Origin of the sequence: Delftia sp. WSY_16 (assembly GCF_043104415.1) — a bacterium.
GTDB classification, from domain to species: Bacteria; Pseudomonadota; Gammaproteobacteria; order Burkholderiales; family Burkholderiaceae_C; genus Comamonas; species Comamonas tsuruhatensis.
Genome location: NZ_JBICKS010000018.1, coordinates 165599 through 221776, shown reverse-complemented (window position 1 = coordinate 221776; position 56178 = coordinate 165599). Strand labels below are relative to the sequence as shown.

The window sequence follows — 56178 nt, the reverse complement described above, 5'->3', positions numbered from 1 at the left end:
CCGCTGCATAGGGGCCGATCAGGAAGAACAGCCCCAGCGAGTACAGCGGCACGATGCGCCAGAAGTCGCCCGAAGGCGCGTTCAGCATGAGTGCGAAGGCCAGGCCACCCAGCATCCAGCCTATGGCCACGGCGTTGCGCCGGCCTATGCGGTCACCGAGCCAGCCATGGAATACATAGCCCAGGAAGCCCGCGAGATTGGAGATGATGAGCACCTGCAGCGCGCTGGAGAAATCCACGCCCTTGCCCGGCGTGCCACCGGCGCCGCCCAGCACCGAGGTGCCCAGCACCGCGAAGATCACGATGGCGAACCAGTTCAGGAAAAAGCCCAGGGCCAGCGACAGCGTGGGCCGCAGCGAGGCGCCCCGGAACATGGCCGACAGGCCGGTGTGCTGCGCTTGCTGCGGGTGGGCGCCATGGGCCTGGGCCAGGCGTGCGGCCTCTGCCTCGCGTCCGGCACGGCGCAGATCGGCAACGCGCCGCGCGGTCAGGAACTGGGGCGTTTCCACCAGCCGGCGGCCCAGCACGGCAATCACCAGGGCGGGGAACATGGCGAACACGAAGGACAGCACCCAGCCGCCGCCCTGGCCGAACCAGCGCTCGCCCAGCGGATACAGCAGGGCCACCAGCACGGCCGTGAGCACCGCGCCCACGGGCCAGCCGCCTTGCACCAGCGAGTAGATGAAGCCGCGCCGGCGCAGGGAGGCCGGGTCCGTGTAGACCAGGGAGAACAGCTCGCTCAGGTAGGTGGCGTTGATGCTTTGCTCTGCATAGCCCAGGCCTGCCAGCGAGCGCACCACGATCAGCAGCACGAAGCCCAGTCCCGCCGACAGCCCGATCACCCAGCCGGCCAGCGCCGTCAGGCCCGAGCACAGCGCGGCGCCCGCCACGGCGATGATGATGCCCTTGCGCCGGCCCAGCCGGTCGGCGATGGGGCCGATGCCGAAGGCCACGATCACCGTGCCCAGCGTCACCCAGGTGTTCAGCCGCGCCTGCTGCTCGGCGCTCCACTGGAAGTGCTCGCCCAGTTGCGGCAGCAGGGTGCCGAAGAGGATGAAGTCGTAGACGGCGAACACCCAGGCGAAAAAGCAGACCCAGGTGGCGTAGCTGACCTGCCTGCGCGTCACGGTGGGCGCGGTCCAGGGGGCATCGGTCCCGGCCGGGGCCGGATGGCCGGCGCCTGGGGCGTCGGAGGCAATGGCGGAGGTATTCATGGTGTCCTCGCTGAGGTGGGATGCGGCATCAACGCGGCTGGCGGCGCAGGAAGTCGTCGGCGATCTGGTCGCACGTCATGAAGCGCACGCCGTCGTGCGACTGGAAATGCTCGATCAGGCGCTCCAGCATCAGCAGCACCTGGGGGCGGCCGGAGACATCGGGGTGGATGGTGATGGGGAAGACCGCGTAGTCGTGCTCGCGGTAGACCCAGTCGAACTGGTCGCGCCACATCTGCTCTATGTCGCGCGGGTTGACGAAGCCGTGGCTGTTGGGCGACTTCTTGATGAACATCATGGGCGGCAGGTCGTCCAGGTACCAGTTGGCGGGGATCTCGACCAGCCGTGTCTCCTTTCCGCGCACCAGGGGCTTCATCCAGGTGTCGGGATGCTTGCTGTAGTCGATGCGGGTCCACTGGTCGCCCACGCGCACGTAGTACGGGTGGAAGTCGTTGTGCATCAGGCTGTGGTCGTACTTGATGCCTTTCTTGAGCAGCAGCTCGTTGGTGACGGGGCTGAACTCCCACCAGGGCGCCACATAGCCCGTGGGTGCGCGGCCGGCCAGCCGCGTGATGACCTCGATGCTGCGGTCGAGCACCGCTTCCTCCTGCTCGGGCGTCATGGCAATCGGGTTCTCGTGGCTGTAGCCGTGGATGCCGATCTCATGGCCCGCGTCCACCACGGCCTTCATCTGCTCGGGAAAGGTCTCGGCAGAGTGGCCCGGGATGAACCAGGTGGTCTTGAGGCCGTATTTGTCGAACAGCCTGAGCAGCCGCAGCGAGCCGACTTCGCCCGCGAACATGCCGCGCGAGATGTCGTCGGGCGAGTCCTCCCCGCCATACGAGCCGAGCCAGCCGCCGACGGCATCGACGTCCACGCCAAACGTGATCTGTATGTCCTTGCTCATTGCATGCACTCCTTTTTCACTGGGAACGGTTGAGGGAAGAAAGCGCCTGTTCGACGGCCAGGGCAATGCGCAGCAGCCGGTCGTCATCACCCTGCGGGCGCATCAGCTGCAGGCCGATGGGAAGCCGTTCGGTGCTTGCGCCAGGGCCTTGCAGGCACAGGGCGCCGCAGGGCAGGGCCACGGCCGGCGCATCCAGGAAGCTGCCGGGCATGGTCAGGCGCAGCGTGGCGAGATTGGTCTGGGCAAACAGCGCGTCGTCTTCCAGCAGGGGCTGCAGCAGCGGCGCCGGATGGCCCACCGTGGGCAGCACCAGGGTGGCGCCGCCCAGCTCCTGCGCAAACAGCGCCATCAATGGCTGGCGCCGTGCCAGCAGTTGCAGGTAGCCGCCATGGTCCAGATGCCTTGCGGCCTCCAGCCGGCTGCGTACGCGCGGGTCCATGCGCGCGGCCTGCTCCGGGGCATCCAGGCGCTCGCGGTGCGTGGCCAATGCCTCATGCGCGCCCAGCCAGCCATGGCGCTGCGTCAGCGTCTGCACCGTGTCCAGGCTTTGCAGCCGGCGCCGCTGCACGCGGGCGCCCTGCCGCTGCAGCAGGGCCAGGCCGGCTGCAATCGCGTCGCGCACCTGCGCCTGCACGCGGTCGTCGTCCAGCATGCCGGGGTCGATGACGAACACCTGTCCCTGCAGGCCTATGACAGGGCCTGGGACGGCAGGGCCTGCAGCGGCATCGCCGGCAGGCACGGTGCTGCGCAGCACCTGGTCCAGGGCCATGCAGTCGGCCACGCCCAGGGCCAGCGGCCCCAGCGTGTCCAGGGAAGGTGACAGCGCAAAGACCCCTTGCATGGGATAGCGCCCCCGGCTGGCACGAAAGCCCACCAGCCCGTTGAAGGCTGCGGGAATGCGCACCGAACCTGCCGTGTCCGTTCCCATGGCCAGCGGCCAGCGGCCCGCAGCCCTGCACCACGGCCAGGGCCGCGCCGCTGGAGGAGCCGCCAGGCGCCCGTGCGCGCCCACCCAGGCGGGGATTGGCGGGGGTGCCGAAGCCGGGGTTCAGGCCCAGTCCCGAATAGGCGAACTCGCTGAGGTTGGTCTTGCCCAGGCAGACCATGCCGGCCGCCGCGGCCCGCGCCACCACGGGGGCATCGGCAGGGGCTGGCGGGGCAGAGCGAAGCAGGGCCGATGCCGCCGTGGTGGGCGTGCCACGCACATCGAACAGGTCCTTCCAGCTGATGGGCACGCCGTCCAGCGGCCCGAGCGGGCGGCCCGTACGCCAGCGCTGCGTGGATTGCCTGGCCTCTTCCAGCGCGCGCTCCGCCGTGATGCGCGTGAACACGGACGGGCTTTCACAGGCCGCTTGCAGGCAATGCTCGGTGGCTTGCGTGGGCGTCAGCGTGCCGGCCGCATAGGCTGCATGCAGTTCGCAAGCCGAGGCAGGCGCTGTCCGGAGGCCGCTGTTTTTCATTGAATTTGAATGTTGTTGTCAAAGTTCATTTTTGAATTCTAGTGAGCGCCTCCATCCCGTGTCCGGGTGATTACCCGGGGGATGAGGCGCTCTGTGTTGATCTGTGAAGGAGGCCGTTTTGTGCCGCTTGCGCCGCTCTAGCGGTCCTTGTGGTCCGCCTCGCCGCACTTCCAGTAGCCCTTGGCGCTCAGCTGGCCGGGTGCGATGCCACGGTCCAGGAAATGCCGCTTCAGCGCACGCATGGCGCCGGACTCGCCCGCCATCCACAGATAGCCGTTGCCCGGCGGCAGCGGCCGGTACATCAGCCGCTGGCACAGCCTCTGCCCAGGCTGGCCCGGCGCGGCGGTGATCCACTCGGTGCGCCAGCGGGCAGCGCTGTCCATGGGCTGGCATTCGCCGTCATCGGTGATTTCCACGTAGGCCTTCACCCGCGCGGAGGCTGGCAGGCGCGCCGCGATCGATTGCATGGCCGGCAGTGCCGAGCCATCGCCCGCCAGCATGAGCCAATCGGTGCCGGCCGGCGGGGCGAAGCCGCCGCTGCGCGGGCCGGCAATGGCCACCTGCTCGCCCACGCGGGCCTGGGCTGCCCAGCGGGAGGCGGGGCCGTCGCCGCCAGCGGAGGTGTTGTTCTCATGCTTGGCATTGAACGCATCGCCATGCAGTACCAGGTCAATGTCCAGCGTGCCCGCCTGGCGGTCCACGCTGCGCAGCGTGTACGCCCGGCCCTCGCCCGTGGGCAGGAACAGCTTGACCCAGGCGGCGGGCGTATCCACGGCAGGCGCCCGCGAGAAGGCGGCGATCTGCTCGCCACCCAGCGTGATGCGGCGCATGCGCGGCGTGACGGATTGCGCCTTCACCACGGTGCCCAGCGCGCGCTGCGTGCCGGCAGGCATGTGAATCGGCTCAGCCATGGGTGGCTCCCCGGGCTGCGTTCAAGCGCAGCAGCAAGGCCACGGCGATGGACAGCGCCACGCTCACGGCGGCGGCGAAATACACGTCTCCGACGCCCGTGACACTGGCCAGCAGCCCGGCGGCAGGGGCCGTCAGCCCCATGGACAGGTCGAAGAAGGCCACATAGGCGCCCATGGCCGCGCCGCGTGCCTGGGCAGGCGCCCGGCGGACGGCTTCCACGCCGAAGGCCGGGAAGGCCAGCGAGTAGCCGAAGCCGGTGAACGCGGCGCCGGCATAGGCCCATGGCGCATCGCCCCCGCCCCAGATCAGCAGCAGACCGGCGGCTTCCAGCGGAATGCTGGCCAGTGCCACCCGCACGCCGCCCAGCTTGTCCGGCAGATGGCCGAAGAGCAGGCGCGCGCCGATGAAGGCCAGGCCGAAGGCCGTGAAGGCCAGCGAGGCCGCTCCCCAGCCCCGCGATGCGAACAGCAGCGCTGCAAAGGTCGTGATCACGCCAAAGCCCGCGCTGGACAGGGCCAGCCCCAGGCCGGGCAGCCACACCGTGCCCAGCACCTTGTAGAACGGCGTGCGGCGCTGGGCCGCAGCCGGCGTGGCGCGCAGGCCCCAGACCATGGCCAGGGCGGCCAGCGGCAGCACGATGGTGGCCACGGCAATGCCCGAGAAGCCCCAGGCAGCCTGCACTGCCACGCCGGCCGGCGCGCCCGCCGCATAGGCGCCGTACATGGCAATGCCCACCCAGGCCATCACCTTGCCGGCATGTTGCGGGCCGATCATTCCCATGCCCCAGCTCAAGGCCCCGGTGATGATCAGGCTCTCGGCGCAGCCCAGCAGCACGCGGCCGGCGGCCAGCACCCAGACTGCGGCCTGTCCGCCCTCGAAGGCGCGTGACATCAGGTAGGCCAGGCCCGAAACGGCCGCCAGCGCCATGCCCAGCACCACGGCCTGCCTGGCGCCGCGCGTGTCGGCCAGCGACCCGGCCCAGGCCCGCGACAACAGGGCGGCCGCGAACTGGCAGCCCATCACCGTGCCCACCCCCAGCGTGCCCAGTCCCAGGGTCTGGCTCAGGTGCAGGGGCAGCACGGGCATGGGCATGCCCAGGCAGAGAAAGCTGACGAAGACCGCCAGCGTCAGCGGCAGCAGCCGCGCGAATGCATTCACCGGCGGCGACGCGGCCGCAGATGGCGAAATTCCGGAAGACATGTGCATTCCCTTTCAAATACGAGTAAAAACTCAGATCACATGTCCAGGAGAATATGAGCCATGGCTCGCATTGAAAACTCGCATTCGCAGGCGGCGCAGCGCCAGCCGCCCCAGCCCCGCAAGCAGCCACGGCAGGCGCGTTCCCTTGCCACGGTCGAGGCCATTCTGGAAGCTGCGGCTCGCGTTTTGGCCGAGCGCGGCTATGCCGCCACCAACACCAATCTGGTGGCCGAGCGCGCGGGCGTGAGCGTGGGTTCGCTCTACCAGTACTTTCCCAACAAGGACTCGCTGATCACGGCCTTGCACGAGCGCCACGCCGCGCAGATGTACGCGGCCATTGCCGCCGTGCTTGCGGCAGAGCGGCCGCAGGGCCTGCAAGGCCATGTGCAGGCCATGGTCCGCGCGCTGCTGGCGGCGCACCGAGTCGAGCCCGATCTGCACCGGGTGCTGGAAAAGGAATTCCCCTTCTTCGACGCGCCGCGCGAGCAAAGCGCGGCGGACGGCGGCATCTTCCGCCAGGTGCGCCAGCTCCTGGAGCTGCACCGCAGTCAGCTCGCCCACCGCGACCTGGACCTGGCCACCTGGATGCTGCTGCAGACCATGGAGTCCCTGGTGCATGCCGCCGTCATCGATCCACCGGCCATGTTCACCCCCCAGGCCCTGGAGGATGGCATCGTGCAGGTGCTGATGGGGTATCTGCGAGCGCCTGCCCTGGGTTGAGGATGTAAGGAGCGATTTGGCCGCCAGGTCCTCAGGGCGCGAAGACCTCCGGATCGAATGGGCCAAGCAGTCGGGCCACTTCGCCGGCGTCATAGGGCTGGCCCAGCATGTCCATGAGTTCTTCGCAAGGGGATTTCATGGGCACGGAGGAGGTTCTCAGCACTGGGTGCAATCACGCAATGCCGACGGGCGCGGCCGGCAAGCAGCGTATTCGTTCAGCTTTCGACACAGCCGCCCGCATCCTCCTGCGGCGGGGTGACACGCCAGTAAAGGGAGGGAAAGCCTTCGCCCACCGGATGGTGGCCGGGCGGCTGCGATGCCGCCAGCTGCAGGTGCAGCACGCCGCAGGCATCCACCATGTGCTGGGAAATCCAGGGACTGATGTCCATGCGGCCATCGATCAGCACCAGCGGCTTTTCGCGCAGCTTCAGGGCCAGGGCCTTGGCCTCGGCCGTGGGGCCTGAGATCACGCGGATGTCGCCTCCCAGTGCCTCGCGCGCGGGTTCGGCAAGCGCCTGGCTCAAGGCCTTTGAATCGAAGTTTCTCCAGTGCCGGCTGTTAAGCCGCAGTTCACTGCGCGCCGAGGTCATCTGGGCCACGAGCAGCAAGGCCAGTTGAAGCGCCACGAAGCACTTGATGGCGGTGGTGATCGATATGCGCGACGGCTGCAGCCTGGCACCGGCCAGCTCCATGGCGACGGGAACGGCCAGCAGCAGAAAGGGCGTGCCCCAGTGCAGTTGCAGCGACGAGCCCGCAAAGATGCCGATGGCGCAGGTCAGCACGATGGGCGTGAGGCCAAAGCACAGGATCAGCGCGCGCGATGCATCGGCTGTACCGGGACGCTGCGGTGTGTCCTGCGGCGCAAGGCGGCTGCGGCGGTGCAATGCCATCACCAGTCCCAGCAGCACCCAGGCCAGCAATGCGCGGTTGAGCAGCTGGTCGGCCAGCCAGTGCAAGGTATTGAGCAGTCTTGCGCCGCCGCCCAGGCTGGCGCCCAGCGAGGATTCGGTGGCATAGCGGATGGGGCCGAAGTCGTTCAGGAACAGCCAGTACAGGTGCGGCGAGATGATGGCCAGCGAAATGGCAGCGGCCAGTGCCAGGCCGATGACATGGACCCGCTCGCGCCAGGCGCCTGACGCCAGCCAGAACAGGAATACCGCCACGGCGGCCAGGATCATCTGGTACTTGGCCAGTGCGCCCAGGCCCAGGCAGCAGCCCAGGGCCGCCCACCAGTGCAGTTGCCTGCTGCCCACCGCACGCCACACCAGCAGGGCACTGGCCACGAAGAAGGGCATCAGCACCACTTCATGGTTGAAGAAGTGCAGCCGCTCGTTGTAGTAGGTGATGCACAGGGCCGCCAGCAGGGCCAGCGTGGCATGGCGGCTGCCGCGCAAGGTCTGCATCAGCTTCCAGAAGACAAACAGGCCGGCCAGCGTGAAAAGCGCGCCCGTCACATAGCTGGTGCGGGCAGACAGTCCGAACACATTGACCGGCACCGAGAACATCCAGGTCGGCAGCGGTGGATGCTTGTAGTAGCCCCATTCCAGGCTGTGCACCCAGGTCAGCTGCTCGAGGTTGTCCTTGGGTGCCGTGAGGCTGGAGCTGTCGATCTGCAGCAGCCAGACCACCGTAAAGAGAAGGAGGCCGATGAGGACCTTGATGTCCAGGGAAAGCGACGGTGCGGGCATGGCCAGCGGAGCGCTTCGCGTGATCGTGCTCGCTGCTTGTGAGGGGACGGGATGGGTCATAGGAAATGCCAGCAGCGATGACAAGTGCGCTGGCACAGGGGAAATTCCCAGGAAGGCGGTCGAACGGGAGCTTCAGCGTTGGCTACGGACTCTTGGCTTACGCGAGGCGCTATGAGTCCGGCAGAATATGTCTGCCTGGTCAATGCAATGTAAAGATTGTGTGAAGATATTGTGGAGACGCCGGCCGCGGCTCAGGCGCCGGCCGGCTCGCCGAAGTCGTGGACTGCCGCGCGCAGCAGCAGCATCGACAGGCGTTCCGCGGCGGGCGTCAGAGGCAGCGCAGCACGCGTGACCTGCACGATGTCGGGTGCCATCAGGCTCTCGCGCACGGCAATGGGCTCCAGTACACCGTTGAAGAGGGGCGTATCGGCCCACTGGCGCGGCAAGAAGGCGAGGGCGTCGCTGCTGGCCAGCAGCGCCAGCAGGGCCATCAACGATTCGGCGACCGTCACCACGCGCGGGCTGCGCAGGCCGAGCGCGGAGAACTGCTCCTCGAATTCTTCCTCGCGGCGCTCGCGCAGGCCGGTGACGATCCAGTCCGCCTCCAGCAACGCCTGCAGGCTGCCCGCGGTGCGCAGCGGATGGCCGCGGCGGGCCAGCACGACACGCTCGTTGCGGTGAACCAGGGCCACCTGGTAGCTGGCGCTCAATTGCCTCTCGGGCCGGGGGCCCAGATAGAAGTCCAGCCGACCGTCGCGCAGCGCCGGCTCGACGGCCGGGAACAGGCCTTCGACGAAACGCAGGTGCACATCCGGCCAGTCGCGCCGGAACTGGGCATAGGCGCGGGCCAGCAGCGACAGCACGGGGGCGCTGGACAGAGCGACGGCGACATGGCCCTGCATTTCGCCGCGCGCCTGGGCGGCCTCCTCGCTGCCGCGACGCAGTTCCTCGAGCGCGGCCTGCGCGCGCAGCAGGAATCGCTCTCCCGCCACGGTCAGCGATACCCCGCGCGCATGGCGCTGGAACAGCGCCACGCCGAGCTCGGCTTCCAGCTCGCGCACGCTGCGCGTCAGTGCCGGCTGGGTCAGGCCCAGGCTGCGGGCGGCGCTGCGCAGGCTGCGTGCCCGGGCAACGGCGACGAAATTGCGAAGGTGATGAAGTTTGGGCATCGGTCGGAGCGTGTTTATGCCCGTTTCCGAGCGCGCCAAGGCCAGGGGATTTCCCGCAGGGGCCGTGCACGCGGGCTCCGCCGCGCCTGAGCCGCTGCGGAACGCTCCAGTGATAACAGCCATGCATCGCTGAGGCGTTTCTGCCCTCTGCCGCAGCCGGCCTGCCAGACCTAGCATGCCCTCCATAACGTCGGCACAGCCCGGCGACCCCATAGGAGACAAGCAGCATGAGCACGAGGAAATGGGCCGGCGCCTGTGCGCTGGCAACCCTGGCGGCGGGCTCCGTCGCCGCGCAGACGGCCGCCGGCGGAACGGTGCGCATCACCAGCGCCTTTCCCGCGGGCAGCGGCCCCGACGTGGTGGCCCGGCTGGTCGCCGACAAGCTCTCGGCGCAATGGAGGCAGCCGGTCGTCGTCGACCCCCGGCCGGGTGGGGCCGGCGTGGTGGCCATCAATGCGATGAAGAACGCGCCGCCCACGGGCAACGATCTGGTGGTGGTGGACGTAGGCCACTTGTCCATCAATCCGCTGGTCTTGCGCAAGCTGGCCTATGACCCGCAAAGCGAACTGACGCCGGTGGCGCTGCTCTACAAGACCGCCTTCTTCGTCGTGGTCGGCGCGCAAAGCCCCTTCCACAGCCTGGCCGAACTGATGGCGGCGGCGCGGCGCAGGCCCGGCATGACCTATGGCTCCAATGCGGTGGGCGGGCCGCTGCATCTGGGCGCGGCCCGGGCCGCGACCGCCATGGGTGCCGAAATGATGCATGTCCCCTACAAGGAGACTTCGCAGCTGTACGCCGCCGTGTCGACGGGCGAGGTGGACTGGGCTTACGGCAGCATTGCGACGTCCGGCCCCCTGCAGCAGGCCGGCAAGCTGCGCTTTCTTGCCGTGGCGGACAGCCAGCGTTCCCCGGCGCTGCCCGATGTGCCGACCGTGCAGGAGGCCGGTGGCCCGGCCGGCATCGATGCGCTGACCTGGGTTGCGCTCATGGCGCCCAAGGGCACGGCGCCGGCCGTCGCCGAGCGCGTCAACGAGGCGGTGAACCGGGCCCTGTCCGCGCCTGACGTCAGGGATCGCCTGGCCGGTTTCGGCTTCTTCACCAGCATCGGCCCCGCAAGGCAGGTTGCTGACCTCATGCAGGCCGACCGCGAGCGCTATGCCCAAGTGCTGCGCCGCGTCAAGGTGACCGTCGATTGAGCCCCGGGGAGACGCCATGAAGACCGAAGTTGCGATCATCGGAGGAGGGCCCGCAGGGCTGATGCTGGCCATCGAGCTGGGCTGCAGGGACATACCGTGCGTGCTGATCGAGGAGCGCAGCGGGCCGCCGACGCTGCCCAAGGCCAATGCCACCTCGTCCCGGACCATGGAGCATTACCGCCGCCGGGGCTTTGCCGACCAGGTACGCAGGCTGGGCCTGCCGCCCTCGCACCCCCAGGACATCGTCTATTGCACGCGGCTCACGGGGCCCGAGCTGGCGCGCTTTCGCATTCCCTCGGCCGAGGAGGCCGCCTCGGGCACGGCCTATGGCGACTACGGGGAACAGGCCTGGCCCACGCCCGAGCTGCCGCATCGGGCGCAGCAGATGTTCATCGAGCCCGTGCTCAGGGCGCAGGCCGAACGCCATGCCAGCGCCGTGCTGCGTTTTGGCCTGAGGGCCGAGGCGGTGCGGGACACCGGTTGCGCAGTCCAGATCGAATGCCGCGAGCCGGACACGGGCCGTACCGAGTTGCTGCAGGCCGCCTATGTGGTCGGCTGCGACGGGCCGCGCAGCCTGGTCCGCCAGGCCATGGGCGTCGTCTACGCAGGCCATGGCAGCGAGCGGCGGGACTTCCTGGGCGGCCCGATGATGTCCATCTACTTCCGCGCTCCCGGTCTGTACGGGCTGATCGGCAAGCCCAGGGCCTGGCAGTACTGGGCCGTCGGTCCCGGGCAGCGCGGCCTGCTGTGCGCCATCGACGGCGTGGACCGGTTCGTGCTGATCGTGCAGTTGCCCCAAGGCACCCAGCCTGCCGATTTCCATCCGCAGCAGGCGCTGCAGGCCGTCGTCGGCCGGCCTTTTGCGCACGAGCTGATCGCGCTGACCCCCTGGAACGCGGGCTATGCCCTGGTGGCCGAGCGCCTGCGGCACGGCAGGATGTTCATCGCCGGCGATGCGGCGCACCTGTTCACGCCCACGGGCGGCATGGGCTACAACACCAGCGTGGACGACGTCGTGAACCTGGGCTGGAAGCTGGCGGCGGCCATCCAGGGGGCGGCCGGCCCGGCGCTGCTGGACAGCTATGAGGCCGAGCGGCGGCCGATCGCCCAGCGCAACACCCGTTTCGCACGCAGCATGGCCGACAGCATCGGATGCCTGCCGGTCACGGCTGCAGTGGAGCAGGAGGGGCCCGCGGGCGACAGCGCCCGCCATGCGCTCGGGCAGGCACTTTCGGAGCATGTGGCACGCGAGTTCAACATCCCGGGGCTGCAACTGGGCCTGCGCTATGCCGACAGCCCCGTCGTCGCCCGGGAGTTGGCCGAGCCCCCGCCGGACGAGCCCAACCGCTACCTGCCTGGAGGTTATCCCGGCACGCGCGCTCCGCATGTGGCAACGGGGCCGGACCGGTCCCTGCTCGATGACTTCGGACGCGATTTCACACTGCTCGCATTCGGCCCGGACGGCCCGGACGGGCTGGAGCCCTGGAGGCAGGCTGCTGCGCAATACGGCATCGGGCTGGATGTGGTGAGGAGCGAAGACGGGCAGACGCGTGCGCTGTATGGCGCCGACCGCGTCCTGATCCGCCCGGACCACCACATCGCCTGGCGCGGCGACGGTGCGGCCCCGCCGACCGAGGTCCTGGCGCTGGCGCTGGGCCATCGCACCCCGCCGGTGGGGCCCGGCTAGCCCCGGCCCATCCGGCCGCCTGCCCCCCGGGCCGTCCGGCCTTTCGCGTTCCTGACCCTGGCCAGTCCGGCCGGGGGACGCCGGCCTGCGCCTGAGTCTGCGCTTTCGCCGTCCTGGCCGACATCCATCACTTTCAGGAGACAACATGCCACATCCCTCCTTTCCTGTTCGCGCCGCGCTATCCGCGCTATGCCTGGCCGGTGCCGCTGCCGTGCCCTCGGCACCCGCCCTGGCCCAGGGCGTCAAGCTCTATGGCCTGCTCGATGCATCCGTCGAGCACCTGACCGATGTGGGCCAGGGAGGCGCTTCGCTGAACCGCATGCCGGGCCTCACCGGCAGCGTGCCGTCGCGCATCGGCCTGCGCGGCTCGGAGGACCTGGGCGGCGGCCTGCGTGCCCTGTTCACGATGGAGCAGGGCCTGGCGCTCGACGCGGGCGTGCTGAACCAGGGCGGGCGCGCCTGGGGGCGCCAGGCCTTCGTCGGCCTGTCCGGCGACTGGGGCAGCCTCACACTGGGGCGCCAGTACACCATGCTGTACTGGTCCCAGCTCGATGCGGACATCCTCGGCCCGAATGCCTACGGCGCGGCATCGCTGGACAGCTACCTGCCCAATGCGCGCGCGGACAACGCGCTTGCGTGGCGCGCCGGCCTTGGCGGCTTCACCGTCGGCGCAACCTACAGCCTGGGGCGTGATGCCGTCAATGCGGGCCCCGGTCCCGCGGGAACCAACTGCCCCGGCGAGCAGCCGGGCGACTCCAGCGCCTGCCGGCAATGGTCGGCAATGCTCAAGTACGAGGCCAAGGCCTGGGGCATCGCGCTGGCCGTCGATGAAATCCGTGGAGGCCCCGGCGCCTTCGCAGGCCTGACCAGCAGCGCGCGCAAGGACCGTCGCTCCACCGCCGCGGGATGGGTGCGCTGGGGGGCATGGAAGCTCGGCGCCGGGGTCATTGCCCGCCACAACGACGGCCGTCCCGATGCGCCACGCAGCGATCTCTGGTACCTGGGCGCCAGTTTCGCCGCCACACCGGCCCTGACCCTCGACGCGCAGGCCTTGGATCTGCGTTTCAGGCGAAGCGACGACGGGGCCCGGCTCTTTGCCCTGCGGGCCCGGTATTCGCTGTCCAAGCGCACCACGCTGTATGCGACCGCAGGGCATCTGTCCAACGAGGGAGCACTTGCGCTGTCGGTCAGCAATGCGGCGCCAGGCGCCGCGCCCGCCCCCGGGCGTTCGCAGAACGGCTTCGCTGCCGGCGTGCGGCATAGCTTCTGAGGCTCCACCCGCATGCAGGGTCCGCGTCCCGATCCATTTCCTTCCCACTTTCCACTTCCCACTTCCCGTTCTAGGAGACAGACCATGAAACTGATACGCCACGGCGCCAGCGGCTGCGAGAAGCCCGGTGCCATCGATTCCCAAGGCCAGGCGCGCGACCTGTCGGACCTGGTGCCCGATTTCACGCCCGAGTGGATGGCGCCCGGCAGGCTGGCCGCGCTGGCCGCCGTCGATCTGCAGCGGTTGCCGCTGGTGGCGCAAGGCAGCCGCCTGGGGCCCCCTGTCGCCGGCACGCGCCAGTTCGTTGCCATCGGGCTCAACTACCGGCGGCATGCCGAGGAGTCGGGTCTCGACATTCCGAAGGAGCCCGTGGTCTTTCACAAGGCGCTTTCATCGCTGGCCGGGCCGGACGACGAGGTGCGCCTGCCCGAAGCGTCGGTTGCCACCGACTGGGAGATCGAACTGGGCTTTGTGATCGGCACGCGCGCAAGCCGCATCCCCGTGGAAGGTGCGCTCGCGCATGTGGCCGGCTACCTGCTGGCCAACGACATCTCCGAGCGTGACTGGCAGATCAAGCGCAACGGCCAGTGGGGCAAGGGCAAGAGCTTCGATGGCTTCGGCCCGGTCGGGCCATGGCTGGTCACGGCCGACGAGCTGCCCGACCCCCAGGCCATCGAACTGACGCTGTCCGTCAATGGCGAGGTCATGCAGCGCAGCAGCACGGCAGACATGATTTTCCCGGTGGCCTGTCTCGTGTCCTATCTGAGCCAGTTCATGACGCTGCTGCCCGGCGACCTTGTCATCACCGGCACGCCCGAAGGTGTCGGCCTGGGCATGAAGCCGCCCCGTTTCCTGAAGTCCGGCGATGTCATGACACTGGACGGCGGGGTTCTTGGGCGGCAGCTCCAGCGGGTGCGGTGATGGCCTCGCCCGCCCACCGGCCGCGTGGCGCTGCCCGCCGGTCTTCGCACAGTGAACATGCAAAGGAGGGGACACCATGAGCGGCCTTCCCACGCCATCTGGAACGACACCTGGAACGCCGTCCGGCGCGGCCGGGCAGCCGGCCGTGCATTCGATCGATGAGTTCGTCTTCAGCGTGCCCGATCTCGAAGCGGCGCGGCATTTCTACGCCAGTTTCGGGCTCGAGGTGCGCGACATCGACGGCGCGCTGGCGCTGCACACCTACGGGCATCCCCACCGCTGGGCGCGGGTGCTGGAGGCCGCAACGCACAAGAGGCTGCAGTGGCTGAGCCTGGGCATCCATGCGGCCGATCTCGATGCCTTCTCGCACCGGATCGACGGCGCGGGGATCGCACGCATTCCTGCGCCGGCCGGTGCGCAGACCGACGGTATCTGGATCGCCAGCCCCGACGGGGTGCCCATCCAGTTGCGTGCAGCCGCCAAGAGCTCTCCGTCGGCGCCCGCACCGCACGAGCTGCCGCCGGCCTGCTGCAATGCCGGCCGCGCGCCGGCTCGCAGCCTCATGCCGCAGATCCGGCCGCTGCACCTGTCGCATGTGCTTTTGTTCTGCGCCGACGTGGATGCCGCGCTGGCGTTCTACACCGATGTGCTGGGACTCAGACTCTCGGACCGCTCGGGCTCGGTCATCGCCTTCCTGCACAGTCCGCACGGCAGCGACCATCACCTGCTGGCACTGGCCGCATCGCATGGACCCGGCCTGCACCACAGCAGCTGGTGCGTGCCTTCTGTCGACGCCGTGGGCAGCGGCGCCCGGCAGATGGCCGAGGCGGGCTATGCGCAGGGCTGGGGCGTGGGCAGGCATGTGCTGGGCTCCAACTTCTTTCGCTATGTGCGCGATCCCTGGGGCAGCTTCGCCGAGTACTCCTGCGACATCGACTTTGTCGAGGCGGGCGCGGTGTGGCCTGCGGCCGACCATCCTCCCGAGGATTCGCTCTACGTCTGGGGGCCGGACGTGCCCGCCGACTTCGTCACCAACCACGAGCCGCCACGCTGAGGTGCCCGTCAATGCCCCAGACGCAGGAACGCCCCGCTGCCTTGCGGCATCGGGGCGCTGTGCAACAGGGCCGGCTCTTTGGCCGCCTGTCGGTTGATACAAGGATCTGGCGGAGACTGTGAGATTCGAACTCACGGACGGTTGCCCGTCGGCAGTTTTCAAGACTGCTGGTTTAAACCGCTCACCCAAGTCTCCGAAGCTCCGTATTCTAGCCGGGCTTGCGTGGGTCCCGAGGGATGCGTGCCGATGCACGACTCGCAATCAAAAAGGCGCCCCTTCGCAGGGGCGCCTTTCGGGGGGCGCAGCGGATCAGCCGCGGGCAGCGATGGCCTGGGCTGCGGCCAGGGCCGTCATGTTGACCACGCGGCGCACGGTGGCGGAGGGGGTCAGCACATGGGCTGCGGCAGCACCGCCCAGCAGGATGGGGCCGATGGTCGTGCCGTGGCCGCCCGTGGTCTTGAGCACGTTGAACAGGATGTTCGCGGCGTCCAGGTTGGGGCAGATCAGCACGTTGGCCTCGCCGTGCAGCGAGGACTCGAGCAGGGCGCGGTCGCGGATGGCTTCGGACAGGGCGGAGTCGCCGTGCATTTCGCCGTCGCATTCCACGTCGGGGTTGGCGGCGGCGAACAGGTCGCGCGCAGCGCGCATCTTCAGCGCCGAGGGGCGGCTGGACGAGCCGTAGTTGCTGTGCGACAGGAAGGCCACCTTGGGCGGCAGGCCGAAGCGGGCCACTTCCTCGGCCGCCAGGCGGGCGATGTCGGCCAGCTCGGTGGCGTTGGGCGCCTCGTTGATGTAGGTGTCGGCGATGAACAGCGTGCCGCTGTCCAGCATCACGGCGTTGACGGTGGCGAACTCGCCAGCGCCTTGCTTGAGGCCGAGCACGTCGCGCACATGGGCCAGGTGGCTGTCGAACTTGCCGACCAGGCCGCAGAGCATGGCGTCGGCATCGCCCAGGTGGACCATGAGCGCGGCGATCAGTGTGTTGGAGCGGCGCACGGCGGCCTTGGCGGTCTCGGGCGTGACGCCGTTGCGGCCCATCAGGCGGTGGTAGGTTTCCCAGTACTGGCGGAAGCGCGGATCGTCCTCGGGGTTGCAGATCTCCACGTCCTTGCCCAGCACCAGGCGCAGGCCGGCCTTGGCGATGCGGGCCTCGATCACGGCGGGGCGGCCGATCAGGATGGGCTTGGCCAGGCCGTCATCGACGGCGACCTGGGCGGCGCGCAGCACGCGCTCGTCTTCGCCTTCGGCATAGGCCACGCGCTGCTGGTTGGCCTTGGCGGCGGCGAACACCGGACGCATGAACATGCTGGTCTGGTAGACGAAGCGGGTCAGGCTCTCGCGGTAGGCGTCGTAGTCGGCGATGGGGCGGGTGGCGACACCGGACTCTTCGGCAGCCTTGGCCACGGCCGGCGCGATGCGCAGGATCAGGCGGGTGTCGAAGGGCGTGGGGATCAGGTAGTCGGGGCCGAACTTCAGCTCCTTGCCCTGGTAGGCGGCGGCGACTTCATCGCTGACGTCCTGCTTGGCCAGTGCGGCGATTTCGCGCACGCAGGCCAGCTTCATGGCTTCGGTGATCTTGGTGGCGCCGCAGTCCAGCGCGCCACGGAAGATGTAGGGGAAGCACAGGACGTTGTTGACCTGGTTGGGGTAGTCCGAACGGCCCGTGGCCATGATGCAGTCCGGGCGCACGGCCTTGGCCAGCTCGGGGCGGATCTCGGGTTCGGGGTTGGCCAGGGCCAGGATGATGGGCTTGTCGGCCATGGTCTTGACCATGTCGGCAGTGAGCACGCCGGGAGCCGAGCAGCCCAGGAAGACGTCGGCGTCCTTGACGGCGTCGGCCAGGGTGCGGGCGTCCGTCTTTTGCGCGTACTGGGCCTTGGAGGCGTCCAGGCCACCGGGGCGGCCTTCGTAGATCACGCCCTTGGAGTCGCACATGAAGACGTTTTCGCGCTTGACGCCCAGGCCCACCATCACGTTCACGCAGGCGATGGCAGCAGCGCCGGCGCCGGAGACGGCGATCTTGACGTTGCCGATCTGCTTGTCCACCAGCTCCAGCCCGTTGAGCAGGGCGGCGCTGGAGATGATGGCCGTGCCGTGCTGGTCGTCATGGAACACGGGGATGTTCATGCGCTTGGACAGCTCCTGCTCGATGTAGAAGCACTCGGGCGCCTTGATGTCCTCGAGGTTGATGCCGCCCAGCGTGGGTTCGAGCGAGGCGATGATCTCGATCAGCTTGTCCGGATCGCGCTCGGCCAGTTCGATGTCGAACACGTCGACGCCGGCGAACTTCTTGAACAGGCAGCCCTTGCCTTCCATCACCGGCTTGCCGGCCAGCGGGCCGATGTCACCCAGGCCCAGCACGGCCGTGCCGTTGGTGATGACGCCGACCAGGTTGCCGCGCGCCGTGTATTCGGCGGCCAGCGAGGGGTCGGCCTGGATGTCCAGGCAGGGGTAGGCCACGCCGGGCGAATAGGCCAGCGACAGGTCGCGCTGGTTGGACAAGGGCTTGGTGGGCGTGACGGAGATCTTGCCCTTGTTGGGGCTGCGATGGTATTCGCGGGCTGCGTCGCGCAGGGCTTGTTCGGCGTTGGACAGGTTTTGGGTCATACAGGAATTCTCTGCAAATGCTCTCGGAGCTTACCGGATAGCTACAGCCTATGAGGGTCAGGACAGTTTTGCCTCAGGGATTTCGACAACAAGCCCCCTGGCGCCTATGGACGGCAGGGGGCGCACGGCCCGGCGGGTAGGCCGGGCGGTTGTTGGGCGTGCCCGCCAGGGCGGGCACTGTTTCATCAGTGGGCGTCTGCCTGGCGTGCGGCCCGGACGGCAGCAGAGGTGTCGCTGCTGGCTCCGTTGAAGAAAATGTTCAATGCCACCGCGGTAATCGAGGCCAGCAGGATACCGGATTCGATCAACGGATGAATGCCGTGGGGCATCCATTGGCGGAAATTCGGCGCCACCAGCGGAATCATGCCCACGCCGATGGACACGGCGACGATCATGGCGTTGTTGCGGTTGGTCTGGAAATCCACGTTGCTCAGGATGCGGATGCCGGTGGAGGCCACCATGCCGAACATCACCAGGCCCGCACCGCCCAGCACCACGGTGGGCAGGGACTCGACCAGGGCGCCCATCTTGGGCAGCACGCCCAACACGATCAGGATCACGCCGCCGGCCACGCAGACCCAGCGGCTCTTGACGCCGGTGACGGCGACCAGGCCCACGTTCTGCGAGAAGCTGGTGTAGGGGAAGGTGTTGAAGATGCCGCCGATCAGCGTGCCCAGGCCGTCGGTGCGCAGGCCGCGCGTCAGCTCGTCCTGGCTGATCTTGCGATCGGTCATGTCGCCCAGGGCCAGGAACATGCCGGTGGACTCGATCATCACCACCACCATCACCAGGCTCATGGTGAGGATGAGGATGGGGTCGAACACCGGCGTGGCGATCTCGAAGGGCAGCACCATCGTGAACCATTCGGCCTTGGCGACCTTGCTGAAGTCCATCAGGCCCATGGCCACGGACAGCACGCCGCCGATCAGGATGCCCATGAGCACCGAGACGTTGGCCAGGAAGCCCTTGGCAAAGCGCGCGATCAGCAGGATGGACAGCAGCACGATGGCCGAGATGCCCACGCCGGTCAGGTCGCCGTACTTGGGGTTGGGAATGGTGGGCACGACCGCGAAACCCTTGGGCACGGGCGGCAGCGAGGAGCCCGGCGCGCCGGCCGTGGCCTGGGCGTCGGCCAGCCATTTCAGGTGCTCGGGGTTGGGCACGCTGGGAGCGGTGGGGCCGACGGGGTTGCCGAAGATCCAGTTCACGCCCACGCGCATCAGGCTGATGCCGATGACGGCAATGATGGTGCCGGTCACCACGGGCGGGAAAAAGCGCAGCATGCGGCTGATCAGCGGGGCGATGAGGATGGACACGATCCCCGCCCCGATCACCGAGCCGAAGATCAGCCCCGCCCCCGCCGAGCCGCCCGTGCTCTGCGCCATGGACACCATGGGCGCCACGCTGGCGAAGGTCACGCCCATCATCACGGGCAGCTTGATGCCGAACCACTGGGTCGCGCCCATGGCCTGGATCAGCGTGATCAGGCCGCAGCAAAACAGGTCGGCCGAGATCAGGTGGGCCACCTGCTCGGGCGGCAGGTTGAGTGCGCGGCCGACGATCAGGGGCACGGCCACGGCGCCCGCATACATCACGAGAACGTGCTGCAGGCCCAGCGCCGTGAGCTTGCCTGCGGGCAGCATCTCATCGACGGGATGAACGGAAGATTGCATGGGGATTTGTCTCCTCGGGATTTATGGGAACGGACGCCGGCGTGGCAGGGTTTGGCACCAACATCCATACAAAAAGTGTATACAGATCATGGGAAATTTCTGCTCCCGGTAAACCCTGTTGCGGCAGTCGCGCCAACCCGTTTTGGTGCGCATCGCCTGCCAGGGCGGGAGTGCCATGGTGCATTGCAAGATGGATGCCAGCCGCCTGGCGGCAGCTACCGCGCGGCTTGGGCGTGGTTCGGGCGCACGGCATGGGCTGCGGCGGTGCATGCGCCCCGATGCGGTGCCCGGGCGCAAAAAAGCCCGGCGGCGCCGGGCTTGGGTGTCAGGCCTTGATGCGGGCCGTCAGGCGGTCAGGTCGCACAGCATGCGTGCAATGACCTTGGTGGCACGGCGCAGGTCCTCCAGCACCAGGCGCTCGTCGGCGCGCTTGGCGTGGGACTCCAGCACGGTGCGCGGGCCGGCGCCGTAGATCACGCCGGGAATGCCGCGCTCCACGTACAGGCGCACGTCGGTGTACAGCGGCGTGCCCACGGCCGGAGGCTTTTCGCCGAACACGGCTTCGCCATGGGCCTGGATGGCGTCCACCAGGGGCTTGTTGCCCGCCAGCGGCGTCATGGCATTGGCCAGCAGCAGGCGCTTGATGTCCACGCGCACGGCATCCTCGCCCGTGTAGCCGCCCTTGGCGTTGAAGTCGGCAATGGCCTGGGCGATGACGGCGCGGATGCTGGCCTCGACCTCGGCCGGGTTCTCCTCGGGGATCATGCGGCGGTCGATCTTGAGCACGACCTTGCCGGGCACCACGTTGGTGTTGGTGCCGCCTTCGATGCGGCCGATGTTCAGGTAGGGGTGCTTGATGCCCGGCACCTTGGAGGTCACCTGCTGGTACTTGGTGTTCTCGGCGTACAGCGCATTCATCAGCACCACGGCGGCCTGCAGCGCGTCCACGCCCGTGTGGGGCACGGCGGCGTGCGCCATCTTGCCCTGCACGGTCACTTCCATCTGCAGGCAGCCGTTGTGGGCGGTGACGACTTCGTAGCTGAAGCCGGCCGCGACCATGAGATCGGGCTTGGTGAGGTTGTTGGCCAGCAGCCAGCCGGGGCCCAGGATGCCGCCGAATTCCTCGTCGTAGGTGAAGTGCAGTTCCACCGCGCCCTTGGAGGGCTTGGCCACGGCTTCGAGCGCACGCACGGCGTAGGTGAAGGTGGCGAAGTCGCTCTTGCTCACGGCGGCGGCGCGGCCATAGAGCTTGCCGTCCTCGATGGCGGCGCCATAGGGGTCCTGGGTCCAGCCCTCGCCGGGCGGCACCACGTCGCCGTGGGCGTTCAGCGCAATGGTCAGGCCGCCGCCGGCGTCACCTGCGCTGCCGTAGGGGCGGCGCACGATCAGGTTGGTGATGGATTCCATGCCGTAGGCCTTGACCTCGGCCTCGGGCACGGTGTGCTTCTCGGCCTCGTAGCCGAAGGTCTTGAGCAGCTCGGCCGTGCGCTCGGCGTGGGGGGCGTTGTTGCCGGGCGGGGTGTCGGTCGGAACCTGGACCAGGGCCTGCAGGAATTGCACCTCTTCATCGAAATGCTGGTCGATCCAGGCGTCCAGGGCGGCGTAGGTGGCTTGCTTGTCTTGGTTCATGTTGGTCATTGCTGCTCTTGGGCCAGTTGGTTCAGTACGTGGGAGAAGGCATCGACGGACAGTTGCATGTCGTCGGCGGTGGAGCTTTCCAGCGGGTTGTGGCTGATGCCGGCGTTCAGGCCGCGTACGAACAGCATGGCCTGGGGCATGATTTCATGCAGCTTCATGGCGTCGTGGCCGGCGCCGCTGGGCATGCGGTACAGGGGCACGCCCAGGGCGTCCACGGCGGCTTCCCAGCGCTGCTGCCATTCGGGGGCGCTGGGAGCGGCGGCGGCCTTCATGGCCAGCTCGGTGCTGTAGCGCAGGCCACGGCGCTGGGCGATGGCCTCGATCTCGGCCAGGATGTCGGCCACCATGGCGTCGCGCTGCTCGTTGGTGGGCGCGCGCAGGTCCAGGCTGAACTGGCAGCGGCCGGGAACCACGTTGACCGAGCCGCTGGGCACATTGAGCTGGCCCATGGTGGCCACCGAGGTGCCGTCGCGCGCGGCGCGCTTTTCGATGTACAGCGCCAGCTCGGCCACGCCGCAGGCGGCATCGCGGCGGCGGTCCATGGGCGTGGTGCCGGCGTGGCTGGCCATGCCGATCATCTCGCAGATGTAGCGCGCGCTGCCGTTGATGGAGGTGACGATGCCCAGCGGGATGTCCAGCTCGTTGAGCACCGGGCCCTGTTCGATGTGCACCTCGATGAAGCCCAGGTAGCGGGCCGGATCGCGCTGCAGCTTCGGAATGTCGTCAATGCACAGGCCGGCATGCTGCATGGCCTCGCGCAGGGTGATGCCGTCGGCATCCTTTTGCTCCAGCCATTCCTGCCTGAAGTCGCCGATCAGCGCGCCCGAGCCCAGGAAGGTGGCCTTGTAGCGCTGGCCTTCCTCTTCCGCAAAGCCCACGACCTCGATGTGGAACGGCAGGCGCCTGCCCTGGCGGTGCAGCTCGCGCACGCAGGCCATGGGCACGAAGATGCCCAGGCGGCCGTCGTACTTGCCGCCGTTGCGCACGGTGTCGTAGTGGCTGCCGGTCAGCAGGGTCTTGGCATCGTCGGTGGCCGCCTTGTAGCGGCCCACGACGTTGCCCACGGCGTCGATCTCTACCTCGTCGAAGCCGCAGTCGCGCATCCAGTGGCTGATGCGCTGGGCGCAGGCGCGGTGGGCATCGGTGAGGTAGGTGACGGTGAGCTGGCCCTTTTCGGCATAGCCGGGGTCGCTGTGCTGGGCCAGCTTTTCCTGCCAGTCCCAGACATCGTTGCCCAGCTCGGGCGTGTAGCCGAACTTGTCGTTCAGGCGGATTTCGGCAATGCGGTGGATGTTGCGCAGCGCCTCGCCCAGCTCGAAGTCGGGATGGTTGTGCAGGCGGCGCTCGAAGGTCTCGATGATCTCGGCCTTGGCCAGGCCCGCGCCGCGCGGACCGCGCACGGCCAGGATGAAGGGAAAGCCGAAGCGCTTGCCGTACTCGGCGTTGAGCTTGCGGATGTGCTCCAGCTCCTCGGGCGTGCAGCGGGTCAGGCCGGCCTTGTTCTGCTCGTTGGTGGATTCGGCCGTGAGCGTGTTGGTCTCCATGGCCTTGCCGGCCAGCTCCGGGTGGGCGCGGATCAGGTCGAGCTTGGCCTGCACCGGCGCCTTGTCCAGCACCTGGGCCATGGCGTACTTGATCTGTGCCAGCGAGCGGAAGGGGCGCTGGGCCAGCGCGGCCTCGGCAATCCAGGGCGAGTGTTCGTACAGGCCGTCGAGCAGACCGGTGGCGGTGGCCAGGTCGGCGGCATTGAGTTGTTCCAGCGTCAGAGCCATGCTGCGTTATTCCTTGTCGGGATGGTGGTGCGCCCAGTGGCGCGCGAGGTCGATGCGGCGGCAGACCCAGACCTTGTCGTGCCGCTGAATGTGGTCCAGAAAGCGCTGCAGTGCCGTGATGCGGCCGGGGCGGCCCAGCAGGCGGCAGTGCATGCCAATGCTCATCATCTTGGGGGAGTCATCGCCGGCCGGATCGCCCTCGGCGTAGAGGGCGTCGAACGTGTCCTTCAGGTATTGGAAGAACGGGTCGGCGTGCGAGTAGCCCTGGGGCAGGGCGAAGCGCATGTCGTTGCAGTCCAGCGTGTAGGGCACGATGAGCTGGCTGCGGGTGCTGCCGTCGCTCTTGCCGACCTTCATCCAGAAGGGCAGGTCGTCGCCGTAGTAGTCGCTGTCATAGGCGAAGCGGCCGTCGTCGGCCACCAGGCGGTGGGTGTTGGGGCTGTCGCGGCCCGTGTACCAGCCCAGGCCGTGGTCGCCATCGTGACCATACAGCTCGCCGAAGATCTCCATGCACTGGCGCATGTGCTCGCGCTCGACCTCGGCGGGAATGTTCTGGTAGTGGATCCACTTGAGGCCGTGGCAGGCCACTTCATGGCCCAGCTCGTGGAAGGCGGCGGCCAGTTCGCGGTGCTTTTGCAGGGCCGTGGCCACACCGAACACGGTCAGCGGCAGGCCGCGCTTCTCGAACTCGCGCAGGATGCGCCAGACACCGGCGCGCGAGCCGTACTCGTAGATGCCTTCCATGCTCATGTGGCGTTCGGGGTAGGCGGCCGGATTGAACATTTCGGACAGGAACTGCTCGCTGGCGGCATCGCCATGCAGCACGCAGTTCTCGCCGCCCTCTTCGTAGTTGAGGACGAACTGCACGGCCACGCGGGCCTGGCCGGGCCAGCGGGCGTGCGGGGGCGTGCGACCGTAGCCGATCAGGTCGCGGGGATAGGGGGCAGTGGCGTCGTAGGTCATGCGGATACGGAGGAAAGGGCCATCGAAAGATCGCTGGTCGGCATGTCGCGGTCGAAGGTCAGGCCGGCTTCCACGTGGTCCAGGTGCTGCTGCATGAGCTGCACGGCGTGGTCGGCGTCGCCGCCGGCCAGGGCAGTGACGATTTCGGCATGCTCGTCATGGGAATGCTCGGCGGCCGTGCTGGACTGGTACATCAGCGTGATCAGCGCGCAGCGCGAGATCAGCTCGCCCAGCAGCTGGGCCAGCACCTCGTTGCCCATGAGTTCGGCCATGCGCACGTGGAAGTCGCCCAGCAGCTCGGTGCGCTGGCCGACGTCGTTGCCGTCCATGGCCTTTTTCTCGGCCGCCACGTGCTGCCGCAGCGCGCGGATCTTGGCCGGCGTGCTCTGGGCGATGAAGGCGCGCACCATCTCGGCCTCGAGCATGCGGCGCACGGCGAAGACCTGGCGCGCCTCGTCCACCGAGGGCGTGGCTACGAAGGCCCCGCGCGCGGGTTCGAGCCGGATCAGGCGGTTTTGCGACAGCTGGAACAGCGCCTGGCGCACCAGGGTGCGCGAGACGCCGAAATGGTCTGCCAATTTCTGCTCGGCCAGCTTGGTGCCGGGCAGAAGACGGTGTTCGACGATGGCCCGGGTCAGGCTCTCGACAATGAAACTGGTGGTGGAAGTCTCCATCCGGCCATCATAGCGGCTGGCCACAAGAGTTGTATACAGTTTCTGTCTACTGCTTATTGGCGTTTCCCCGCATACGGCATCCCTTTTCAGAAACCGGGCGCGGCCGTATCGAAGTGCCGTGCCAGGTGCTCCACAAAGCGCTGCACGCGCTGGGTTGCCGCATGCCGCTGCGGATAGACCACATGGATGTCGGCCGGTGCCGTGGCATGGTCGGCCAGCACCTGCACCAGGCGGCCGCTGCGCAGGTAGCGGGCGATATCCCATTCGGCCCGCATGACGATGCCCAGGCCGGCCAGGGCCCAGCCCACGGCGATCTCGCCATCGTTGGTGCTCAGGCTGTCGCGCAGGCGGATGGCTTCGGTCTTGCGGCCGGGGCCGTTGTGGGTGAAGCGCCAGACGCCGTGGGCGTCGTCGCCCTGGCGGATGTCGATGCAGTCGTGCTGCATCAGCTCGCGCGGGGTGGCCGGCGTGCCGCGCCGCGCCAGGTAGGCGGCAGACGCGCACAGCAGCCGCCGGTTGGGCGCCAGGCGCCGCGCGATGACGCGCGCGTCCGGCGGCTCGCCAAAGCGTATGCACAGGTCGAAGCTGTCATCGACCAGGGGCGGCGGCGAGGCCGACAGCTGCAGCTGCACCTGGATCTGCGGGTGCCTGCGCACGAAGCTGGCGATCAGCGGCGCGATATGGCTGCGCCCGAATCCCAGCGTGGCATTGATGCGCAGCAGGCCCTGCGGCTGCCCGGGCATGCCGGCCACGGCCTGCTCCATGGCGGCAATGTCGTCCAGGATGCGCCGCGCATGGGCCAGGTAGGTCTGGCCCTCATCGGTCAGGCCCAGGCGCCGCGTCGTGCGGCTGACCAACTGCACGCCCAGCCGCGCCTCCATCTGGGACAGGCGCTTGCTGGCCGCCGGCGTGGTGATGCCCAGCTCGCGGGCCGTGGCCGACAGGCTGGCGCTGCGGGCCAGCAGGCAGAAGAAGGCCATCTCCGATGGCGCCGAGACGGGAGTGCTCATTGTTGAATCAAAGTGAACGATGCCATCACTCTAGAGGCGCGCGCGGCGTTGTTCCATCGATAGATTCACGGACAAGGCCATGGAACCGCATGGCGCTTCATCCACCGCAATCCAAGGAGCCCTCATGACAAAGACATACCGCATCGCCTGCATTCCCGGCGATGGCATCGGCAAGGAAGTGGTGCCCGCAGGGCAGGAGGTGCTGCAGGCGCTGGCCGAAACCCAGCCCGGCCTGGGCTTTGCCTTCACCAGTTTCGGCTGGGGCGGCGACTGGTACCGCGCGCACGGCGAGATGATGCCGGCCGACGGGCTGGACGCGCTGCGCGGCCAGGACGCCATCCTGTTCGGCTCGGCCGGCGACCCGCACATTCCCGACCATGTCACGCTGTGGGGGCTGCGCCTGAAGATCTGCCAGGGGTTCGATCAGTACGCCAATGTGCGGCCCACGCGCATCCTGCCCGGCATCGATGCGCCGCTCAAGCGCTGCGCACGCGAGGACCTGGACTGGGTCATCGTGCGCGAGAACTCCGAAGGCGAATACGCGGGCGTGGGCGGCCGCGCCCACCAGGGCCATCCCATCGAGGTGGCCACCGACGTGAGCATGATGACCCGCGCGGGCGTGGAGCGCATCATGCGCTTCGCCTTCCGCCTGGCGCAGTCGCGGCCGCGCAAGCTGCTGACGGTGATCACCAAGTCCAACGCCCAGCGCCATGCCATGGTGATGTGGGACGAGATCGCGGTGCAGGTGGCCGCCGAGTTTCCCGACGTGCGCTGGGACAAGGAACTGGTGGACGCAGCCACGGCGCGCATGGTCAACCGCCCGGCCTCGCTGGACACCCTGGTTGCCACCAACCTGCATGCCGACATCCTCAGCGATCTGGCGGCCGCGCTGGCCGGCAGCCTGGGCATTGCGCCCACGGGCAACATCGATCCGGAGCGCCGCTACCCCAGCATGTTCGAGCCCATCCACGGATCGGCCTTCGACATCATGGGCCAGGGCCTGGCCAATCCCGTGGGAACCTTCTGGAGCTGCGTGATGCTGCTGGAGCACCTGGGCGAGCACCGTGCCGCGCAGCGGCTGATGCAGGCCGTGGAGCAGGTGACCGCCGATGCCGCGCTGCACACGCGCGACCTGGGCGGCAAGGCCACCACGCGGCAGGTCACCGACGCGGTCTGCGCACGGCTGCGCGCGCAGACCGCCGAGACCCAGGCCGAGCCCGTGCCTGCCTGAGCGCGCGCTGCATGGTCCGATAACCCACAAAAGAACAGACAGGAGACAAGCCATGAACCGCATCACCAGGGTTGCCGCAGCGTGCGCGCTGGCCGCCGCCATTCCTGCCACCATCCCAGCTGTCTGGGCCCAGGCCTGGCCGGCGCGCCCCGTCAACCTCATCGTGCCGTTTCCCGCAGGCGGCACCACCGATGTGCTGGCGCGCGCGCTGGGCCAGGAGCTGTCCAAGAGTCTGGGCCAGCCCGTGGTCGTGGAAAACCGCCCCGGCGCGGGCGCCACCCTGGGCGCCGACCATGTGGCCAAGGCGAAACCTGACGGCTACACCCTGCTCATGGGCGCCGTGCACCACACCATTGCCACCAGCGTCTACCGCAGGCTGGGCTATGACTTCCAGAAGGACCTGGCGCCCATCACCGTGGTGGCCGTGGTCCCCAATGTGCTGGTGGTCCATCCGCAGGTGCCCGCCAAAACCGTGCAGGAGCTGCTGGCCCAGGCCCGGGCCCAGCCCGGCAAGCTGGCCTATGGCTCCAACGGCGCGGGCACGGGCCAGCACCTGATCGGCGCGCAGTTCGAGTCCATGGGCGGCGTGCAGCTGCTGCACGTGCCCTACAAGGGCAGCGGGCCGCTGACCACGGACCTGCTGGGCGGGCAAATCGCCATGTCCTTCGATACCGTCACGCCTGTGCTGCCCCACATCAAGGCCGGCAAGCTGCGCGCGCTGGCCGTGACCACGGCCCGGCGCTCGGTGGCCCTGCCCGATGTGCCCACGCTGGACGAGGCCGGGCTCAAGGGCTTCGACATGGGCACCTGGTTCGGCGTGCTGGCACCGGCCGCCACGCCCCGCGAGGTACTGGCGCGGCTGGGCGCGGACATGAACCGCATCATCGAGTCCCCGCAGTTCCGCAGGAAGATGGAAGAGATCGGCGCCGAGCCCATCGGCGGATCGCCTGAGCAGATGGCGCGCCAGATCCGCGACGACACCGACCGCTTCGCCAGGCTGGTCAAGGACGCCAAGGTGGCCCTGGATTGAGTTGAGTTGGCGCGAGGAACGAGGCCGGGCGAATCAGTTGTGACTTGACCGCATGCCACCGCCGGTGCAGGAAATTCCATAATGCCCGGCGGAGACAACACACCATGACCAGCACCACGGACCTGCACCTCACCGATCCCCAAGCCTTTCTGCTCGACCTCTACCGCGCTGCGGTCAAGGATGCGCAGCCCCTGTACAGCATGGCCCAATGCCTGCCAAAGCCTCCCAAGGGCCGCACCCTGGTGCTGGGCGCGGGCAAGGCCGGCGGCTCCATGGCCCAGGCGCTGGAGGCGCTGTGGCCGGCGGACGCGCCGCTGTCCGGCCTCGTGGTCACACGCTACGGCCACATCCCGCCGCGCCCCGAAGGGCTGGCGCAGCGCATCGAGGTGGTCGAGGCCGCCCACCCCGTGCCCGATGCGGCAGGCCTGGACGCCGCCGAACGCATCCTCGCGCTGACCGAAGGGCTGACCGAGGACGACCTCGTGCTGTGCCTGATCTCGGGCGGCGGCTCGGCCCTGCTGACCCTGCCGGCCGAAGGCATCGACCTGGAGGAAAAGCAGCGCATCAACCGCGCCCTGCTGGAAAGCGGCGCCGCCATCGGCGAGATGAACTGCGTGCGCAAGCACCTGTCGCGCATCAAGGGCGGGCGCCTGGGCGCGGCCTGCGCGCCCGCGCGCGTGGTCACGCTGACCATCAGCGACGTGCCGGGCGACGACCCCTCCATCATCGCCAGCGGCCCCACCGTGCCCGATGCCAGCAGCTGCGCCGACGCGCTGGCCATCCTCGCGCGCTACCGCATCGACGTGCCCGAATCCGTGCGCCGCGCGCTGGAGGCAGGCGAGCTGGAAACCCCCAAGCCCGGCGACGCGCGCTTCGACGGCCACGAGGTCCACATGATCGCCACGCCCCAGCACTCGCTGGAGGCGGCCGCACGCGTGGCCGAGGCCGCAGGCCTGCGCGCCCATGTGCTGTCCGACGAGATCGAGGGCGAATCGCGCGAAGTCGCCAAGGTCCACGCCGCCCTGGCGCGCGCCGTGTCCCGCCACGGCCAGCCGTTTGCAAAGCCCTGCGTGATCCTGTCCGGCGGCGAGACCACGGTCACCATCCGGCAGCGCCCGGCCGGCACGCCCAAGGGACGCGGCGGCCGCGCGGGCGAGTTCTGCATGGGCCTGGCCCAGGCCCTGCAGGGGCAGGAGAAGGTCTGGGCGCTGGCGGCCGATACCGATGGCATCGATGGCGTGGAAGACAACGCGGGAGCGCGCGTGTCGCCGGATACCCTGGCGCGGGCCCAGGCCCAGGGCATGCGGATTGCCGAGTACCTGGACCGCAATGATGCGTATGGGTTCTTTGATGCGCTGGGGGATCTGGTGGTGACCGGGCCCACGCATACCAACGTGAATGACTTCCGGGCGATTCTGGTTCTCTAGGTTTTTGTCCCTGCCGGGTGGTTGTTTTTCGAGGCCGGGACGTGCGCCCGGCCACTTGTTTCAGGCCCGCTTGCTTCAGGCGCTCACGCCCCGCGCGGCAGCGTCTCCCACCATTCGGCATCGAACCGCCCCTGCAGGAAGGCGATGAAGGACTGCACCTTCTGCGGCACAAGGCGCGGCGAGGGGTAGACGGCGTGGATTTCCTGCTCGGGCAGGCGGCAGGTCTTGAGGACTTCGACCACGCGGCCGGCCTGCAGCGAGTCGTGGGCCACGTAGCGGGGCAGGGCGGCGATGCCCATGTGCGAGCGTGAGGCCGCCAGCAGGGCCGAGAGGTTGTTGGAGCGCAGGCGGCCGGTGACGGGCACGGACACGGGCTCGCCGCTGGCGTTGCGCAGGCGCCAGAGGTCGTTGCCCTGCACGCTGCTGTAGATCAGCGTGGCGTGCTCCTTGAGGTCCGAGGGGCGGCGCGGCGTGCCGCGCTTGCGCAGGTAGGCGGGCGAGGCCACCAGCACCCAGGGGTTCACGCCCAGGGTGCGTGCGCCCAGGCTGGAGTCGGCCAGCTTGCCCAGGCGCAGGGCCACGTCGATGCCGTTGGCCACCAGGTCGGTGTAGCGGTCCTCGAAGCTCAGGTCGATCTGCACCTGGGGGTTGTGCGTCATGAACTCCAGCGCCAGCGGGATCAGCACGCGCCGGCCGAAGGCCACCGAGCTGCCGATGCGCAGCTGGCCCTGCACCTGGGTCTGTCGCACCTGCACCACCTTGTCCGCCTCGGCCACGTCGTTGACGATGGTCTTGCATTTCTCGTAGTACAGCGCGCCCGCTTCGGTCAGGCTCACGCCACGCGTGTTGCGGTTGAGCAGGCGCACCTTCAGGCGCGTCTCCATGGCCGCGACCTGCTTGGTCACCGTGGGCTGGGTGGTGGCGAACTCGTGCGCGACCTTGGTGAAGCTGCCGGTCTCCACCACGCGCACGAACATGTGCATGGCATCGAGTCTGTCCATGGTGCTGTCTCCTTTTTCATTGATAGTTATTCCTGCACGGAATAAATTTTATGGTCTGTGCAGGCGTTCCGCCAACAGGCCCGTCTGCCTAGAGTTGTCTCCAGTTTGAAGGAGACCTCCATGGCGAAAATGAAAGCAATCGAAGCCGCAGTCCGCGTGCTGGAAAAAGAAGGCGTCACCGTCGCATTCGGCGTTCCCGGTGCCGCCATCAACCCGCTGTACGCAGCGCTCAAGGACCATGGCGGCATAGGCCATATCCTGGCGCGCCACGTCGAAGGCGCAAGCCACATGGCCGAGGGCTACACCCGCGCCGTGGCCGGCAACATCGGCGTGTGCATCGGCACCAGCGGCCCGGCCGGCACGGACATGATCACGGGCCTGTACTCGGCCAGCGCGGATTCGATTCCGATCCTGTGCATCACGGGCCAGGCGCCGCGCTCGCGTCTGCACAAGGAAGATTTCCAGGCCGTGGACATTGCCTCCATCGCCAAGACCGTGACCAAGTGGGCCACCACGGTGCTGGAGCCGGCCCAGGTGCCGCGCGCCTTCCAGCAGGCCTTCCACCTGATGCGCTCGGGCCGCCCCGGCCCCGTGCTGATCGACCTGCCCATCGACGTGCAGCTGGCCGAGATCGAGTTCGACATCGATACCTACGAGCCCCTGCCTGTCTACAAGCCTGCCGCCACGCGCAAGCAGGTGGAAAAGGCCATCGCCATGCTCAACGAGTCCGAGCGTCCGCTGCTGGTGTCGGGCGGCGGCGTGATCAACGCCGATGCGTCCGAGCTGCTGGTGGAGTTCGCCGAGCTGCTGGACGTACCCGTGATCCCCACGCTGATGGGCTGGGGCACCATCCCTGACGACCACCGCCTGATGGCCGGCATGTGCGGCCTGCAGACCAGCCACCGCTACGGCAATGCCACCATGCTGGCCTCCGACTTCGTGCTGGGCATCGGCAACCGCTGGGCCAACCGCCACACGGGCTCGGTCGAGGTCTACACCAAGGGCCGCAAGTTCGTGCACGTGGACATCGAGCCCACGCAGATCGGCCGCGTGTTCGCGCCCGACTACGGCATCGTCTCGGATGCCGGCGCGGCGTTGCAGCTTTTCGTGGAGGTGGCGCGCGAGTGGAAGGCGGCTGGCCGCCTGAAGGACCGCAGCGGCTGGGTGGCCGAATGCCAGGCCCGCAAGAACAATGTGGAGTACCTGCGCAAGACCAATTTCGACAACGTGCCCATGAAGCCGCAGCGTGTCTACCAGTGCATGAACCGCAGCCTGGACAAGGACACCTGCTACGTCTCCACCATCGGCCTGTCTCAGATTGCCGGCGCGCAGTTCCTGCATGTCTACAAGCCGCGCAACTGGATCAACTGCGGCCAGGCCGGCCCGCTGGGCTGGACCGTGCCGGCCGCCCTGGGTGTGCGCGTGGCCGACCCGGCCCGCAAGATCGTGGCGCTGTCGGGCGACTATGACTTCCAGTTCATGATCGAGGAGCTGGCCGTGGGGGCGCAGTTCAAGCTGCCCTACATCCATGTGCTGGTCAACAACAGCTACCTGGGCCTGATCCGCCAGGCGCAGCGCGCCTTCTCCATCGACTACTGCGTGCAGCTGGCCTTCGACAACATCAATGTCGACGACAAGGAAGAGTCCAAGGGCTACGGCGTGGACCACGTCAAGGTGGTCGAGGGCCTGGGCTGCAAGGCGATCCGCGTGCACCGTCCCGAGGACTTCGCGCCCGCCATGCAGCAGGCCGAGGCCTGGATGGCCGAGCACCGCACGCCGGTCGTCGTCGAGGTCATCCTGGAGCGCGTGACCAACATCTCCATGGGTGCCGAGATCGACAACGTGATCGAGTTCGAGGACCTGGCCGCAGCGCCTGCCGACGTGCCCAGCGCGCTTGCACTGCTGGATTGACCGGCCCGCCACGGCACATCGCACGGCATTGCACTGCACTGCTTTTTCTATCGGCGGGGCACCCTGCGTGCCCTGCCGCTCCCAACCCACCAAACGACAACCGGAGACTTCTGACATGCCCCGTTTTGCTGCCAACCTCAGCATGCTGTTCACCGAGGTGCCCTTCCTCGACCGTTTCGAGCGCGCGGCGCGCGCCGGCTTCGAGGCCGTGGAATTCCTGTTTCCCTACGCCCATACGGTCCAGGAGATCAAGGAGCGCGTCGACGCCCACGGCCTGCAGATCGTGCTGCACAACCTGCCTGCCGGCGACTGGGATGCGGGCGAGCGCGGCATTGCCTGCCACCCCGACCGCGTGGACGAGTTCCGCGCCGGCGTGGCCAAGGCCGTGACCTATGGCCATGCGCTGGGCGTGCCCCAGCTCAACTGCCTGGCCGGCAAGGCGCCTGCCGGTGCCGATGCCGCGCTGCTGCGCCGCACCTTCGTGGACAACCTGCGCTTTGCCGCATCGGCGCTGAGCGCGGCCAATCTGCGCCTGCTGATCGAGCCCATCAACCCCTTCGACATTCCCGGCTTCTATCTGAACCGCACGGACGAGGCCCTGTCCATCCTCGACGAGGTGGGCGCGCCCAATGCCTTCGTGCAGTACGACATCTACCACGCGCAGCGCACCGAGGGCGAACTGGCGGCCACGCTGCAAAAGCACCTGGCGCGCATCGGCCACGTGCAGCTGGCCGACAACCCGGGCCGCAACGAGCCGGGCACGGGCGAGATCAACTACCCCTTCCTCTTCGCGCACCTGGACCGCATCGGCTACCAGGGCTGGGTGGGCTGCGAGTACAAACCTGCGCGCGATACCGAATCGGGCCTGGGCTGGCTGGACGCCCACACCAGCGTGCGCACGGCAGTCGCCGCCTGAGCGCCGCCGGAGTTTTTTCTCAGCTTTTCAAAAACGACAAGGAGTACACAGCATGAATGCATCCTCTCTCAAGCTCGGTTTCGTGGGCCTGGGCATCATGGGCGCGCCCATGGCAGGCCACCTTCTGGCGGCTGGCCACCAGCTCTTCGTGAACACCCTGGGCAAGATCCCGGCGCAGATCGCCGAGAGCAGCGCCACCCAGTGCACCACCGCGCGCGGCGTGGCCGAGCGGGCCGACATCATCTTCCTGATGCTGCCCGACACGCCCGATGTCGAGAAGGTGCTGTTCGGCGAGGACGGCGTGGCCGCCGGCCTCAAGGGCAGCAGCGGCAAGGTGGTGGTGGACATGAGCTCCATCTCGCCCGTGGCCACCAAGGACTTCGCTCGCCGCATCGAGGCCATCGGCGCCCAGTACCTGGATGCGCCGGTCTCCGGCGGCGAGGTGGGCGCCAAGAACGCCACGCTGTCCATCATGGTCGGCGGCCCCGAGGACGTGTTCGCGCGCGTCAAGCCGCTGTTCGAGCGCATGGGCAAGAACATCACCCTGGTGGGCGGCAATGGCGACGGCCAGACCGCCAAGGTGGCCAACCAGATCATCGTGGCGCTGAACATCGAGGCGGTGGCAGAGGCCCTGCTGTTCGCATCGCGCGCCGGCGCCGACCCGGCCCGCGTGCGCGAGGCGCTGCTGGGCGGCTTTGCCTCGTCCAAGATCCTGGAAGTGCATGCCGAGCGCATGATCAAGCGCACGTTCGACCCGGGCTTCCGCATCTCGCTGCACCAGAAGGACCTGAACCTGGCCCTGAGCAGCGCGCGCCAGCTCGGTGTGTCCCTGCCCAACACCGCCCAGGCCCAGGAGCTGTTCAACAGCTGCGTGGCCCACGGCGGCGCGAACTGGGACCACTCGGGCATGGTGCGTGCGCTGGAGATCCAGGCCAACTTCGAGGTCGGCCAGAAGGTCCCGGCCTGATGCCGCGCAACTGACAACGCGATTGGTGGGAGGGCGGCCTTGCGCCGCCCTGTTGTGAAAAGCCGCGCTCGGCAACGGGCGCGGCTTTTTCTTGCTTCAATAGCCCAGTGTCTGCCCGTCGGGGTTGCGCGGGTCGGAGGCGCCGTAGAGCATGCCGTCGCGCAGCTGGATGGTCTGCGTGCGGCCCATGGATGCCTTCACGGCAACGTTGTGGCCGCGCGACTTGAGCAGGGCCACGGTGTCGGGGCTGATGCCCTTTTCCACGCGCAGCTCGTCGGGCGTCCACTGGTGGTGAAAGCGCGGCGTGGCGGCGGCCTCGGCCGGGTTCATGCCGAAGTCGATGGTATTGACCACGGTCTGCAGCACGGTGGTGATGATGCGCGCGCCGCCGGGGCTGCCGGTGACCAGCACGGGCTTGCCGTCCTTGAGCACCATGGTGGGCGTCATGGACGACAGCGGGCGTTTGCCTGCGGCCACCGCATTGGCATCGCCGCCGACCAGGCCGTAGGCGTTGGCCACGCCGGGCTTGGCAGAGAAGTCGTCCATCTCGTTGTTGAGCAGGATGCCCGTGCCCTTGGCCACGATGCCGCTGCCGAAGTTGGTGTTCAGCGTATAGGTCACGGCCACGGCGTTGCCCATCCTGTCCACCACGGAGTAGTGCGTGGTCTGGTCGCTCTCATAGGGCTGGGGCTTGCCGGGCTTGATGTCCTTGCCGGCGCGCGCCTGGTAGGGGTCGATGCCGGCGGCCAGCGCCTCGGCGTAGCGCTTGGACGTCAGGCCCTTGAGCGGCACGGTCACGAAGTCCGGGTCGCCCAGGTATTCGGCCCGGTCGGCATAGGCCAGCTTCATGCCTTCGGCCATGTAGTGGATGCTCTGTGCGCTGTTGGCGCCCCACTGGTTCATGGGCCAGCGTTCCATCATGTTGAGGATCTGGATCAGGTGGGCGCCGCCGGAGGACGGGGGTGGCATGGTCACGATCTCATATCCGCGATAGGTGCCGCGCACGGGCTCGCGCTCGACCACCTTGTAGTTCTTGAGATCCTGCAGCGACAGGGCGCCCGCATGCGGCGCCATCTCGGCCGCGAGCTTGCGGGCAATGGCGCCTTCGTAGAACACCTTGGAGCCCTGCTGCCCGATCAGGCGCAGCGACTGCGCCAGGTCCTTTTGCACCAGGCGGTCGCCGCGCTTGAGGGGTTCGCCGTTGCGCCAGAAGATGGCCTGGGTGGCGGGCCACTGGCCCATGTTCTTCTTTTCCTGCTCCAGGATCTTGGCCAGGGTCTCGCTGACCGTAAAGCCCTTGTCGGCCAGCTTCACGGATGGCGCAATCACCGTGGACAGCGGCAGAGAGCCCCATTTCTTCAATGCATGCTCCATGCCGGCCACGGTGCCGGGCACGCCCACGGCGTAGTGGGTGTACAGCGACTTGCCGTCGATGACCTTGCCGTCCGCGCCCACGTACATGTCCCGCGTAGCCTTGGAGGGTGCGACCTCGCGGAAGTCCAGCGCAATGTTCTTGCCGCTCTTGGCGTCGTGCACGATCATGAAACCGCCGCCGCCGATGTTGCCGGCATTGGGCAGGGCCACCGCCAGCGCAAAGCCCATGGCCACGGCGGCATCCACCGCATTGCCGCCCGACTTCAGGATCTGCAGGCCGATGCGCGAGGCCAGCTCCTGCTCGCTGGACACCATGCCGTTCCTGGCCACGACGGGATGGAATACATCCATGTCGAAGTCATAGGCCGCACTGGCCGCCTGGGCCGCATTGCTTTGCGTGATGGGCGCTGCCGCCGGTGCAGGTGCTGCGGCCACCGGCGCTGGCGGCGCCGAGGCCGCGGGCGGCTGTGTGCTGCTGCAGGCGGCCAGGCTGGCAATGGCCAGCGCCAGGCTGGTTGCCAGCAAGGGGGAGCGAAATGGCATCGGTATCTCCTTGGCAGATGAAACAGTGGAACCGTTGAAATGAGCGAAAGTCCTTTGCCGCCCGGTATGCGATGGCCGCAGGGCCTGCAGCCGGGGCGGCGGCGGACCACAGTGTAGAAGCATGGCGTTGCAGGCCTGCCCACGGGCCGCTACCGACGCCGAAAGTGCGGGTATCTGCCTAGGCTCGAGCTGCATGGCGCACTTCAAGGGCGTACAAAAACTGTATACACTTTGCGAATGCACGAGGGGGCCGCGAGTGCTGTCGCGCGCCGCGCTTCGTGCATCGACCAACCAATGACAACCGGGCGGGCCAGCTCCCGCTTCACAGGAGATTTCCATGGGCCTGAGCACCCACGTCCTCGACACCATGAATGGCTGCCCCGCAGCCGGCATGGCTGTCGCGCTGTATTCCACCGATGGCGACCAGGCCACGCTGATCAAGAGCCTGGTGCTCAACCACGACGGCCGCACCGATGCGCCGCTGTTCGACAACAACAGCCTCAGGACCGGCACCTACCGGCTGACCTTCGACGTGGCGGCCTACTTCAAGGCCCGTGGCGTGCAACTGCCCGAGCCCAACTTCCTCAACAAGGTGAGCCTGGACTTCGGCGTGGCCCATGCCGACCAGCATTACCATGTGCCCCTGCTGGTCAGCCCCTGGAGCTATTCGACGTACCGGGGCTCCTGAGCCCTGGACTGCAGGCGCAGGCTGTCGGGGGATGGCCTGGAGTGAAACCTGAAATGACGAACGGCCCGCATTGCGGGCCGTTGCTTTTGCATCTCCAGCAAGCGTGCGGCCTACTTGCCCTTGGAATGCCCCATGGCCACGACCAGGGCCGAGATGAAGAAGAAGGCCTGCAGCTCCAGCGCCCAGCCTCCCGAGCTGTGCAGCTGCATCACCTGGCCCGTGTGCACCAGCGCGAAGGCCACGATCATGTTGACCGCAATCACCAGCGCCGCGGGCACCACCCACAGGCCCACCAGCAGCAGCAGCGGCGCCACCACCTCACCCAGATACACCGCATAGGCCAGCCAGCCCGGCGCGCCCGCGGACTCCACCATGCGCTCGATGCTGCCTATGCCGTAGCGGATCTTGGCCCAGCCATGAAAAAGCAGCAGGACCGCAAGCGTGACGCGCAACAGCACCATGGCTGCCTGGGGATGGTGAAAGTGGCTCCAGAACTTCATGAACTCCCTCGATGTGGATGGGCCCGGTGGGCCGGGTGTTGCTGTGGGTGCATTCTGGCATCAGCGGGCTTTCGGTGTCGGCTGTGGCGGCCCGGAACGGGATTTTCAGACATTTCCTGCGGGCCTGTAGTCCTATGGCGCAACTTGTGACATGTCTCATCACAAGTACCGCAAAGCGGCCTAGCATCGTCCCCAGCCTGTCTCCGAAGCGGTTTGCGAGCACTGGTAGGGGTGCCCGGGACCGGGAGGCAAGGTGATCAATCCAATGAACCGATGGGGTCTCCCCAAAACGTCCAATCAAGAAAGGCAGGTTTTCCCATGCGTCAGTTTTCTTTGCGTACCGTCGTGATGGCCACTGCACTGGCGGCCGGCAGCGTGGCCATGGTCGGCTGCACCACCACCAAGCCGGAAACCCAGTCCGCGCCGCGTGCTGATTCCACCACCGTCAATGCGCGCGCCAACGCTGCGCTGGAGCGGCTGTACCAGACGGCGCCGGGCTCCAAGGAAATGGTGGCCCGCTCCAAGGGCGTGCTGATCTTCCCCTCGGTGATCGGCGGCAGTTTCGTCATCGGTGTGGAGCATGGCCGCGGCGTGCTGCGCGTCGGCGGCCAGAACAAGGGCTTCTACAGCACCACGGGCGCCTCGGTGGGCTGGCAGGCAGGCGGCCAGTCCAAGGCTGTGATCTATGTGTTCAACACCCAGGAAGCGCTGGACAAGTTCCTGGCCAGCGACGGCTGGTCCGTGGGCGCCGATGCCACGGTGGCCGCAGGCAAGGTGGGCGCCAATGGCAGCGTGGACACCACGACCGCCCAGGGCCCCGTCACCAGCTACGTGCTGACCAACGCGGGCCTGGAAGCCGGCGTGTCGCTGCAGGGCTCGAAGATCACCAAGGTGGTCGAATGATCCCGGCCCTGAGGGGCCTTTGAACGAAACCGGCCTGCGGGCCGGTTTTCTTTTGTGCGGGCGGATCAGGCGCCGCCGGTTGCGCCGTCTTCACTGGCGGATTGCGGCGCAGCGGGCGCGAGCACGGCCTGCTCTATGCGTTCCAGGCGCTTTTCGATGCGCTCCACGGCTTCGGCGCTCATCTTGATGTCGTAGATGCTCACGGGCTCTTCGCATTCCAGCGAAGGGTCCGTCGAGGCCGACAGGCGGCCCAGCAGGGGGGCCTCGAACGTGGTCTGCAGCCGGGCCACGACTTCGGCGTTCATGGAACGGCCGGTGCGCTTGGCTGCCTCCTCGACGAGGTCCTTGAGTTCCTGCGGCAGGCGCAGCTTGTACTGAGGATCGGTCTGTTTCATCGCCGGCAATCATGGACCGGAAAGGTATTGACTGCAAGGGACCTGATAGGTATTGTTGCTTTGGGACCAGCACGGTCCCGCGCAAGGGATGCCATGAAGACAGTGAAGCAATCGGGCCACAGCCATCAGGAACCCTCACCGCAGCACCAGGAGGTGCTGGCGGTGGATGCGTTGTGCCATATGGGAGCGGCCCTGGGCGTGCTGGAGCTGCATGCCGAACGCGCCGGCTCGGCCATGGTGTGTGCCGCGCGTGATTTGCTGCGTGGCTACCACGCCAGCGCCGACCAAGCGGTGGCCGGCCTGCAGGCCGGCGGCCGCTCGGCAGGCGTGCTGCCGCAGCTGTCGCAGGACCTGGGCTATGCCATCGAGGTCATCGATCGCGTGAACGATGACGCACCGGACGACCTGGTGCTCTATGCCGTGACCTGCTTGCTCAGAAGCGCCCGAAGCTTCGCCGACGGCCAGCCGTGCGCAGCGGCCTGAGGCTCAGAGCTGGCCCTCGGTCAGCGTGTCGAGCTGGAAGCGGCCGGACTTGTCCCAGAGCCAGGTATCGGTATAGGTGATGCGGGCGGCGCCGGCAGGAGCGGGGAAGGGCGCGGCGGCGCGCACCAGGCGCTCGATCTCGCTCACCACCTCGGGGGCATGGCCGGGCGCGCGCATCCAGTGCAGGCGCTGGACCTGGCCGTTGCGGTCGATCTGGACCTGGAGCACGCCGATCGCGTAGAGCATGGGCGGCAACTGGCCCTTGTAGATGCGATCGGCATTGCGCGCGTACAGATGGTTGGCGGCCACCTTGCGGTACTGCAGCTGTGCGCTGGAGCTGACGTCGTCGGGGCGCGGGCCGGGGCCGGGCGGGGACTTGCAGGCCGTGACCAGGGAGGCAATGGCGGCCATCAGGCCGGCCCACAGCCAGGGGCGGCCGGAACGTGGCTTTTGCACGGAACTGTGCTGCGTGGAATCAGGGGAATCGGGCATGATTGCGAGCGTATCCTGAAACACTGCGGCACCGGCAGTCGGAGCGCAAAACTCAAGTGCCGCAGCGGACAATCCCGCAACAAATTCCAACGAAGCCCGCAGGCGCCACGACGGGCTGTCAGGTGCGCCCATGTGGAGTGACACGTTCAACAAAGTCGAGCAGGGCCTTGCGCAGGGGCCGCTGTGCTGGGTCGAAGTGATGGACTCGCGAGGCTCCGTGCCGCGCGAGCGCGGCGCCTGGATGGCGGTGTTCGCCGACCGCGTGGCCGGCACCATCGGCGGCGGGCACCTGGAGTTCGATGCCATCGACAGGGCCCGCAGCCTGCTGCGCGGCTGGGCAATGCTTGGCGAGCAGGGTAGCCAGGGCGGCCAGGTCGCCACCGAGCACCAGCACCGCTATCCGCTGGGCCCCAGCCTGGGCCAGTGCTGCGGCGGCGTGGTGATGCTGAGGTTCGTGCTGGTGCCCCAGGGCCGCATGGACATGCTGCGCGAGCGGCTGCAGCCGCCGCGCGACTGCGTGGCCCTGTTCGGTGCAGGCCACGTCGGCCATGCGCTGGTGCGCCTGCTGTGCAATCTTCCCTACCGCGTGATGTGGGTGGACAGCCGCGATTCGGTCTTCCCCGAGGAGGAGCACGAACTCGTGCAGTGCGAGTATTCAGACCCCGTGCAATCGGCCGTGGCCGATCTGCCTGCAGGCTCCCAGGTGCTGATCATGAGCTTCAGCCATGCCGAGGACCTGGAGGTGGTCGCCCAGTGCCTGAGCCGCCAGCGCCAGCACGGCGACCTGCCCTATGTGGGCCTGATCGGCAGCGCCACCAAATGGGCCACCTTCCGGCGCCGCCTGCGCGAGCGCGGCTTCAGCGATGCCGAGCTGGACCATGTGACATGCCCCATCGGCGTGCCCGGCATCAAGGGCAAGGAGCCCGAGGTGATCGCGGTGGCCGTGGCGGCGCAGCTTCTGCAGCGGCGCAGCGCCGCGCCTACGCGGAATCAGGGAAATCTCTAGTGAATTGATGCTGCGCAAGCCGATGGGCTGGCGAAAAATTGCATACACTTTGTGTCTACGAAATGGTCGCAGCGGTGCACCGGCGGTATATCTACCGGGTGCGCGGCCTTTTTCTTCTGCTCAGAGCGCCCGCAGTGGTGAGCAGGTTGAACACCGGCGGCCCCCACGCTGCCAAGGTTGAGAGCTATGGAAAGCTACATTCTCGACTGGGCCAACCTGCTGTTGCGGTGGCTCCACGTCATTACGGCCATCGCCTGGGTCGGTTCCTCCTTCTATTTCGTCTTCCTCGACAGCAGCCTGACGCCGCCCGTCGATGACGATCTCAAGAAGCAGGGCGTCAGCGGCGAACTCTGGGCCGTGCACGGCGGTGGGTTCTACCACCCCGTCAAGTTCAATGTCTCCCCGCCCAAGCTGCCGGACCACCTGCACTGGTTCTACTGGGAAAGCTACACCACCTGGCTCAGCGGCTTTGCGCTGCTGACGGTGTCGTACCTGTGGAACGCCAAGATCTACCTCGTCAATCCGGCCGATCCCAACGCCATGGGCTCGGCTGCGGCCATTGCCTCGGCCCTGGCCTTCCTGGTCGTGTTCTGGCTGCTGTACGACGGCATCTGCCGCGTCTTCGGCCAAAAGAAGAACGGCGACGCCACGGTGGGCGCCATGGTGCTGGTGCTGGTGTGCATCGCGGCCTTCCTGGCCTGCCATATCTTCCCGGGCCAGGCCGCCTTCCTGCTGATGGGCGCCATGCTGGCGACCTCGATGAGCGCCAACGTGTTCTTCTGGATCATCCCCGGCCAGCGCACGGTGGTGAAGGCCCTGAAGGAAGGCCAGCCCGTGGATCCCATCCACGGCAAGCGCGGCAAGCAGCGCAGCGTGCACAACACGTACTTCACGCTGCCGGTGCTGTTCGCCATGCTGTCCAACCACTACGGCTGGCTGTACAGCCATGAGCTGAACTGGCTGGTGCTGATCCTGATGATGTTCGCAGGCGCCGCCATCCGCCAGTTCTTCGTGATGCGCCACGGCTTCAAGCTGGGCCGCAATGCCCATCCCTGGCCCTACGCCCTGGTTGGCGTGCTGGTGCTGGTCGGCACGGCCGTCTGGCTCAAGCCCGCGCCGGCGCCTGCCGCAGCGCCTGCGCCGGCTCCCGCCGCCGTGCAGTCGCCTGCCGCAACGACCGAGCCCGCAGCAGCGGCTCCCGGTGGTGACACGGCAGCGCCGGCTGCGCCTGCAGCCCCTGCGTCCCCGGCTGCCGCCGCTCCTGCCGACGGCGCCGTCGGCTATGCCCAGCTCGCGCCCTTCTTGCAGCAGCATTGCGTGGTCTGCCACGGTGCCGCCCTGCAGCAAAAGAATGTGCGCCTGGACTCGCCCGAGCAGGTCAAGGCCCATGCCCAGCAGATCTACCAGCAGGTGGTGCAGCTGCGCAAGATGCCCTTCGGCAATCCGGGCGCCCTGAGCGATGACGAGCGCGGCATGGTCAAGCGCTGGTACGAATCGGGTGCATCGGTGAACTGATCATCCTGCCGCGCCCATGCGCTGCCAGCCACCCGCCCGCAGTCTCGCAAGAGCCTGCGGGCTTTCTGTTTCAGGCAGGCCAGGCCGCTGCGGCGCCGTGCAGGGCCGGGCGCCGCGCTTCATCGCGCGGCGTGTGCAGCGCGATGGCGCCGCGCCCCGGCAGGCTTTGCGCCTTGGCCTGCTGCTTGGCCAGGGCCGCGAGGTTGGCGATGTCCTCGGGTGCCAGCAGGCTGCCCGGCGCGACGCGCACCACGCCGATGGACAGCGTGGTGCAGGCAAAGAATCGCCGGATGCCGTGGCGGTCCTCGGCCCAGATGCCGCCGGCCTCGCGCGCCTGGTCGTCGAACAGCTGGCGTGCCTCGCCTGCGAAGGCGCCGACGATGCCCTCGCAGCGCCGCTGCCAGTCCTCGCTTTGCAGCAGCAGCATGAAGTCGTCCCCGCCCACATGGCCCACGAAGTCGCGCCGCGCATCGCAGTGCGCCACGGCCAGCCGCGCCACCAGGCGGATCATCTGGTCGCCGCGCCAGTAGCCGTAGTGGTCGTTGAAGGGCTTGAAGTGGTTGAGGTCGGCGTAGCAGGCCACGAAGCCGGCGCCGCTGTCCAGCAGTCGCTGCATGTGCAGGCTGATGGGGATGTTGCCGGGCAGGAAGGTCAGCGGGTTGGCGTGGCGCGCGGCCTCGATGCGGGCCTCGGTCACGCGGCGCACCAGCTGCTCGCCCGTGCCCAGGCCCACATAGCGGCCGTTGTCGGTGACGATGAAGCCGTCGCTCAGGTAGCGCTGGTCCTGCGAGGTCAGGATACCCACGAGCTGGTCCACATCGCAATCGAGCTCCACGATGCGCGGCTGCACGTTGGCAAAGGCCAGGCAGGGCTTGCGCCCGTGCACTTCGCGGAAGTACAGCGTGGCGTAGTGGTTCATGAACTGCTGGCGGTTGATGAGCGCCAGCGGCCGGCCGGCCTCCACGACGGCAATGGCATGCAGCTGCTGGCCGGCCTGGAACAGCTCGGCCACCTCGTCGTTGCTGGCCGTGGGCACCACGCAGGGCGCCTGCATCACCATCAGATTGCGCAGCACCCCCGGGCGCGCGCTGTGTCCCTGGTGGGGCAGCACGGCCACGCGCGGGTCCTGGGCCACGCTGCGCGCCTGCGTGCTGATCTGGGGCTGGGCGGTTTCGGCAGGGCGGCCCAGCAGCCAGCCCTGGCCATACGGAATGCCCAGGTCGCGCAGGGTGCGCAGCTCATCCTCGGTCTCTATGCCTTCGGCGATCAGCGTGGTGCCGAAGACCTCGGCAATGCCCTTGATGGCCTGCAGCAGCTGCAGCGTGGCCGGGCGCTGCTCGATCTGGTGGATGAAGTATTTGTCGATCTTGACGAAGTCGGGCTTGGCCTCGGACCACAGGCGCAGGCTGGAGCGGCCGTCGCCAAAGTCATCCAGCGCCAGGCGCGCGCCCGTGGCATGCACGGCCTTCACGGCGGCGCAGACGGCGGGCATGTCGGTCACATGGTCGTGTTCGGTGATCTCCACCACCAGGGAGCGGGCCTGCACGCCGAAGCTGCGCACCGTGTCCCCGACCATGCCGGGGCCGCAGACCCCCACGGCCTGCACCAGCGCCTGGGCGCTGAGGTTGACGAAAAGCCGGCCCGGCGCACTCTGCCGGCCCCAGTCCTGCAGCGCCACGCAGACCGCCAGCAGCTCGAATTCCCGAAGAATGCCCTCGGCCGCAGCGCCCTTGAGCAGGGCATCGGGCGTGTGCAGCGGCGTTCCATGGGGGCCGCGGATCAGCGCCTCATGCGCATAGATGCTGCCGCTGCGCAGATCGGCCAGCGGCTGGAAGACGCAGTACAGGCCGCCCGCGCGCATGAGCTGTGCCACGGGGCCTGCGCCGGACCGCACGGCGGCGGAGAGCACGGCCGCGGCAGCGGGCAGGCTGGCGAGCATCTGGGGATCGATCATGGGCTCAACTTTTCAGTCGGATACATTACGTTTCACTGGTGACATTCTTGTGACAAGTATGCCGCCTGCGGACCGGTGTGCTGGCGGCGGATTGACATGGCTCAAAACGCGGCGGGAGCAAAGCCGGCAAAGTTGCATGCATGTTCGCCCTGTCTTCCTTGCAAGCTTTCGCCTTCGCGCCGGGTTCCGCCCAGGTGTTGGCCGCGGGTACCTGGCTCAGGCTGCGTCGGCAGTCGCCGGATACGGTGATGTATCTGGAGCGCGGTCGTGTGCTCCTGGGCATAGGCCAGGGTGGGCAGATGCGCCACCAGCTCGGTGTCGTGGAGGGGCCTGCCTGGCTGGATGCGGCCTTTGTGCTGCAGCGGCGCGGCAGCAGCCTGGACATGCTGGCCGACAGCGATGTCCGCGTGCAGCAACTTCCCCAGACCGACTTCCTGAAGGCCGTCTCGCAGCTGCCGTCGCCCGCCCAGCAACTGCTGCAGGACATGGCCCAGGCCTACTGCGCGCAGACCGAGCTGGCGGTGAGCCGCCTGTCCAAGGACGCCGAGGCGCGCTGCGCCCAGTGGCTGCTGCGCCATGCCATGCCGCACGAGGCTGGCGGCCTGCGCGTGACGCTGCACCTGCGCAAGCGGCTGATCGCCGCCCAGCTCGGCATTGCGCCCGAGACCTTCTCGCGCGTGCTGCGCCAGTTGCGTGAGCACGGGCTCATCGCGGGCAGGGGCAATGTCATCGATCTGCCCAAGCCGGCGGCCCTCGAAGTGCTCGCAGTAGGCTGATTCCCACGCCGCTGACGGGTGCCGGCCTGCAAGCGCCGGGCCTTGTGGGGCGGGGTATCCACTGGTTCGCGGGTTCCACCCAGTGGGACGGCTTTCGGGCCTGCATATATTGATGGCGTCATGTCACTGGACGCCCGCCGATCTCCCTTTTTCCAGGCACTGCTGGCATCCCAGGATGCTCCGCAGGTGCCGGACTCGCCCTCGTGGCCGCGCGCGTCCACAGGCTGGGGCGCCATGCGCTGCACGGTGCTGGCGCTGGCCGCCGCGGCCGTGCTTGTGGTGGGCCTGGGCAGTGCCTGGTGGGTATCGCACAGCATGCGCCAGCAGACGCTGGAGCGCGCCATGGCCCGGCAGGCCGACGAGGTCGATACCGTGGCGCGCATGCTGGCCTCGCGGCTGGAGCAGCAGCAGCGCCTGCTGTGGGTGCTGGCCCAGGGCATGGCCGACCAGGGCGGCGACCCCAGCCGCCTGATGGGCGAGATGCTGCGCGGAGACGCATCCGTGCGGCTGTTCGACACATTGCAGCTGGCCGATGCGCGTGGGCAACTGCAATTGAGCCTGCGCGGCGGCCGCTCCGAACCCCTGGTCGATCTGGACGAAGGCGTGCGCGACGTGATGCGGCGCAGCCTGGCCGATGGCAAGCCCGTGGTCTCCACCATGGTCCGCAAGGGGGCCGATCCCGCAATGATGGAGTTGCTGTACGCCGTGCCGCTGCGCGCCGGCAACGGCACGGTCAGCGGCGTGCTTTCGGCGGGCGTGCGCATGTCCGGCCAGGCGCTGCTGCCGCCCGGCATCGACCCTTCGCGCTCCGCAGGGCGGCTGCTGGTCATGCAGCGCGACGGGCAGATCCTGGCCCACTCCGATCCCGCGCGCTGGACGGCGCGCGCCGAGGCCGAGCCCGGCCTGGGCGCGGACTGGTTGCAGGACCCTTCCGCCGGCGGCCTGCAGGTGGGCCCCGATACCCAGCGTCGCGCCGGCTACCTGGTGACGACGGCCGGCATGCCGCTGCCGCAGTGGCTGGTGGTCAGGATCACCCCCGAGGAAGCCATTGCGCCCAGCCTGGCGCCGCGCGTGCTCTGGTGGCTGCTGGCAGCCGTCGCGGGGGTCACAGCGCTGCTGGTGCTGCTGCTGATCCTGGTCACCGAACCCATGGCCGCCTTGCATCGCAGTGCACGCCAATGGCTGGCGAGCCAGGGGCGGCTGATGGCCGAAGAGCCCGATCCCGCGCCGGAGCCTGCGCCAGGCCATGCCGAGGAAGGCGGCTGGCGCATGCCCTGGACCCATGCCTGGGGAGAGGCCTCCACGCTGTGGCAGGCCCTGCACCGCCTGGGCCAGATGGGCCAGGACCAGGCCCACGAGGTCGGCCGGCTGCAACTGCAGCTGCAAACGCTGATGGACTACGCGCCCGTGGGCCTGGTGGTCACGCACGCGGCGCATCTGGAGCTGGTGGGCCTGCAGGCCGCACGCATGCTCGGCTACCCGCCGCGCGAGCTGCAGGGGCAGGCGATACGCCAGCTGTGCGCCTCCGACGCGGCGCACATCCAATTGCTGGAGCGCGTGCGCAAGGACCTGGACATGTACGGCCAGTTCGACAGCGAGCAGTGCTTTGTCCGCAAGGACGGCCGCCCCATCTGGGTGCGCCTGCACGGCCAGAGCCTGCAGCGCCTGCAGCGCGGCCTGGAGCCACGCGCCGTGGTGCCGGCCGATCCCACCCTGGTCTGGGTGGTCGAGGACGTGACCATGCAGCGTCTGGTGCGCGAGCAGCCGGGCTGGAAGGCCATGCACGATCCGCTGACCCTGCTGCCCAACCGCGAGGCCTTTGCCATGCGCCTGCATGAATGGCTGCAGGAATGCAGCGCCGCCCAGCGCCTGCCCGCCGAGGCGCTGCAGGAAGAGGTCTCCTCCTCGCAAGCCGACGCCGAGGTTGCTGCCGTGGCCACGGCCGCGGTCGAAGTCGCCATTTCTCCCATGCCGCACCATGGCGTGATCCTGTTCCTGGACCTGGACCACTTCGCCCACGTCAACCAGCAGGGAGGCCATGCGGCCGGCGACGAGGTGCTGTGCCACATGGCCCGGCTGATCGACAGCGTGGTGCGGCCCTTGGGCTGGGTGGCGCGCCTGGGCGGCGACGAGTTCGCCGTGCTGCTGGCCGGCGTCCCGGCCGAGCAGGGCATGCTGCTGGCGCAGAGCCTGTGCATGGCCGTGCAGGACTGGGAAGGCGCGCACGAGGGCCAGCGCTACCTGATGGGCGCCAGCGTCGGCATGGTGGTGCTCGATGCCCGCCAGCACACGGTCAGCAGCGCGCTGCGCTCGGCCGACATGGCCTGCTATGCGGCCAAGCGCAAGGGCCGCAACCGCGTCGAGGTGCTGGAGGCCGCATGAGTGAGGGAATGGGTGGTGGCCTGGGTGGCCGCGCCGCCGCGCCAGGCCTGGCCGGCCTTGGCCCGCATATTGCATGCCTTGCACACACAAGTGTTTAACCGTCCCATCCTTGGTGGTTGTATCTAGCCGGAGCGCTCCGTGGCTGGGTTACGCTGCGGGCTCCCCATGACCTGCGGCGCGTCCCCGGCGCGACCGCTCTTTTTTTCGCTGATTGCTTCGCTACATGCGCGACCAGGCCCTGTTCGACAAGATTGATCTGCACCTGATACGGGTGCTGCACACGGTGCTGACCGAGCGCAGCGTCTCGCGTGCCGCATTGCGCCTGGGCATGCACCAGCCGGCGGTGTCCGCCGCGCTCAAGCGCCTGCGCGACCTGGCCGGCGATTCGCTGCTGGTGCGCTCGGGCGCGCACATGCAGCCCACCGAGGCCGGGCTGCGCATGGTGCAGCCGGCGGCCGACATCCTGCGCGCGGCCGAAGGCCTGTTCAGCGATGCGCGCCATTTCGATCCCCGCACCTCCACGCGCACCTTCCGCATCGCCGCCAGCGACTACCTGGACCCGCTGTTCCTGCCGCGCCTGGTGGCCCATCTCAAGACCGAGGCGCCCGGCTGCCCCGTGGACATCCTGGCCCTCAACGGCGACGCGCACTACGAGGTGCAACTGGCCCAGGGCGATGTGGACGTGGTGATCGGCAACTGGCCCGAGCCGCCGCAGGGCCTGCACATGGCCAGCCTGTTCGAGGACGAGGTGGTCTGCCTGGTCAGCCCCCAGCATCCGGCCGTGCGACGCGGCTGGGACGTGGCCCAGTGGCTGGAGGCCGAGCACATCGCGCCCACGCCCACCTACCCGGGCGCGCGCGGCGTGATCGACGACCAGCTCTCCCGCATGGGCCTGCAGCGCCAGGTGGCGGCGCGCTGCGCGCATTTCAGCCTGATTCCCGACATCGTGGCCACCAGCCTGCTGGTGCTGACCACGGGGCGGCTGTTCTGCGAGCGCTTCAGCCAGCGCCTGCCCCTGGTGATCCTGCCCTGCCCGGTGGAGTTTGCGCCGCTGGTGTACTACCAGCTGTGGCATGCCCGCACGCACATGGGCGCGTCCACGCGCTGGCTGCGCGATGCCGTGCGGCAGGTGGCGCTGATGTCCCGTGCCCGCTAGGCGACGGCGACAGGAACCGCCTTTTGGGTGAACAAAGTGATGGCCGATATGAGGGCCGCCGAGGCGGTTTCAAGGACTTGTGTTCCAGTTTGTTGCAGAAATTGAAAGACAATCCCAGCCATGAATCCCCCCGATACAGTCCCCCTGCCAGCAGCAGCGCCGCCGCGGCTTCAGCTGACAGGCATCACCAAGCGCTATCCGGCGGTGGTGGCCAACAACGGCATCTCGCTGACCGTGGGCGCCGGCGAAGTGCATGCCATCCTGGGCGAGAACGGCGCCGGCAAGTCCACGCTGATGAAGATCATCTACGGCGCCGTCAAGCCTGACGAGGGCCGCATCGAGGTCGATGGCAAGCCGGTCCACATCCGCAACCCGCAGGAGGCGCGCCAGCTGGGCATCGCCATGGTGTTCCAGCATTTCAGCCTGTTCGACACGCTGTCCGTGGCCGAGAACGTCTGGCTGGGCCTGGACAAGAGCCTGCCGCTGGCCGAGGTGGTGCAGCGCATCGAGTCCACGGCGCATGACTACGGGCTGGAGGTCGATCCTCACCGCCCCGTGCACACGCTGAGCGTGGGCGAGATGCAGCGCGTGGAAATCATCCGCGCCCTGCTCACACACCCGCGCGTGCTCATTCTTGACGAGCCCACCTCGGTGCTCACGCCGCAGGCGGTGGAAAAGCTCTTCGTCGTGCTGCGCCGCCTGGCGTCCGAGGGCTGCTCCATCCTCTACATCAGCCACAAGCTGCACGAGATCCGCTCGCTGTGCACGGCCTGTACCGTGCTGCGCGGCGGGCAGGTGACGGGCGTGTGCAATCCGGCCGTGGAGAGCAATGCCTCGCTGTCGCGGCTGATGATCGGCTCGGAGCCGCCCGAGCTCACGCACCGCGAATCCCAGGTCGGCGCCAGCGTGCTGCGCGTGCAGGGCCTGGCGCTGCCGCGCTCGGAGCCCTTCGGCGTGGACCTGCAGGGCATACACCTCGATGTGCGCGCGGGCGAAGTCGTGGGCATCGCCGGTGTCTCGGGCAACGGCCAGAAGGAATTGCTGTATGCGCTGTCCGGCGAGGACACGCGCGCGGCGCCCGACATGGTGCAGATTGCCGGCCGGGAGGCGGGGCGCCTGGGCCCCGGCCGGCGCCGTGCGCTGGGCCTGCACTTCGTGCCGGAGGAGCGTCTTGGCCGCGGCGCCGTGCCCAGCATGGGCCTGGCGCACAACCTGCTGCTCACGCGCAAGACCGCGCTGGGCAAAGGCGGCTGGATCCGCATGGGCCAGCTGCAGGAGCAGGCGCGCGCCATCATTGCGCGCTTCAACGTCAAGGCCGGCGGCCCCAACGCGGCGGCGCAGTCGCTGTCGGGCGGCAACCTGCAGAAATTCATCGTGGGCCGCGAGATCGATGCCAGGCCCAAGCTGCTCATCATCTCCCAGCCTACCTGGGGGGTGGACGTGGGGGCGGCCGCGCAGATACGCGGCGCCATCCTGCAATTGCGCGACGAGGGCTGCGCCGTGCTGGTGCTCAGCGAGGAGTTGGACGAATTGTTCGAGATATGTGACCGCCTGCATGTGGTGGCCAAGGGCCGGCTGTCGCCCTCCGTGGCGCGGGCCGATGCCACCGTGCAGCAGATCGGCGAGTGGATGAGCGGCCTGTGGGACGGTGCTGCCGCCCCGAACGCCGCCCCGAGTGCCACCAAGGGAGGTGCCCATGTTCAAGCTTGAGCAACGCCCCCAGGCCTCGAAGCTGTGGACCTACGGTTCGCCCGTGCTGGCGCTGGCCATCACGGTGCTGATCGGCGTGTGCCTGTTCGTGGTGCTGGGCAAGGACCCGGTGCGCGGCCTGCAGGCCTTCTTCTGGGACCCCGTCAAGTCCACCTATGCGCTGGGCGAGCTGGCCGTCAAGGCCACGCCGCTGCTGCTGATCGCGCTGGGCCTGGCCGTGTGCTTTCGCTCCAATGTGTGGAACATCGGTGCCGAAGGCCAGTTCGTGATCGGCGCCGTGGCCGCAGGCGGCGTGGCGCTGCTGGCGGACAAGACCACGGGGCCCTGGATCGTGCCCGCCATCCTGGTGGCCGGCATGCTGGGCGGCATGGTCTGGGCCGGCATCGTGGCCCTGCTGCGCGACCGCTTCAATGCCAATGAAATCCTGGTCAGCCTGATGCTGGTCTACGTGGCCACCCTGGTGCTGGGCTTTCTGGTCTACGGGCCGTGGAAGGACCCCATGGGCTACAACTTCCCGCAGACCAAGACCTTCGAGCGCGTCACGCAGATCCCCAAGCTGATGCAGGGCATGCGCACCAATATCGGCCTGCTGCTGGCGCTGGCCGCGGCGGCCATGCTGTGGATCTTCCTGTTCCGCACCCGCGCCGGCTTTGCGCTGCAGGTCGGTGGGCTGGCTCCGGCCGCCGCACGCTACGCGGGCTTTTCCTCGCGCCGTGCGCTGTGGACGGCGCTGCTGATCTCGGGCGCCGCCGCCGGCCTGGCCGGTGCGCTGGAAGTGGCCGGCCCGCTGGGCCAGCTCACGCCCTATGTCCCGGCCGGCTACGGCTTCGCCGCCATCATCGTGGCCTTCGTCGGTCGCCTGCATCCCGTGGGCATGATCTTTTCCGCGATTCTCATGAGCATGTTCTATATCGGGGGCGAACTCGCCCAGTCGCGCCTGGGCCTGCCCAAGGCGCTGACCGGCGTGTTCCAGGGCCTGCTGCTGTTCACGCTGCTGGCCTGCGACACGCTGGTGGCCTACCGCGTGCGCTGGGTGTCCCGCACGCCCGTGGTCCCGCCCGCAGCGGCGCCTGCCGTCAAGGAGGCCCGCTGATGGAATCCTATGCACTGCTGCTGGGCTCCACGCTCAGCGCCGGCACCGTGCTGGCGCTGGCCGCGCTGGGCCTGCTGATCAATGAAAAGGCCGGCATCGTCAACCTGGGTGCCGAGGGCATGATGCTGTGCGCCGCCATCGCGGGCTTTGCCGCCGTGGTCCACACGGGCAGCACCACCGTGGGCTTTCTGGCCGGCATGGGTGCGGGCGCGCTGCTGGCCGCCATCTTCGGCGTGCTGGTGATCTGGCTGAACACCAACCAGTACGCGACGGGGCTGGCCCTGTCGCTGTTCGGCACGGGCTTCTCGGCCTTCCTGGGCCTGGGCTATGTGCAGGCACGCCTGCCCGAGCTGCCCAAGTTCGCCGTGCCCTGGCTGTCCGACCTGCCCGTGGTGGGCACGGCGCTGTTCCGCCTGCATCCGCTGGTCTATGGCGCGGTGGCCATTGCGGCGGCCCTGGTCTGGTTCCTCTACCGCACCCGGGCCGGCCTGGTGCTGCGCGCCGTGGGCGAGTCGCCCCAGTCGGCCCACGCGCTGGGCTATCCGGTGCGCCGCATCCGCCTGGCGGCCGTGGTGTTCGGCGGCGCCATGTGCGGGCTGGCCGGCGCCTACATCTCCACCGTCTACACGCCGCTGTGGGTGGAGGGCATGGTGTCGGGCCGGGGCTGGATCGCGCTGGCGCTGACCACCTTCGCCACCTGGCGCCCTGCGCGCGTGCTGCTGGGCGCCTACCTGTTCGGCGGCGTGACCATGCTGCAGTTCCATTTGCAGGCCACGGGCGTGCAGGTGGCCAGCCAACTGCTGTCCATGCTGCCGTACCTGGCGACCATCGTCGTGCTGGTGCTGATCTCGCGCAATCCGACCTGGATCCGCGCCAACATGCCGGCCTCGCTGGGCAAGCCCTTCTACCCGGGCTCCTGACGCTTTCATTGTTTCTCTCTCCCTCCAGAACCACAAAAGGACAAACGCATGCCCGCTTTGCGCGAACGCACCCTGAAACCTGGCCTCAAAAGCACGCTTGTGAAGATGATCGGCCTGTCGGCCATCTCGGTGGCGGCCCTGACCGCCTGCGGCAAGAAGGAAGAGGCCGCAGCGCCTGCTCCCGCTGCCGCGCCCGCAGCGCAGGCGCCGGCCGAGAAGCTCAAGATCGGCTTCATGTACGTCAGCCCCATCGGCGACGGCGGCTGGACCTTCCAGCATGAGCTGGGCCGCAAGGCCATCCAGGAGAAGTTCGGCGACAAGGTGGAAACCTCCTTTGTCGAAAGCGTGCCCGAGAGCGCCGATGCCGAGCGCGTGATGCGCGACATGGCCGGCCAGGGCAACAAGCTGATCTTCGCGACCAGCTTCGGCTACCAGGAGTTCGTGCAGAAGGTCGCGGCCGACCTCAAGGACGTGAAGTTCGAGCACGCCACCGGCTACAAGAATGCCGACAACGTGGCCACCTACGACACCAAGACCTTCGAGGGCGCCTACCTGGCTGGCATCGTGGCCGGCGGCATGACCAAGACCAAGACCATCGGCGTCGTGGCCTCGGTGCCTATCCCTGAAGTGGTGCGCAACATCAACAGCTTCGTGCTGGGTGCGCAAAGCGTCGATCCCTCGATCAAGGCCAAGGTGGTCTGGGTGAACGAGTGGTTCGCCCCGCCCAAGGAGTCCGAGGCCGCCACCTCGCTGATCAACGGCGGCGTGGACGTGCTCTACCAGAACACCAACTCCCCGGCCGTGCTCAAGACGGCCGAGGAACGCGGTGCGCGCGCTTTCGGCAAGGACGGCGACATGAGCGCCTTCGCGCCCAAGGCCCACCTGGGCTCGGCCGTGATCGACTGGACGCCTTACTACAGCAAGGTCACCCAGGACACGCTGGACGGCAAGTGGCAGGGCGGCTCGTTCTGGTGGGGCGTGAAGGAAGGCGCCATCGACCTCGTGAAGATCGCCGACGACGTGCCCCAGGACATCAAGGACAAGGTCGCCAAGGCACGCGACGGCTTGAAGGACGGCAGCTTCGCCGTCTGGACCGGCCCCATCAAGGACAACACCGGCAAGGAAGTGCTGACGGCAGGACAGGTCGGCGATCTGGGCTTCATGACCAGCATCAACTTCTTCGTCAACGGCGTCGAAGGCAAGGTGCCGGGCGCCAAGTGATCCGGCGGCAGTCCATGCACCAAGGGCCCTTCGGGGCCCTTTTTTCTGCCGTGATCCGCCAGACGGGTCCGCCCTATGCACCACGATTGTGCAAAGCCCCCAAAATGTGGTTTTCCCGCATGCCTGGTGGCTCTGGTGCAGCCGGCTGGCGCCATTCTTGCTTTATTCTCGGGACCCATCGCGGCGGGTCTGCGCCCCTGCGGACACCGCCTTCTTCCTGCCTGCCGCAGGACCACTTGAGGAAACTTCGATGACTGATCTTCACAAACGCTCCCTGATCAAGGTGGCAGCGCTGTCGGCCGTGGCCGCCGCCGCGCTGGCCGGCTGTGGCAAGAAGGAGGAGGCCGCGCCTGCGCCCGCTCCCGTTGCCGAGGCCCCTGCTGCCGCTGCAACCGAGCCTTTGAAGATCGCCTTCGCCTACGTGGGCCCCGTCGGTGACGGCGGCTACACCTTTGCCCACGACCAGGGCCGCCTGGCGCTGGAGAAGGAATTCGGCGACAAGATCAAGACCTCCTATGTGGAGAGCGTGCCCGAGGGCGCCGACGCCGAGCGCGTGCTGCGCGACATGGCCGCCAACGGCAACAAGCTGGTCTTCGGCACCACCTTCGGCTACATGGAGCCCATCCAGAAGATCGCTCCCGACTTCCCCGATGTGAAGTTCGAGCACGCCACCGGCTACAAGACCGCCGCCAACGTCAGCACCTACGACAGCCGCACCTACGAAGGCGCTTATCTGGCCGGCATCATCGCGGGCTCCATGACCAAGTCCAACGTGCTGGGCGTGGTCGGCTCCGTGCCGATTCCCGAAGTGCTGCGCAACATCAACAGCTTCACGCTGGGCGCGCAGTCCATGAACCCCAAGATCAAGACCAAGGTTGTCTGGGTCAACGAGTGGTTCGCCCCCCCGAAGGAAACCGAGGCTGCGACTTCGCTGATCAACGGCGGCGCCGACATCCTGTTCCAGAACACCGACTCCGCCGCCGTGCTCAAGACGGCCGAGGAAAAGGGCAAGCGCGCCTTCGGCTGGGACTCCGACATGACGGCCTACGGCCCCAAGGCCCACCTGGGCTCGGCCATCATCAACTGGACTCCCTACTACACCAAGACCGTGCGCGAGATGCTGGACGGCAAGTGGAGCAGCCAGCAGACCTGGTGGGGCGTGAAGGAAGGTGCGATCGACATCGTCTCGCTGGCCGACGACGTGCCCGCCGAGGCCAAGGCCAGGATCGAAGAGGTCAAGAAGGGTCTGAAGGACGGCACCTTCCACATCTGGAAGGGTCCGATCACAGGCCAGGACGGCAAGGAACTGCTGGCCGCCGACGCCGTGGCCGAAGACAAGTTCCTCACGGGCATCAACTTCTACGTCAAGGGCGTGGAAGGCAAGGTGCCGGGCCAGGACAGCAAGTAAGACAGACGCCATGCCACCCGGCGCAGGCCGGGTTGCCTGTTGCCGCCAGGGCCGCCTTCGGGCGGCCTTGGCGTTCATGCGCAGCACAGGTGTACCTGTACCGTACCTGTGCTGCGCATCGAGCGGGTTTATGCTCGCTCCCAGCCGCGGCCTGCCCGCCGCCGCGGCACAGACAGACAGCAAGAGATTCCCCCATGATCGAAAACTCCCTCTGGCATCCCGTGGCCCAGGCCCACGAAGTTGTCGATGCGCCGCTGGGCGTGCAACTGCTGGACCAGCCCCTGGTGCTGTGGCGCGATCCGCAAGGCCAGGTCCGCGTCTTCGTGGACCGCTGCCCGCACCGTGGTGCACGCCTGTCCATGGGCCGTGTCGAGAACGGCCACCTTGAATGCCCCTACCACGGCTGGCAGTTCGCCGACAGCGGCCAGTGCGTCAAGGTGCCGGCCCTGCCCAGCTTCACGCCCCCGCCCTCGCAGTGCGTGAAGGCCTTCGAGGCACAGGAAGCCTACGGCCTGGTCTGGGTGCGGCTGGCCACGGGCGAGGAGCTCTCGGCTGTTCCGGCCCTGGCGGCCCTGGCGGCACTGCCAGCCTTTGAAGCCGAGGCGGACGCGCACCTGCGCAAGCTCAACTGCGGCCCCTACGACGTGGCCGCCAGCGCGCCGCGCATCATCGAGAACTTCCTGGACATGTCGCACTTCGGCTTTGTCCACGAAGGCTGGCTGGGCAGCCGCGACGCCACGGCCATCGAAGCCTATGCCGTGGAGACCACGGCCACGGGCGTGCTGGCCACGGGCTGCAAGGCCGTGCAGCCGCAGTCCAACCTGCACTCCACCAGCGCGGCCGAGGTCGAGTACACCTACGAAGTCACGGCGCCCTATGCCGCCGTGCTGACCAAGCTGCCCGAATCCGGCACCACCCGGGCCGGATGGCGCGAGTCCATCGCCCTGTTCATCTGCCCCGTCACGCCCGAGACCAGCCGCGTCTGGTTCCGGCTGGCCGTGGCAGACTTCGACTCGCCCGACGCACAGCTGCAGGAATTCCAGCACACCATCTTCTGCCAGGACCAGCCCGTGCTGGAGTCGCAGCAGCCCAAGTGCCTGCCGCTGGACCCGCGCGCCGAAATGCACTCTGCGGCCGACCGCATGTCGTCCGCCTACCGCCGCTACCTCCGGGCCAGCGGCATCACCTTCGGAGTCTGCTGATGCACACCGTACCCGCCGTGGATGCCGCGCATCTGCCCCAGTTGCTCAAGGCCATGCCCAAGGCCGAGCTGCACATGCACATCGAAGGCTCGCTGGAGCCCGAGCTGATCTTTGCGCTGGCCCAGCGCAATGGCGTGAAGCTGCCCTATGCCAGCGTGGAAGACCTGCGCCGCGCCTATGCCTTCACCGATCTGCAAAGCTTTCTGGACATCTACTACGCCGGCGCCAGCGTGCTGCTTTACG

The 56178-nt window shown here is 68.1% G+C and carries 47 protein-coding genes, 1 tRNA gene and 1 pseudogene (2 of these 49 only partly in view); 27 read left to right on the top strand and 22 right to left on the bottom strand.

Features of this window, described 5'->3' with window-relative positions; all coding sequences use genetic code 11:
* From ACF8O7_RS09265 to ACF8O7_RS09240, 6 genes and pseudogenes are all read right to left on the bottom strand, one after another.
* On the bottom strand, positions 1–1213 hold the 5' portion of the coding sequence (locus ACF8O7_RS09265; protein WP_016449803.1) for an MFS transporter. The gene continues 233 nt to the left of window position 1, outside the view; the window shows 1213 of its 1446 coding nt (coding positions 1–1213); the start codon lies at positions 1211–1213; the stop codon falls past the left edge of the window.
* Positions 1214–1241: 28 nt separating this feature from the next.
* Positions 1242–2117: a polysaccharide deacetylase gene (locus tag ACF8O7_RS09260; RefSeq protein ID WP_016449802.1), complete on the bottom strand. Its 876-nt coding sequence runs from the start codon at positions 2115–2117 to the stop codon at positions 1242–1244.
* 16 nt (positions 2118–2133) lie between these two features.
* Positions 2134–3045 carry an amidase family protein gene (locus tag ACF8O7_RS09255; RefSeq protein ID WP_392443177.1) on the bottom strand — a complete coding sequence of 304 codons (912 nt, stop codon included), beginning with the start codon at positions 3043–3045 and terminating at the stop codon, positions 2134–2136.
* Between the two features lie 91 nt (positions 3046–3136).
* Positions 3137–3577 (bottom strand): annotated as a pseudogene (locus ACF8O7_RS09250) (amidase family protein); the annotation flags it as partial.
* A gap of 137 nt (positions 3578–3714) precedes the next feature.
* Positions 3715–4488, bottom strand: a complete 774-nt coding sequence (locus ACF8O7_RS09245; RefSeq protein ID WP_126312403.1) for a siderophore-interacting protein — start codon at positions 4486–4488, stop codon at positions 3715–3717.
* Entirely contained in the window at positions 4481–5689 is a 1209-nt protein-coding gene (locus tag ACF8O7_RS09240; RefSeq protein ID WP_275825641.1) for an arabinose transporter, read from the bottom strand. The genes ACF8O7_RS09245 and ACF8O7_RS09240 overlap by 8 nt, the downstream gene beginning before the upstream one ends.
* Positions 5690–5749: 60 nt before the next feature.
* Here ACF8O7_RS09240 and ACF8O7_RS09235 point away from each other — a divergent pair, with 60 nt between their 5' ends.
* Complete coding sequence (locus ACF8O7_RS09235; protein WP_013803729.1) at positions 5750–6409, top strand: TetR/AcrR family transcriptional regulator; 660 nt, start codon at positions 5750–5752, stop codon at positions 6407–6409.
* A 215-nt stretch (positions 6410–6624) separates the two neighbouring features.
* Here the strand turns inward: ACF8O7_RS09235 and ACF8O7_RS09230 are convergent, their stop codons facing one another.
* Together ACF8O7_RS09230 and ACF8O7_RS09225 are read right to left on the bottom strand one after the other, a co-directional pair.
* The gene (locus ACF8O7_RS09230; protein WP_275825643.1) at positions 6625–8157 is read right to left on the bottom strand and encodes a glycosyltransferase family 39 protein; all 1533 of its coding nucleotides are present in this window, start codon (positions 8155–8157) and stop codon (positions 6625–6627) included.
* Between the two features lie 191 nt (positions 8158–8348).
* Positions 8349–9266, bottom strand: coding sequence for a LysR substrate-binding domain-containing protein (locus tag ACF8O7_RS09225; RefSeq protein WP_016449796.1), 918 nt, complete (start codon positions 9264–9266; stop codon positions 8349–8351).
* Between the two features lie 227 nt (positions 9267–9493).
* On the opposite strand from ACF8O7_RS09225, the gene ACF8O7_RS09220 reads away from it, so the two are divergent.
* The 5 genes from ACF8O7_RS09220 (at position 9494) to ACF8O7_RS09200 (ending at position 15394) form a co-directional block, all read left to right on the top strand.
* Positions 9494–10462 carry a tripartite tricarboxylate transporter substrate binding protein gene (locus tag ACF8O7_RS09220; RefSeq protein ID WP_126312405.1) on the top strand — a complete coding sequence of 323 codons (969 nt, stop codon included), beginning with the start codon at positions 9494–9496 and terminating at the stop codon, positions 10460–10462.
* Between the two features lie 16 nt (positions 10463–10478).
* Positions 10479–12149: an FAD-dependent monooxygenase gene (locus tag ACF8O7_RS09215; RefSeq protein WP_126312406.1), complete on the top strand. Its 1671-nt coding sequence runs from the start codon at positions 10479–10481 to the stop codon at positions 12147–12149.
* A 145-nt stretch (positions 12150–12294) separates the two neighbouring features.
* Positions 12295–13419: a porin gene (locus ACF8O7_RS09210; RefSeq protein WP_126312407.1), complete on the top strand. Its 1125-nt coding sequence runs from the start codon at positions 12295–12297 to the stop codon at positions 13417–13419.
* Between the two features lie 84 nt (positions 13420–13503).
* Positions 13504–14340 (top strand): fumarylacetoacetate hydrolase family protein, encoded by an 837-nt coding sequence (locus tag ACF8O7_RS09205; RefSeq protein WP_126312408.1) that lies wholly within the window; start codon positions 13504–13506, stop codon positions 14338–14340.
* A gap of 76 nt (positions 14341–14416) precedes the next feature.
* On the top strand, positions 14417–15394 hold the full coding sequence (locus ACF8O7_RS09200) for a VOC family protein (RefSeq protein ID WP_126312409.1): 978 nt from the start codon (positions 14417–14419) through the stop codon (positions 15392–15394).
* A 107-nt stretch (positions 15395–15501) separates the two neighbouring features.
* Here ACF8O7_RS09200 and ACF8O7_RS09195 read toward each other — a convergent pair.
* The 8 genes from ACF8O7_RS09195 to ACF8O7_RS09160 all read right to left on the bottom strand — a co-directional run bounded on the left by ACF8O7_RS09195 (position 15502) and on the right by ACF8O7_RS09160 (position 25731).
* A tRNA-Ser gene (locus tag ACF8O7_RS09195) sits at positions 15502–15589 on the bottom strand.
* Between the two features lie 114 nt (positions 15590–15703).
* Positions 15704–18001, bottom strand: coding sequence for an NADP-dependent malic enzyme (locus ACF8O7_RS09190; RefSeq protein WP_012204029.1), 2298 nt, complete (start codon positions 17999–18001; stop codon positions 15704–15706).
* A 185-nt stretch (positions 18002–18186) separates the two neighbouring features.
* Positions 18187–19674, bottom strand: coding sequence for a nucleobase:cation symporter-2 family protein (locus ACF8O7_RS09185; protein WP_013803717.1), 1488 nt, complete (start codon positions 19672–19674; stop codon positions 18187–18189).
* Positions 19675–20019: 345 nt separating this feature from the next.
* Positions 20020–21312: a M20 family metallopeptidase gene (locus ACF8O7_RS09180; RefSeq protein ID WP_392443170.1), complete on the bottom strand. Its 1293-nt coding sequence runs from the start codon at positions 21310–21312 to the stop codon at positions 20020–20022.
* Positions 21309–23084 carry a 2-oxo-4-hydroxy-4-carboxy-5-ureidoimidazoline decarboxylase gene (uraD, locus tag ACF8O7_RS09175; protein WP_016452630.1) on the bottom strand — a complete coding sequence of 592 codons (1776 nt, stop codon included), beginning with the start codon at positions 23082–23084 and terminating at the stop codon, positions 21309–21311. Before uraD ends, ACF8O7_RS09180 begins: the two co-directional genes overlap by 4 nt.
* A 6-nt stretch (positions 23085–23090) precedes the next feature.
* Positions 23091–24047, bottom strand: coding sequence for an allantoinase PuuE (gene puuE, locus ACF8O7_RS09170; RefSeq protein ID WP_016452629.1), 957 nt, complete (start codon positions 24045–24047; stop codon positions 23091–23093).
* Positions 24044–24721 carry a GntR family transcriptional regulator gene (locus tag ACF8O7_RS09165; protein WP_012204034.1) on the bottom strand — a complete coding sequence of 226 codons (678 nt, stop codon included), beginning with the start codon at positions 24719–24721 and terminating at the stop codon, positions 24044–24046. Before ACF8O7_RS09165 ends, puuE begins: the two co-directional genes overlap by 4 nt.
* 86 nt (positions 24722–24807) lie before the next feature.
* Positions 24808–25731, bottom strand: a complete 924-nt coding sequence (locus ACF8O7_RS09160) for a LysR family transcriptional regulator (RefSeq protein ID WP_016449787.1) — start codon at positions 25729–25731, stop codon at positions 24808–24810.
* A gap of 124 nt (positions 25732–25855) precedes the next feature.
* On the opposite strand from ACF8O7_RS09160, the gene ACF8O7_RS09155 reads away from it, so the two are divergent.
* The 3 genes from ACF8O7_RS09155 to ACF8O7_RS09145 all read left to right on the top strand — a co-directional run bounded on the left by ACF8O7_RS09155 (position 25856) and on the right by ACF8O7_RS09145 (position 29419).
* Complete coding sequence (locus ACF8O7_RS09155) at positions 25856–26962, top strand: tartrate dehydrogenase (RefSeq protein ID WP_061288956.1); 1107 nt, start codon at positions 25856–25858, stop codon at positions 26960–26962.
* A gap of 52 nt (positions 26963–27014) precedes the next feature.
* Positions 27015–27992, top strand: coding sequence for a tripartite tricarboxylate transporter substrate binding protein (locus ACF8O7_RS09150; protein WP_126312413.1), 978 nt, complete (start codon positions 27015–27017; stop codon positions 27990–27992).
* 104 nt (positions 27993–28096) lie between these two features.
* A complete protein-coding gene (locus ACF8O7_RS09145) occupies positions 28097–29419 on the top strand; it encodes a glycerate kinase (protein ID WP_016452625.1) in 1323 nt (440 codons plus the stop codon).
* An 83-nt stretch (positions 29420–29502) separates the two neighbouring features.
* On the opposite strand, the gene ACF8O7_RS09140 is transcribed toward ACF8O7_RS09145, so the two are convergent.
* Positions 29503–30420, bottom strand: coding sequence for a LysR family transcriptional regulator (locus tag ACF8O7_RS09140; RefSeq protein ID WP_016449783.1), 918 nt, complete (start codon positions 30418–30420; stop codon positions 29503–29505).
* Between the two features lie 120 nt (positions 30421–30540).
* Between ACF8O7_RS09140 and gcl the strand changes: the two genes are divergently transcribed.
* The 3 genes from gcl (at position 30541) to glxR (ending at position 34214) form a co-directional block, all read left to right on the top strand.
* Positions 30541–32331: a glyoxylate carboligase gene (gcl, locus tag ACF8O7_RS09135; protein WP_016449782.1), complete on the top strand. Its 1791-nt coding sequence runs from the start codon at positions 30541–30543 to the stop codon at positions 32329–32331.
* 115 nt (positions 32332–32446) lie between these two features.
* Positions 32447–33247, top strand: coding sequence for a hydroxypyruvate isomerase (gene hyi, locus ACF8O7_RS09130; protein WP_016449781.1), 801 nt, complete (start codon positions 32447–32449; stop codon positions 33245–33247).
* A gap of 52 nt (positions 33248–33299) precedes the next feature.
* Positions 33300–34214: a 2-hydroxy-3-oxopropionate reductase gene (gene glxR / locus ACF8O7_RS09125; protein ID WP_016449780.1), complete on the top strand. Its 915-nt coding sequence runs from the start codon at positions 33300–33302 to the stop codon at positions 34212–34214.
* A 96-nt stretch (positions 34215–34310) separates the two neighbouring features.
* Here the strand turns inward: glxR and ggt are convergent, their stop codons facing one another.
* Positions 34311–36131, bottom strand: coding sequence for a gamma-glutamyltransferase (ggt, locus tag ACF8O7_RS09120; RefSeq protein WP_016449779.1), 1821 nt, complete (start codon positions 36129–36131; stop codon positions 34311–34313).
* A gap of 337 nt (positions 36132–36468) precedes the next feature.
* On the opposite strand from ggt, the gene uraH reads away from it, so the two are divergent.
* The gene (uraH, locus tag ACF8O7_RS09115) at positions 36469–36819 is read left to right on the top strand and encodes a hydroxyisourate hydrolase (RefSeq protein ID WP_012204044.1); all 351 of its coding nucleotides are present in this window, start codon (positions 36469–36471) and stop codon (positions 36817–36819) included.
* A gap of 110 nt (positions 36820–36929) precedes the next feature.
* Here uraH and ACF8O7_RS09110 read toward each other — a convergent pair whose 3' ends face one another.
* Entirely contained in the window at positions 36930–37319 is a 390-nt protein-coding gene (locus ACF8O7_RS09110) for a DoxX family protein (protein ID WP_016449777.1), read from the bottom strand.
* A 318-nt stretch (positions 37320–37637) separates the two neighbouring features.
* On the opposite strand from ACF8O7_RS09110, the gene ACF8O7_RS09105 reads away from it, so the two are divergent.
* A complete protein-coding gene (locus ACF8O7_RS09105) occupies positions 37638–38222 on the top strand; it encodes a YSC84-related protein (RefSeq protein WP_016449776.1) in 585 nt (194 codons plus the stop codon).
* 65 nt (positions 38223–38287) lie between these two features.
* On the opposite strand, the gene ACF8O7_RS09100 is transcribed toward ACF8O7_RS09105, so the two are convergent.
* A complete protein-coding gene (locus tag ACF8O7_RS09100) occupies positions 38288–38617 on the bottom strand; it encodes an Arc family DNA-binding protein (RefSeq protein ID WP_016449775.1) in 330 nt (109 codons plus the stop codon).
* Positions 38618–38710: 93 nt separating this feature from the next.
* On the opposite strand from ACF8O7_RS09100, the gene ACF8O7_RS09095 reads away from it, so the two are divergent.
* Complete coding sequence (locus ACF8O7_RS09095) at positions 38711–39100, top strand: hypothetical protein (protein ID WP_016449774.1); 390 nt, start codon at positions 38711–38713, stop codon at positions 39098–39100.
* Between the two features lie 3 nt (positions 39101–39103).
* Here ACF8O7_RS09095 and ACF8O7_RS09090 read toward each other — a convergent pair whose 3' ends face one another.
* On the bottom strand, positions 39104–39592 hold the full coding sequence (locus ACF8O7_RS09090; protein ID WP_016449773.1) for a hypothetical protein: 489 nt from the start codon (positions 39590–39592) through the stop codon (positions 39104–39106).
* A 130-nt stretch (positions 39593–39722) separates the two neighbouring features.
* Between ACF8O7_RS09090 and xdhC the strand changes: the two genes are divergently transcribed.
* Entirely contained in the window at positions 39723–40598 is an 876-nt protein-coding gene (gene xdhC / locus ACF8O7_RS09085; RefSeq protein ID WP_392443165.1) for a xanthine dehydrogenase accessory protein XdhC, read from the top strand.
* 186 nt (positions 40599–40784) lie between these two features.
* Positions 40785–42113: a urate hydroxylase PuuD gene (locus tag ACF8O7_RS09080; protein WP_312840138.1), complete on the top strand. Its 1329-nt coding sequence runs from the start codon at positions 40785–40787 to the stop codon at positions 42111–42113.
* Between the two features lie 70 nt (positions 42114–42183).
* Here the strand turns inward: ACF8O7_RS09080 and ACF8O7_RS09075 are convergent, their stop codons facing one another.
* A complete protein-coding gene (locus tag ACF8O7_RS09075; RefSeq protein ID WP_392443162.1) occupies positions 42184–44067 on the bottom strand; it encodes an EAL domain-containing protein in 1884 nt (627 codons plus the stop codon).
* Positions 44068–44207: 140 nt separating this feature from the next.
* On the opposite strand from ACF8O7_RS09075, the gene ACF8O7_RS09070 reads away from it, so the two are divergent.
* From ACF8O7_RS09070 to ACF8O7_RS09025, 10 genes are all read left to right on the top strand, one after another.
* Positions 44208–44843, top strand: a complete 636-nt coding sequence (locus ACF8O7_RS09070; protein ID WP_088166726.1) for a Crp/Fnr family transcriptional regulator — start codon at positions 44208–44210, stop codon at positions 44841–44843.
* 120 nt (positions 44844–44963) lie between these two features.
* A complete protein-coding gene (locus ACF8O7_RS09065; protein WP_392443160.1) occupies positions 44964–47225 on the top strand; it encodes a diguanylate cyclase domain-containing protein in 2262 nt (753 codons plus the stop codon).
* A 223-nt stretch (positions 47226–47448) separates the two neighbouring features.
* Positions 47449–48381, top strand: coding sequence for a LysR family transcriptional regulator (locus ACF8O7_RS09060; RefSeq protein WP_016449767.1), 933 nt, complete (start codon positions 47449–47451; stop codon positions 48379–48381).
* A 120-nt stretch (positions 48382–48501) separates the two neighbouring features.
* Positions 48502–50091: an ABC transporter ATP-binding protein gene (locus ACF8O7_RS09055; protein ID WP_392443157.1), complete on the top strand. Its 1590-nt coding sequence runs from the start codon at positions 48502–48504 to the stop codon at positions 50089–50091.
* A complete protein-coding gene (locus ACF8O7_RS09050; RefSeq protein WP_043790732.1) occupies positions 50078–51184 on the top strand; it encodes an ABC transporter permease in 1107 nt (368 codons plus the stop codon). Before ACF8O7_RS09055 ends, ACF8O7_RS09050 begins: the two co-directional genes overlap by 14 nt.
* Positions 51184–52104, top strand: a complete 921-nt coding sequence (locus ACF8O7_RS09045; protein ID WP_016449764.1) for an ABC transporter permease — start codon at positions 51184–51186, stop codon at positions 52102–52104. The genes ACF8O7_RS09050 and ACF8O7_RS09045 overlap by 1 nt, the downstream gene beginning before the upstream one ends.
* A 48-nt stretch (positions 52105–52152) precedes the next feature.
* A complete protein-coding gene (locus tag ACF8O7_RS09040) occupies positions 52153–53325 on the top strand; it encodes a BMP family ABC transporter substrate-binding protein (RefSeq protein WP_052155404.1) in 1173 nt (390 codons plus the stop codon).
* 250 nt (positions 53326–53575) lie between these two features.
* The gene (locus tag ACF8O7_RS09035) at positions 53576–54733 is read left to right on the top strand and encodes a BMP family ABC transporter substrate-binding protein (protein ID WP_016449762.1); all 1158 of its coding nucleotides are present in this window, start codon (positions 53576–53578) and stop codon (positions 54731–54733) included.
* A 194-nt stretch (positions 54734–54927) separates the two neighbouring features.
* The gene (locus ACF8O7_RS09030; protein ID WP_016449761.1) at positions 54928–55935 is read left to right on the top strand and encodes an aromatic ring-hydroxylating dioxygenase subunit alpha; all 1008 of its coding nucleotides are present in this window, start codon (positions 54928–54930) and stop codon (positions 55933–55935) included.
* Positions 55935–56178, top strand: partial view of an adenosine deaminase gene (locus tag ACF8O7_RS09025; RefSeq protein WP_277849559.1) — the 5' end (the start) only. Its footprint extends 806 nt past the window's final position; the window shows 244 of its 1050 coding nt (coding positions 1–244); its start codon is at positions 55935–55937; its stop codon lies beyond the right edge, outside the window. The genes ACF8O7_RS09030 and ACF8O7_RS09025 overlap by 1 nt, the downstream gene beginning before the upstream one ends.

Excerpts from the sequence above, each read along its gene's own strand:
- ACF8O7_RS09260 (WP_016449802.1), bottom strand. The coding sequence starts at position 2,117 with ATGAGCAAGGACATACAGATCACGTTTGGCGTGGACGTCGATGCCGTC.
- ACF8O7_RS09255 (WP_392443177.1), bottom strand. The coding sequence starts at position 3,045 with ATGGGAACGGACACGGCAGGTTCGGTGCGCATTCCCGCAGCCTTCAAC.
- ACF8O7_RS09245 (WP_126312403.1), bottom strand. The coding sequence starts at position 4,488 with ATGGCTGAGCCGATTCACATGCCTGCCGGCACGCAGCGCGCGCTGGGC.
- ACF8O7_RS09240 (WP_275825641.1), bottom strand. The coding sequence starts at position 5,689 with ATGTCTTCCGGAATTTCGCCATCTGCGGCCGCGTCGCCGCCGGTGAAT.
- ACF8O7_RS09235 (WP_013803729.1), top strand. The coding sequence starts at position 5,750 with ATGGCTCGCATTGAAAACTCGCATTCGCAGGCGGCGCAGCGCCAGCCG.
- ACF8O7_RS09230 (WP_275825643.1), bottom strand. The coding sequence starts at position 8,157 with ATGACCCATCCCGTCCCCTCACAAGCAGCGAGCACGATCACGCGAAGC.
- ACF8O7_RS09225 (WP_016449796.1), bottom strand. The coding sequence starts at position 9,266 with ATGCCCAAACTTCATCACCTTCGCAATTTCGTCGCCGTTGCCCGGGCA.
- ACF8O7_RS09220 (WP_126312405.1), top strand. The coding sequence starts at position 9,494 with ATGAGCACGAGGAAATGGGCCGGCGCCTGTGCGCTGGCAACCCTGGCG.
- ACF8O7_RS09215 (WP_126312406.1), top strand. The coding sequence starts at position 10,479 with ATGAAGACCGAAGTTGCGATCATCGGAGGAGGGCCCGCAGGGCTGATG.
- ACF8O7_RS09210 (WP_126312407.1), top strand. The coding sequence starts at position 12,295 with ATGCCACATCCCTCCTTTCCTGTTCGCGCCGCGCTATCCGCGCTATGC.
- ACF8O7_RS09205 (WP_126312408.1), top strand. The coding sequence starts at position 13,504 with ATGAAACTGATACGCCACGGCGCCAGCGGCTGCGAGAAGCCCGGTGCC.
- ACF8O7_RS09200 (WP_126312409.1), top strand. The coding sequence starts at position 14,417 with ATGAGCGGCCTTCCCACGCCATCTGGAACGACACCTGGAACGCCGTCC.
- ACF8O7_RS09190 (WP_012204029.1), bottom strand. The coding sequence starts at position 18,001 with ATGACCCAAAACCTGTCCAACGCCGAACAAGCCCTGCGCGACGCAGCC.
- ACF8O7_RS09185 (WP_013803717.1), bottom strand. The coding sequence starts at position 19,674 with ATGCAATCTTCCGTTCATCCCGTCGATGAGATGCTGCCCGCAGGCAAG.
- ACF8O7_RS09180 (WP_392443170.1), bottom strand. The coding sequence starts at position 21,312 with ATGACCAACATGAACCAAGACAAGCAAGCCACCTACGCCGCCCTGGAC.
- uraD (WP_016452630.1), bottom strand. The coding sequence starts at position 23,084 with ATGGCTCTGACGCTGGAACAACTCAATGCCGCCGACCTGGCCACCGCC.
- puuE (WP_016452629.1), bottom strand. The coding sequence starts at position 24,047 with ATGACCTACGACGCCACTGCCCCCTATCCCCGCGACCTGATCGGCTAC.
- ACF8O7_RS09165 (WP_012204034.1), bottom strand. The coding sequence starts at position 24,721 with ATGGAGACTTCCACCACCAGTTTCATTGTCGAGAGCCTGACCCGGGCC.
- ACF8O7_RS09160 (WP_016449787.1), bottom strand. The coding sequence starts at position 25,731 with ATGAGCACTCCCGTCTCGGCGCCATCGGAGATGGCCTTCTTCTGCCTG.
- ACF8O7_RS09155 (WP_061288956.1), top strand. The coding sequence starts at position 25,856 with ATGACAAAGACATACCGCATCGCCTGCATTCCCGGCGATGGCATCGGC.
- ACF8O7_RS09150 (WP_126312413.1), top strand. The coding sequence starts at position 27,015 with ATGAACCGCATCACCAGGGTTGCCGCAGCGTGCGCGCTGGCCGCCGCC.
- ACF8O7_RS09145 (WP_016452625.1), top strand. The coding sequence starts at position 28,097 with ATGACCAGCACCACGGACCTGCACCTCACCGATCCCCAAGCCTTTCTG.
- ACF8O7_RS09140 (WP_016449783.1), bottom strand. The coding sequence starts at position 30,420 with ATGGACAGACTCGATGCCATGCACATGTTCGTGCGCGTGGTGGAGACC.
- gcl (WP_016449782.1), top strand. The coding sequence starts at position 30,541 with ATGGCGAAAATGAAAGCAATCGAAGCCGCAGTCCGCGTGCTGGAAAAA.
- hyi (WP_016449781.1), top strand. The coding sequence starts at position 32,447 with ATGCCCCGTTTTGCTGCCAACCTCAGCATGCTGTTCACCGAGGTGCCC.
- glxR (WP_016449780.1), top strand. The coding sequence starts at position 33,300 with ATGAATGCATCCTCTCTCAAGCTCGGTTTCGTGGGCCTGGGCATCATG.
- ggt (WP_016449779.1), bottom strand. The coding sequence starts at position 36,131 with ATGCCATTTCGCTCCCCCTTGCTGGCAACCAGCCTGGCGCTGGCCATT.
- uraH (WP_012204044.1), top strand. The coding sequence starts at position 36,469 with ATGGGCCTGAGCACCCACGTCCTCGACACCATGAATGGCTGCCCCGCA.
- ACF8O7_RS09110 (WP_016449777.1), bottom strand. The coding sequence starts at position 37,319 with ATGAAGTTCTGGAGCCACTTTCACCATCCCCAGGCAGCCATGGTGCTG.
- ACF8O7_RS09105 (WP_016449776.1), top strand. The coding sequence starts at position 37,638 with ATGCGTCAGTTTTCTTTGCGTACCGTCGTGATGGCCACTGCACTGGCG.
- ACF8O7_RS09100 (WP_016449775.1), bottom strand. The coding sequence starts at position 38,617 with ATGAAACAGACCGATCCTCAGTACAAGCTGCGCCTGCCGCAGGAACTC.
- ACF8O7_RS09095 (WP_016449774.1), top strand. The coding sequence starts at position 38,711 with ATGAAGACAGTGAAGCAATCGGGCCACAGCCATCAGGAACCCTCACCG.
- ACF8O7_RS09090 (WP_016449773.1), bottom strand. The coding sequence starts at position 39,592 with ATGCCCGATTCCCCTGATTCCACGCAGCACAGTTCCGTGCAAAAGCCA.
- xdhC (WP_392443165.1), top strand. The coding sequence starts at position 39,723 with ATGTGGAGTGACACGTTCAACAAAGTCGAGCAGGGCCTTGCGCAGGGG.
- ACF8O7_RS09080 (WP_312840138.1), top strand. The coding sequence starts at position 40,785 with ATGGAAAGCTACATTCTCGACTGGGCCAACCTGCTGTTGCGGTGGCTC.
- ACF8O7_RS09075 (WP_392443162.1), bottom strand. The coding sequence starts at position 44,067 with ATGATCGATCCCCAGATGCTCGCCAGCCTGCCCGCTGCCGCGGCCGTG.
- ACF8O7_RS09070 (WP_088166726.1), top strand. The coding sequence starts at position 44,208 with ATGTTCGCCCTGTCTTCCTTGCAAGCTTTCGCCTTCGCGCCGGGTTCC.
- ACF8O7_RS09065 (WP_392443160.1), top strand. The coding sequence starts at position 44,964 with ATGTCACTGGACGCCCGCCGATCTCCCTTTTTCCAGGCACTGCTGGCA.
- ACF8O7_RS09060 (WP_016449767.1), top strand. The coding sequence starts at position 47,449 with ATGCGCGACCAGGCCCTGTTCGACAAGATTGATCTGCACCTGATACGG.
- ACF8O7_RS09055 (WP_392443157.1), top strand. The coding sequence starts at position 48,502 with ATGAATCCCCCCGATACAGTCCCCCTGCCAGCAGCAGCGCCGCCGCGG.
- ACF8O7_RS09050 (WP_043790732.1), top strand. The coding sequence starts at position 50,078 with ATGTTCAAGCTTGAGCAACGCCCCCAGGCCTCGAAGCTGTGGACCTAC.
- ACF8O7_RS09045 (WP_016449764.1), top strand. The coding sequence starts at position 51,184 with ATGGAATCCTATGCACTGCTGCTGGGCTCCACGCTCAGCGCCGGCACC.
- ACF8O7_RS09040 (WP_052155404.1), top strand. The coding sequence starts at position 52,153 with ATGCCCGCTTTGCGCGAACGCACCCTGAAACCTGGCCTCAAAAGCACG.
- ACF8O7_RS09035 (WP_016449762.1), top strand. The coding sequence starts at position 53,576 with ATGACTGATCTTCACAAACGCTCCCTGATCAAGGTGGCAGCGCTGTCG.
- ACF8O7_RS09030 (WP_016449761.1), top strand. The coding sequence starts at position 54,928 with ATGATCGAAAACTCCCTCTGGCATCCCGTGGCCCAGGCCCACGAAGTT.